At 56.2% G+C, this 57,671-nt stretch carries 53 protein-coding genes and 2 tRNA genes (1 of these 55 running past the window's edge); 20 read left to right on the top strand and 35 right to left on the bottom strand.

Going from position 1 to position 57,671, the window contains the following annotated elements; translation table 11 throughout:
• The 8 genes from Ga0074115_RS12105 to pomA form a co-directional block, all read right to left on the bottom strand.
• Positions 1-219 carry the 5' portion of an NUDIX domain-containing protein gene (locus tag Ga0074115_RS12105; protein ID WP_324617021.1) on the bottom strand. Its footprint begins 237 nt before the window's first position, so 219 of the gene's 456 nt are visible here — the first part of the coding sequence; it begins with the start codon at positions 217-219; its stop codon lies off the left edge, out of view.
• Positions 182-1,972 (bottom strand): aspartate--tRNA ligase, encoded by a 1,791-nt coding sequence (gene aspS / locus Ga0074115_RS12100; protein ID WP_060528564.1) that lies wholly within the window; start codon positions 1,970-1,972, stop codon positions 182-184. The genes Ga0074115_RS12105 and aspS overlap by 38 nt, the downstream gene beginning before the upstream one ends.
• Positions 1,973-2,034: 62 nt before the next feature.
• On the bottom strand, positions 2,035-2,676 hold the full coding sequence (locus tag Ga0074115_RS12095) for a DUF502 domain-containing protein (protein ID WP_057955419.1): 642 nt from the start codon (positions 2,674-2,676) through the stop codon (positions 2,035-2,037).
• 12 nt (positions 2,677-2,688) lie between these two features.
• Positions 2,689-2,949, bottom strand: coding sequence for an FmdB family zinc ribbon protein (locus Ga0074115_RS12090; protein ID WP_057955418.1), 261 nt, complete (start codon positions 2,947-2,949; stop codon positions 2,689-2,691).
• A gap of 98 nt (positions 2,950-3,047) precedes the next feature.
• Positions 3,048-3,323, bottom strand: a complete 276-nt coding sequence (locus Ga0074115_RS12085) for a hypothetical protein (RefSeq protein WP_057955417.1) — start codon at positions 3,321-3,323, stop codon at positions 3,048-3,050.
• 4 nt (positions 3,324-3,327) lie between these two features.
• On the bottom strand, positions 3,328-3,945 hold the full coding sequence (locus tag Ga0074115_RS12080) for a PilZ domain-containing protein (protein WP_057955416.1): 618 nt from the start codon (positions 3,943-3,945) through the stop codon (positions 3,328-3,330).
• An 81-nt stretch (positions 3,946-4,026) separates the two neighbouring features.
• The gene (tssL, locus tag Ga0074115_RS12075; protein ID WP_060528563.1) at positions 4,027-4,908 is read right to left on the bottom strand and encodes a type VI secretion system protein TssL, long form; all 882 of its coding nucleotides are present in this window, start codon (positions 4,906-4,908) and stop codon (positions 4,027-4,029) included.
• A 17-nt stretch (positions 4,909-4,925) separates the two neighbouring features.
• Positions 4,926-5,684 carry a flagellar motor protein PomA gene (gene pomA / locus Ga0074115_RS12070; protein WP_057955414.1) on the bottom strand — a complete coding sequence of 253 codons (759 nt, stop codon included), beginning with the start codon at positions 5,682-5,684 and terminating at the stop codon, positions 4,926-4,928.
• Positions 5,685-5,898: 214 nt separating this feature from the next.
• On the opposite strand from pomA, the gene Ga0074115_RS12065 reads away from it, so the two are divergent.
• Positions 5,899-6,747, top strand: coding sequence for an SDR family oxidoreductase (locus Ga0074115_RS12065; RefSeq protein WP_060528562.1), 849 nt, complete (start codon positions 5,899-5,901; stop codon positions 6,745-6,747).
• 9 nt (positions 6,748-6,756) lie between these two features.
• Here the strand turns inward: Ga0074115_RS12065 and purF are convergent, their stop codons facing one another.
• The 5 genes from purF to gltX all read right to left on the bottom strand — a co-directional run bounded on the left by purF (position 6,757) and on the right by gltX (position 12,740).
• On the bottom strand, positions 6,757-8,271 hold the full coding sequence (gene purF / locus Ga0074115_RS12060; RefSeq protein ID WP_057955412.1) for an amidophosphoribosyltransferase: 1,515 nt from the start codon (positions 8,269-8,271) through the stop codon (positions 6,757-6,759).
• A 65-nt stretch (positions 8,272-8,336) separates the two neighbouring features.
• Positions 8,337-8,825, bottom strand: a complete 489-nt coding sequence (locus tag Ga0074115_RS12055; protein ID WP_057955411.1) for a CvpA family protein — start codon at positions 8,823-8,825, stop codon at positions 8,337-8,339.
• Positions 8,826-8,929: 104 nt separating this feature from the next.
• Positions 8,930-9,005, bottom strand: a tRNA-Ala gene (locus Ga0074115_RS12050).
• Between the two features lie 534 nt (positions 9,006-9,539).
• Positions 9,540-11,240 (bottom strand): glutamine--tRNA ligase/YqeY domain fusion protein, encoded by a 1,701-nt coding sequence (locus Ga0074115_RS12045; protein WP_057955410.1) that lies wholly within the window; start codon positions 11,238-11,240, stop codon positions 9,540-9,542.
• 90 nt (positions 11,241-11,330) lie between these two features.
• Complete coding sequence (gene gltX / locus Ga0074115_RS12040; RefSeq protein WP_057955409.1) at positions 11,331-12,740, bottom strand: glutamate--tRNA ligase; 1,410 nt, start codon at positions 12,738-12,740, stop codon at positions 11,331-11,333.
• 114 nt (positions 12,741-12,854) lie between these two features.
• Here gltX and Ga0074115_RS12035 point away from each other — a divergent pair.
• Positions 12,855-12,930 (top strand) — tRNA-Val (locus tag Ga0074115_RS12035).
• A 12-nt stretch (positions 12,931-12,942) separates the two neighbouring features.
• Here Ga0074115_RS12035 and Ga0074115_RS12030 read toward each other — a convergent pair.
• Positions 12,943-14,004, bottom strand: coding sequence for a GNAT family N-acetyltransferase (locus Ga0074115_RS12030; RefSeq protein WP_232433074.1), 1,062 nt, complete (start codon positions 14,002-14,004; stop codon positions 12,943-12,945).
• A gap of 355 nt (positions 14,005-14,359) precedes the next feature.
• Between Ga0074115_RS12030 and wecB the strand changes: the two genes are divergently transcribed.
• Positions 14,360-15,499, top strand: coding sequence for a non-hydrolyzing UDP-N-acetylglucosamine 2-epimerase (wecB, locus tag Ga0074115_RS12025; RefSeq protein WP_057955408.1), 1,140 nt, complete (start codon positions 14,360-14,362; stop codon positions 15,497-15,499).
• Positions 15,500-15,593: 94 nt separating this feature from the next.
• On the opposite strand, the gene Ga0074115_RS12020 is transcribed toward wecB, so the two are convergent.
• The 7 genes from Ga0074115_RS12020 to prsK form a co-directional block, all read right to left on the bottom strand.
• Complete coding sequence (locus Ga0074115_RS12020; RefSeq protein WP_060528561.1) at positions 15,594-17,006, bottom strand: TIGR03016 family PEP-CTERM system-associated outer membrane protein; 1,413 nt, start codon at positions 17,004-17,006, stop codon at positions 15,594-15,596.
• A gap of 14 nt (positions 17,007-17,020) precedes the next feature.
• Positions 17,021-18,001 carry an XrtA-associated tyrosine autokinase gene (locus Ga0074115_RS12015; RefSeq protein WP_057955406.1) on the bottom strand — a complete coding sequence of 327 codons (981 nt, stop codon included), beginning with the start codon at positions 17,999-18,001 and terminating at the stop codon, positions 17,021-17,023.
• Between the two features lie 129 nt (positions 18,002-18,130).
• Complete coding sequence (locus tag Ga0074115_RS12010) at positions 18,131-18,784, bottom strand: XrtA/PEP-CTERM system exopolysaccharide export protein (protein WP_060528560.1); 654 nt, start codon at positions 18,782-18,784, stop codon at positions 18,131-18,133.
• A gap of 111 nt (positions 18,785-18,895) precedes the next feature.
• Positions 18,896-21,697 (bottom strand): XrtA/PEP-CTERM system TPR-repeat protein PrsT, encoded by a 2,802-nt coding sequence (gene prsT, locus Ga0074115_RS12005; RefSeq protein WP_060528559.1) that lies wholly within the window; start codon positions 21,695-21,697, stop codon positions 18,896-18,898.
• A 63-nt stretch (positions 21,698-21,760) separates the two neighbouring features.
• Complete coding sequence (locus Ga0074115_RS12000; RefSeq protein ID WP_057955404.1) at positions 21,761-23,290, bottom strand: exosortase C-terminal domain/associated protein EpsI; 1,530 nt, start codon at positions 23,288-23,290, stop codon at positions 21,761-21,763.
• Positions 23,277-24,620, bottom strand: coding sequence for a PEP-CTERM-box response regulator transcription factor (prsR, locus tag Ga0074115_RS11995; protein WP_005960117.1), 1,344 nt, complete (start codon positions 24,618-24,620; stop codon positions 23,277-23,279). Before prsR ends, Ga0074115_RS12000 begins: the two co-directional genes overlap by 14 nt.
• A gap of 26 nt (positions 24,621-24,646) precedes the next feature.
• Complete coding sequence (prsK, locus tag Ga0074115_RS11990) at positions 24,647-26,755, bottom strand: XrtA/PEP-CTERM system histidine kinase PrsK (RefSeq protein ID WP_057955403.1); 2,109 nt, start codon at positions 26,753-26,755, stop codon at positions 24,647-24,649.
• Between the two features lie 389 nt (positions 26,756-27,144).
• On the opposite strand from prsK, the gene gspG reads away from it, so the two are divergent.
• The 12 genes from gspG (at position 27,145) to Ga0074115_RS11930 (ending at position 38,233) form a co-directional block, all read left to right on the top strand.
• Positions 27,145-27,606, top strand: coding sequence for a type II secretion system major pseudopilin GspG (gene gspG, locus Ga0074115_RS11985; protein ID WP_005960113.1), 462 nt, complete (start codon positions 27,145-27,147; stop codon positions 27,604-27,606).
• On the top strand, positions 27,603-28,142 hold the full coding sequence (gene gspH / locus Ga0074115_RS11980; RefSeq protein WP_057955402.1) for a type II secretion system minor pseudopilin GspH: 540 nt from the start codon (positions 27,603-27,605) through the stop codon (positions 28,140-28,142). The genes gspG and gspH overlap by 4 nt, the downstream gene beginning before the upstream one ends.
• A 13-nt stretch (positions 28,143-28,155) precedes the next feature.
• On the top strand, positions 28,156-28,524 hold the full coding sequence (gspI, locus tag Ga0074115_RS11975) for a type II secretion system minor pseudopilin GspI (RefSeq protein WP_006475245.1): 369 nt from the start codon (positions 28,156-28,158) through the stop codon (positions 28,522-28,524).
• 9 nt (positions 28,525-28,533) lie between these two features.
• A complete protein-coding gene (gene gspJ, locus Ga0074115_RS11970; protein ID WP_057955401.1) occupies positions 28,534-29,199 on the top strand; it encodes a type II secretion system minor pseudopilin GspJ in 666 nt (221 codons plus the stop codon).
• Positions 29,199-30,188, top strand: coding sequence for a type II secretion system minor pseudopilin GspK (gspK, locus tag Ga0074115_RS11965; protein ID WP_157292757.1), 990 nt, complete (start codon positions 29,199-29,201; stop codon positions 30,186-30,188). The genes gspJ and gspK overlap by 1 nt, the downstream gene beginning before the upstream one ends.
• On the top strand, positions 30,188-31,429 hold the full coding sequence (gspL, locus tag Ga0074115_RS11960; RefSeq protein WP_082626736.1) for a type II secretion system protein GspL: 1,242 nt from the start codon (positions 30,188-30,190) through the stop codon (positions 31,427-31,429). The genes gspK and gspL overlap by 1 nt, the downstream gene beginning before the upstream one ends.
• Positions 31,426-31,917 carry a type II secretion system protein GspM gene (gspM, locus tag Ga0074115_RS11955; RefSeq protein WP_057955400.1) on the top strand — a complete coding sequence of 164 codons (492 nt, stop codon included), beginning with the start codon at positions 31,426-31,428 and terminating at the stop codon, positions 31,915-31,917. Before gspL ends, gspM begins: the two co-directional genes overlap by 4 nt.
• Positions 31,914-32,666, top strand: coding sequence for a type II secretion system protein N (locus tag Ga0074115_RS11950; protein WP_057955399.1), 753 nt, complete (start codon positions 31,914-31,916; stop codon positions 32,664-32,666). The genes gspM and Ga0074115_RS11950 overlap by 4 nt, the downstream gene beginning before the upstream one ends.
• Before the next feature lie 441 nt (positions 32,667-33,107).
• The gene (gene gspD / locus Ga0074115_RS11945) at positions 33,108-35,087 is read left to right on the top strand and encodes a type II secretion system secretin GspD (protein WP_060528558.1); all 1,980 of its coding nucleotides are present in this window, start codon (positions 33,108-33,110) and stop codon (positions 35,085-35,087) included.
• A 14-nt stretch (positions 35,088-35,101) separates the two neighbouring features.
• Positions 35,102-36,655: a type II secretion system ATPase GspE gene (gene gspE, locus Ga0074115_RS11940; protein ID WP_060528557.1), complete on the top strand. Its 1,554-nt coding sequence runs from the start codon at positions 35,102-35,104 to the stop codon at positions 36,653-36,655.
• Positions 36,656-36,657: 2 nt separating this feature from the next.
• Complete coding sequence (gene gspF / locus Ga0074115_RS11935; RefSeq protein ID WP_057957035.1) at positions 36,658-37,875, top strand: type II secretion system inner membrane protein GspF; 1,218 nt, start codon at positions 36,658-36,660, stop codon at positions 37,873-37,875.
• A 13-nt stretch (positions 37,876-37,888) separates the two neighbouring features.
• A complete protein-coding gene (locus tag Ga0074115_RS11930) occupies positions 37,889-38,233 on the top strand; it encodes a tetratricopeptide repeat protein (RefSeq protein WP_057957034.1) in 345 nt (114 codons plus the stop codon).
• A gap of 54 nt (positions 38,234-38,287) precedes the next feature.
• Here the strand turns inward: Ga0074115_RS11930 and Ga0074115_RS11925 are convergent, their stop codons facing one another.
• From Ga0074115_RS11925 to dinB, 9 genes are all read right to left on the bottom strand, one after another.
• A complete protein-coding gene (locus Ga0074115_RS11925; protein WP_060528556.1) occupies positions 38,288-39,226 on the bottom strand; it encodes a sulfotransferase in 939 nt (312 codons plus the stop codon).
• Positions 39,227-39,365: 139 nt separating this feature from the next.
• Entirely contained in the window at positions 39,366-40,079 is a 714-nt protein-coding gene (locus tag Ga0074115_RS11920) for a WecB/TagA/CpsF family glycosyltransferase (RefSeq protein ID WP_006475250.1), read from the bottom strand.
• A gap of 93 nt (positions 40,080-40,172) precedes the next feature.
• A complete protein-coding gene (locus Ga0074115_RS11915) occupies positions 40,173-41,588 on the bottom strand; it encodes a sugar transferase (RefSeq protein WP_057957033.1) in 1,416 nt (471 codons plus the stop codon).
• A 267-nt stretch (positions 41,589-41,855) separates the two neighbouring features.
• On the bottom strand, positions 41,856-43,262 hold the full coding sequence (hemN, locus tag Ga0074115_RS11910; RefSeq protein ID WP_082626918.1) for an oxygen-independent coproporphyrinogen III oxidase: 1,407 nt from the start codon (positions 43,260-43,262) through the stop codon (positions 41,856-41,858).
• A gap of 8 nt (positions 43,263-43,270) precedes the next feature.
• Entirely contained in the window at positions 43,271-43,588 is a 318-nt protein-coding gene (locus tag Ga0074115_RS11905; RefSeq protein WP_006475252.1) for a hypothetical protein, read from the bottom strand.
• 69 nt (positions 43,589-43,657) lie between these two features.
• The gene (gene prmB / locus Ga0074115_RS11900; protein WP_060528555.1) at positions 43,658-44,554 is read right to left on the bottom strand and encodes a 50S ribosomal protein L3 N(5)-glutamine methyltransferase; all 897 of its coding nucleotides are present in this window, start codon (positions 44,552-44,554) and stop codon (positions 43,658-43,660) included.
• A 143-nt stretch (positions 44,555-44,697) separates the two neighbouring features.
• The gene (locus tag Ga0074115_RS11895) at positions 44,698-45,171 is read right to left on the bottom strand and encodes an Rrf2 family transcriptional regulator (RefSeq protein WP_039960304.1); all 474 of its coding nucleotides are present in this window, start codon (positions 45,169-45,171) and stop codon (positions 44,698-44,700) included.
• A gap of 185 nt (positions 45,172-45,356) precedes the next feature.
• A complete protein-coding gene (locus Ga0074115_RS11890; RefSeq protein ID WP_057956750.1) occupies positions 45,357-46,490 on the bottom strand; it encodes a GNAT family N-acetyltransferase in 1,134 nt (377 codons plus the stop codon).
• The gene (dinB, locus tag Ga0074115_RS11885; protein WP_232433073.1) at positions 46,487-47,680 is read right to left on the bottom strand and encodes a DNA polymerase IV; all 1,194 of its coding nucleotides are present in this window, start codon (positions 47,678-47,680) and stop codon (positions 46,487-46,489) included. Before dinB ends, Ga0074115_RS11890 begins: the two co-directional genes overlap by 4 nt.
• A 263-nt stretch (positions 47,681-47,943) precedes the next feature.
• Between dinB and Ga0074115_RS11880 the strand changes: the two genes are divergently transcribed.
• Positions 47,944-48,537 carry a hypothetical protein gene (locus Ga0074115_RS11880; RefSeq protein ID WP_157292754.1) on the top strand — a complete coding sequence of 198 codons (594 nt, stop codon included), beginning with the start codon at positions 47,944-47,946 and terminating at the stop codon, positions 48,535-48,537.
• 27 nt (positions 48,538-48,564) lie between these two features.
• Positions 48,565-48,873, top strand: a complete 309-nt coding sequence (locus Ga0074115_RS16475; RefSeq protein WP_158294774.1) for a hypothetical protein — start codon at positions 48,565-48,567, stop codon at positions 48,871-48,873.
• A 54-nt stretch (positions 48,874-48,927) separates the two neighbouring features.
• Here the strand turns inward: Ga0074115_RS16475 and Ga0074115_RS11870 are convergent, their stop codons facing one another.
• Positions 48,928-50,592 carry a putative bifunctional diguanylate cyclase/phosphodiesterase gene (locus Ga0074115_RS11870; RefSeq protein WP_232433072.1) on the bottom strand — a complete coding sequence of 555 codons (1,665 nt, stop codon included), beginning with the start codon at positions 50,590-50,592 and terminating at the stop codon, positions 48,928-48,930.
• Between the two features lie 49 nt (positions 50,593-50,641).
• On the opposite strand from Ga0074115_RS11870, the gene Ga0074115_RS16870 reads away from it, so the two are divergent.
• From Ga0074115_RS16870 to Ga0074115_RS11860, 3 genes are all read left to right on the top strand, one after another.
• Complete coding sequence (locus Ga0074115_RS16870) at positions 50,642-50,920, top strand: hypothetical protein (RefSeq protein ID WP_232433071.1); 279 nt, start codon at positions 50,642-50,644, stop codon at positions 50,918-50,920.
• 526 nt (positions 50,921-51,446) lie between these two features.
• Positions 51,447-53,024 (top strand): multiheme c-type cytochrome, encoded by a 1,578-nt coding sequence (locus Ga0074115_RS11865; protein WP_232433070.1) that lies wholly within the window; start codon positions 51,447-51,449, stop codon positions 53,022-53,024.
• A 121-nt stretch (positions 53,025-53,145) separates the two neighbouring features.
• Positions 53,146-55,068, top strand: coding sequence for a cytochrome b/b6 domain-containing protein (locus tag Ga0074115_RS11860; RefSeq protein WP_057956746.1), 1,923 nt, complete (start codon positions 53,146-53,148; stop codon positions 55,066-55,068).
• Positions 55,069-55,207: 139 nt separating this feature from the next.
• On the opposite strand, the gene Ga0074115_RS11855 is transcribed toward Ga0074115_RS11860, so the two are convergent.
• The 4 genes from Ga0074115_RS11855 to Ga0074115_RS11850 form a co-directional block, all read right to left on the bottom strand.
• Positions 55,208-55,582: a SpoIIAA family protein gene (locus Ga0074115_RS11855; RefSeq protein ID WP_057956745.1), complete on the bottom strand. Its 375-nt coding sequence runs from the start codon at positions 55,580-55,582 to the stop codon at positions 55,208-55,210.
• A 181-nt stretch (positions 55,583-55,763) separates the two neighbouring features.
• Positions 55,764-56,060 (bottom strand): hypothetical protein, encoded by a 297-nt coding sequence (locus Ga0074115_RS16330; protein WP_157292752.1) that lies wholly within the window; start codon positions 56,058-56,060, stop codon positions 55,764-55,766.
• Between the two features lie 362 nt (positions 56,061-56,422).
• On the bottom strand, positions 56,423-57,058 hold the full coding sequence (locus Ga0074115_RS15875; RefSeq protein ID WP_082626883.1) for a trimeric intracellular cation channel family protein: 636 nt from the start codon (positions 57,056-57,058) through the stop codon (positions 56,423-56,425).
• 149 nt (positions 57,059-57,207) lie between these two features.
• Positions 57,208-57,546, bottom strand: coding sequence for a DUF3175 domain-containing protein (locus tag Ga0074115_RS11850; RefSeq protein ID WP_408642714.1), 339 nt, complete (start codon positions 57,544-57,546; stop codon positions 57,208-57,210).
• Between the last annotated feature and the right edge of the window lie 125 nt (positions 57,547-57,671).

Raw genomic sequence — 57,671 nt, 5'->3', positions numbered from 1 at the left:
CATGATGCCGGTCTCTTCATAGAGTTCACGCCGTGCCGCCTGCAGCGGCGACTCCCCCCAACGCAGGCTGCCCGTCACCGACTGCCAGAAAGCACTCGGTGAGCGGCGACGCAGCAACAGAAATTCGCCACCGGTAGTGTAGACCACCACCAGCACCGACTCCGGCCGCTTGAAGCGATGCTCAGGCAGTAGAATCCTCGCTCTGCGGTTTGCGCACACGAATCGAGAGCTCCCGCAGCTGGTCCATGCCCACTTCAGAGGGCGCCGAGGTCATCATGCAGGCAGCCGTTTGGGTCTTTGGGAAGGCCATGACTTCACGGATCGAGCTGGATCTGGTCAGCAGCATCACCAGCCGATCCAGGCCAAACGCCAGGCCACCGTGGGGCGGACAGCCATATTTCAGCGCGGTCAGCAGGAAGCCGAATTTCTCTTCTGCCTCTTCATCGCTGATCTCCAACAACTTGAAGATTTTCTGCTGTACCTCCTGCTGATGGATACGGATGGAACCGCCACCCAGCTCCACGCCGTTCAGCACCATATCGTAGGCGCGGGATTTGCAGCTACCTGGATCGCTCTCCAGCAGCTCCAGCTGATCGAGTTTGGGGGAGGTGAAGGGGTGGTGTAGCGGGGTCCAGCGATCATGGTTGTCGTCCCACTCGAACATCGGGAAGTCGACCACCCAGAGCGGCCGCCAACCCTCCTCCATCAGGCCCAGATCCTCACCGACCTTGACTCGCAGGGCCCCGAGGGCTTCGTTGACCACGCTCGTCTTGTCGGCACCAAAGAAGATCAGGTCGCCATCCTGGGCACCGGTGCGCTGCATGATGCCCTCCACCGCGGCATCGGTGAGGAACTTAAGGATCGGCGATTGCAACCCATCTCGGCCTTTGGCCGCCTCGTTCACCTTGATGTAGGCAAGACCCCTGGCGCCATAGATGCCTACAAACTTGGTGTACGCGTCGATCTCCTTGCGGCTGAGCTTGCAGCCACCGGGCACGTGCAGCGCAGCAACCCGGCCGTGGGGATCTTTGGCCGGAGCGGAGAAAACCTTGAACTCCACATCCTGCATCAGATCGCGCAGGTCGATCAGCTCCAGCGGCACTCGCAGGTCGGGACGATCAGAGCCATAGCGCTCCATCGCCTCATCGTAGGTCATGCGCGGGAAGGGATTGGGCAGATCCGTGTCAAGGACCTCCTTAAACAGCTGACGAATCATCTCCTCGTTGAGATCCATAATCTGATCTTCGCTGAGGAAGGAGGTCTCGATATCGAGCTGGGTGAACTCGGGCTGACGATCGGCCCGCAGATCCTCATCACGGAAGCAGCGCACCACCTGATAATAACGATCCATGCCCGACATCATCAGCAGCTGCTTGAAGAGCTGCGGCGACTGCGGCAATGCAAAGAACTGCCCAGGATGGGTACGGCTCGGCACCAGATAGTCGCGGGCACCCTCAGGGGTCGCCTTGGTCAGCATTGGGGTCTCGATGTCGAGAAAGCCCCGCTCATCGAGAAAGCGACGCAGTGAGCGGGTGACCTGGGCGCGAATGCGAATCTTCTCCAGCATCTCAGGGCGACGCAGGTCCACATAACGGTAGCGCAGGCGCACCTCTTCGGAAGTGTTTTCGTGCTCATCAAGCTGGAACGGTGGGGTCTCAGCCCGATTCAGCACCTCCAGTTCAAGACCGAGGATTTCAATCTCGCCGGTAGGCAGATCGGGATTGACGGTGCCCTCCGGGCGCGGGCGCACGCGGCCCTTCACCCGCAACACAAACTCGTTGCGCACATGCTCGGCAATAGAAAAGATCTCCGAGCGGTCGGGATCATAGACTACCTGCACCAACCCCTCCCGGTCGCGCAGGTCGATGAAGATCACTCCACCATGGTCGCGGCGACGATGAACCCAACCGCAAATTTCTACTTCCTGATCGATATGCGAGCTGCTGAGCTCGCCGCAATAGTGGCTGCGCATGAAATGCCTTCCTGAAATCAAAGACTTGATCCGGGAATGGTGCCCGGTAAAAAGCGGGGATGTTACGGCTTGGCCTCGGCTTGTGCAAGCTCGTCCTCGGGCTTGGCGGGGGGCGGTACAATTGCTCCCATGGAGAGCAACATCTTGAGCCCGTCATCCACGCTCATTTCGAGCTCCTGCACCTCTTCTTTCGGCACCATCACGAAGTAACCACCGGTGGGGTTGGGCGTGGTCGGGATATAGACATTCAGCACCTCGCACCCTATCTTCTGCTGCGCCTCCCCCACATCGGAGCTGGTAAGAAAACCCAGGGTCCAGAGACCGCGTCGGGGAAATTCCACCAACACCACCTTGCGAAAGGAGTCGCCATTGTCGGAGAACATGGTCTCCACCAGCTGTTTGACCGCGGAATAAACTGAGCGGACCAGAGGAATGCGAGCCAACAGCCGCTCCCACAGACGGACCAACTTGCGCCCAAACAGGTTTGCCGCCACCAGCCCGGTGAATAATAGGATCAGCAGGGAAAGCAGCACCCCCAGACCAGGGATCGTCGTACCGAGAAGGGTTTCTGGGCGATATTGCAGTGGCAGCAGCAGCAGGCTGCTGTCCATCCAGCGAACCAAGGTGCGGACGACCAGGTACACGGCCACCAACGGCAGCCAGACCAGCAGGCCCGCTACCAGATAGCGTCGCAGCAAGAGCATCTCAGTAAAATCTTAGTTGGAGCAGCTGGAACCGCCGCCACAGGCGGATTTGGACTCCTTTTTACCCGAATCATGGAGGTTCTTTTTGCTGCCTTGCTTGAAGTCTGTCTCGTACCAGCCCCCCCCTTTTAGACGGAATCCGGCGGCGGAGAGCTGCTTCTTCAGGGCGGGCTGACCACACTCGGGGCAGTCGGTTAATAGCGCATCGCTCATCTTCTGCAGCGCTTCCAGTTCGTGGCCGCAGGCTTCGCAACGATATTCATAGATAGGCATTTTGCTCTCTCCCGAGTTACTGGCAACACCTGTATTGAAAAGAGGGGTTGCACATCGAAAAATTCGGCAAATTTTAGCACATGAAAGCAGCAGGCTCGCTACTCGAGACCAAATTCCCCTCCATTTTCCTCGGTTTCTTTGCGCGACTCCTCCCTGAGTTCTTCGATCAGACAGATCAACCTGGCATGTTCATTCTCCGGCTGCCCAAAGCGCAGATAGCGCTCAAGGTGTTCGTAGATCGACTCAAGCCGCTCATTTCGATGATGAAGGTAGAGCAGATAGCGGGCAAGCGGTGCGCCAACACCCTCTCGCTCCCTGACCTGCTCCGCCATCCGCAAGGCAATCTTGATCTCGTCTTTTGATGGCCGCTGCATCACACTACCCTTCCGCCCGCTCCCGCGATTCACGCCGCTCTCTGAGCATGCGACTCTGGAGGCGCAGGATATGCCGAATCAAGGCGTCACGATCGCTGTCACGGATGCTGGAAAAGCTAATTCTGAGCAGGAATGCATAGTCTTGATCGGTCTCACCTGCATCGCAGCCAACCACCTCACCAAAGGTGATGATCCCAGTAAAAGATGGCAGTAATAGCAATTTTACTTCAAGCAAGGCACCGATTTCCATGCTTTCTGAGGTACCAAAGGAGATCCCCCCTGCACTCAGGCTGATCGGCTTGGCCGGCTGTTCCAGCAACTCCGCCTCCTCCGCCAGAAAGCTCTGCCCCAGCAACTCGATCTTCTCATCCAACGCCCGCAGATAGTCGGCCACATCCGGATCTCTGAGTTCGATACGATGCAGCGCGGCGGAGAGATGCCGATCGATCGCCTGCATCCGGGTCATCACGGTGAAACTGCTGTCGACATGCTGCCCCAGCTCCCCCATCTGTTCCTGCAGGTCGCCCTGCTGCACCACCCGGTAACTCATCTGTACCGAATCATCAATGCGAAAAAACTGCCGGCGCTCACTCGGCCTGCCACCCTGTCTCTCAATCGACATCAATCGACTCCCTTAACCTAGGTTAGGTTGCTGAAATAGTCCGCCATTCGATGGGCACCCCGATCATAACTGGCTTGCGGCTTACCGGATGGCATCTATCGTCTGCACACCAAGATCACTGTCACTCCCCCGCTCGATGATCAATTCAACACGCCGGTTCTTGGCCCGATTCGCCCAGGAGTCATTGGGGACCAAGGGGGACGAATCCGCATGCCCCTCAACCGAGACCCTGGAGGGGTCGAGGCCGTGATTGCTCAACATCGCATGCACCACCGTTACCGCGCGAGCGGAGGAGAGTTCCCAGTTGGAACGGAAACGCTTAGTGGAGATGGGGATATCGTCAGTATGGCCAGCCACCACCACTTTCCCCGGCGTGGCGGCAATGACTTTGGTGATCTTCGAGATCACGTCAAAGAATCCAGGGTTGAGAGTCGCCCTGCCCGACCCAAAAGAGCCTTTCTCCTGGATTCGAATGATAATCTTGGTCGCTTCTGTCTCAACCTCAAGCATCCCCTCATCGATCTCCTTATCCAGCATCATCTTCAGCTCTTCCGCCTGCTCTTTGACTTCGGCTTCGATCTGCTCCAGCACCGCTTCACGCATCTGCTGATCGACTTCGACATCCTTTTCGGCCTGTTCCTTACTCTCGTTGATCTCCAGGTTCTCTTGCTCCTCATCTGTGGTGATCTGGCGAATCTCGTCGATCACCGTGGGCTCAGGCTTACCTGTGCTGAACTCCTGTTTGATCACGCTGACGCCCTTGACGATCTCATTGGCCGGGATCTCACGCTGCACGCCGAAGGCATCCTTCATCGACTCCGCCATCTTCTTGAAACGCACGGCATCAATGGTTGCGAACGACAACAACAACACAAAAAAGCACATCAGCAACGACATCAGATCGGCAAAGGTGGCTAACCAAGCAGGCAGGCCAGCTTCACATTTCGGGCATTCTTCAGCCATCTGTATGCTCCCCTGCCCTACTTGTCACCAGAGGGACGTTTGCTGGAAGGCAGGTAGGTGCTTAGCAATTGCTCCAACACCCGCGGGTTCATGCCCTCCTGGATCCCGGAGATGGTCTCGATGATCAGAGACTTGTTGGTCTTCTCCATGGCACTGGCGCGAGCCAGCTTATCGGCAATTGGTTGTGCAAAGGCGTTGGCGATCACCGCCCCATAGAGGGTCGTCAATAGAGCCACTGCCATTGCCGGGCCGATACTGGCGGGGTCGGACATATTGGCAAGCATCTGCACCAGACCGATCAGGGTACCGATCATACCCATCGCCGGCGCCATGATCGCCATGTTGGTGAACATAGTCTGTCCCACCTCGTGGCGCTGAATGGTCAACTCGATATCCTTGCTCAATAGTTTGCTGACCAGGGAGGGATCATGACCATCGACACAGAGTCCGATCCCCTGCTTGAGAAAATCGTTGCTAATCTCCTGCCCTTCCAGCGCCAGCAGACCATTTTTGCGCGCCACATCGGCCAGTTGCACCGCCTCTTCGATCAGCTTTTTGGGATCATCGGTTTTGTAGAAAAATGCCTTCATTCCGATCGCAAAAGAGCCCAGAAAATCCCCCAGGGAGACCTGCATCAGCGTCACACTAAAGGTGCCGCCCACCACGATCAGAATTGAGGGTACGTTGACAAACAAAATCACGTCACCACCGGTAGCAATCGCTGCGATGATGATGCCAAATCCTCCGAGTAAACCAACAAGTGTTGCGATATCCACCTGATACTCTCCAACTCAAGATGTCGTCAAAACAGTATTTCTGCTTCTTCTCTGTCGCCGATACCCGGCTTTTCGCACAGAGCCATTGGCACTCTGTTGTTCGTTCCAGGTAGCGGACAGGCCGGCCAAAACTTTAATTCCCTGCGGCTGGCAGGCTGGGGTCAGTAGGGTGTGAATGCATCGAAAGTGCTGCGAAGTGCGGTAAGCTCTGCAGATGCAGAAAAGAAAGAGTGTTCTTATCACCGGCTGCTCCAGTGGAATCGGCCTCTGTGTTGCGCAGGGGCTACAGCAGCGCGGTTATCGGGTGTTTGCCAGCGCACGAAAAATAGCGGATGTGGCGCGCCTGCAAGAGCTGGGGCTGGAGAGTCTGCAGCTCGATCTGGATGATTCCGCCTCCATCGCCAACGCCCTTGAAGAGCTATTACAGAGTAGCGACGGCAAACTCTACGGACTGTTCAACAACGGTGCCTATGGCCAACCTGGCGCGGTGGAGGATCTGTCGCGGGAGGTGCTGCGCCAACAGTTTGAGACCAACCTGTTCGGCTGGCATGAACTGACCTGCCGGGTGATCCCGGTGATGCGCAGACAGGGCGAGGGACGCATCATCCAGAACAGCTCGGTTTTAGGACTGATAGCCCTGCCCTATCGTGACGCCTACAACGCCAGCAAGTTCGCCCTGGAAGGGCTGACAGACACCCTGCGCCTGGAACTGCGCGGCAGCGGCATCCAGGTCAGCCTGATCGAGCCCGGGCCGATCGAGAGTCGATTCCGCAGCAATGCCTACAAGGCATGGCAGCGCAACATCGATGCCGATAGATCGTTTCATCGCAGCAACTACCTAGCGATGGAGACACGACTGCTGAAGGAAGGGCCAACCGCCCCCTTCACCCTACCGGCGGAAGCGGTGCTAAAACGGGTATTTCATGCTTTGGAGAGCCGGCACCCCCGCCCCCGTTACTATGTCACCGTCCCCACCTATCTGTTTGGCACACTGAAACGACTGCTATCGACCCGGGGAATGGACTGGGTTCTGCAGAAGGTCTCCGGCGAGGGTGGCCGTTAGCCGGTAAGCTCAAGCATTGTTGTGCAGACCGATGACCGAACGGACTGAATCCTCACGCTCTGACTTCGCCCCGTCGCTTCGATTCTGCTCCAACTGATCGAGGTAGCTGCTCGATACGTCGCCGGTCACATACTCCCCGTCGAAGACTGAGGTATCGAAGCGTTCGATATCGGTCTTGCCCTTCTTCTGCACCGCCTCGATCAGATCCTGCAGATCCTGATAGATCAACTCATCACAACCGATGATGTCGCGCACTTCTGCCACCGTCCGACCGTGGGCCACCAGCTCGGTGGCGGCCGGCATATCGATGCCATAGACATTGGGGAAACGCACCGGCGGCGCTGCCGAGGCAAAATAGACCTTGCGGGCGCCGGCATCCCGCGCCATCTGCACGATCTGCTTCGAAGTGGTACCGCGCACGATGGAGTCGTCCACCAGCATCACATTCTTACCTTCGAACTCAAGGTCGATGGCATTGAGCTTCTGGCGCACCGATTTTTTGCGCACCGTCTGTCCGGGCATGATAAAAGTGCGGCCGATATAGCGATTTTTGATGAAGCCCTCGGTGTAGCGCACTTTCAGCTCATTGGCCAGCGCCAGCGCTGCGGTGCGACTGGTGTCCGGGATCGGGATCACGACATCGATGTCATGATCCACCCATTCCCGCTGAATCTTCTTCGCCAGCTTTTTGCCCATACGTGAGCGCGCCTTGTGCACGAAGACGTTGTCGATGATTGAATCGGGACGGGCAAAGTAGACAAACTCAAAGATGCAGGGCGAGCTTACCGGGTTTTCCGCACACTGCTGGGTATGCAATTCGCCATCCTTGCTGATGAAGACCGCCTCGCCCGGAGCCAGATCCCGCACCCGTTCAAAGCCGAGCACATCCAGTGCAACGCTCTCAGAGGCGATCATATATTCGGTACCCAACTCAGTCTCGCGCTTGCCATAGACCACCGGACGAATACCGAAGGCATCGCGGAATGCCAGGATACCCACCCCGGGGATCATGGAGATCGCCGCATAACCACCGCGGCAGCGTCGGTGCACGCCGGCCACCGCCTTAAAGATATGTTCAGGTGCCAGGCGCCTGGTGTTCTGTGCCTCCAGCTCATGGGCAAAGATATTCAGCAGGATCTCTGAGTCGGAGTCGGTGTTGATGTGACGCAGGTCATCCCGGAACAGCTCCTGCTTCAGCTCTTCTGCATTGGTCAGATTACCGTTATGGGCCAGGGTGATGCCATAAGGGGAGTTGACATAGAAGGGTTGAGATTCAGCTGAGGAGGAGCAGCCAGCGGTCGGATAACGCACATGACCAATACCTATGTTGCCACGCAGGTCGATCATGTGGCGAGTATGGAAGACGTCCCGCGCCAATCCATTCGCCTTGCGCAGATGCAGGTTGCCGCCTTCACAGGTGACGATCCCCGCGGCATCTTGTCCACGGTGTTGCAGGACCAGTAATGCATCGTACAGCGACTGATTGACTGCCGATTTACCGACAAGCCCGGCGATACCGCACATACCTTTTACTCCGTCAAACAAGAAGGGCCGATTATAGCGATATTGCGCGCCTCTCGGAGCCCCCTTTAATAACTAAAATAGCGGGCGATGTCGTCGGGGAGGTTCTGCTTCATCCACAACGCCATCTCTTCAAAGTAGGGAATCAGCGACGACTCATGCCACCAACCATCTCCCGGCAGCGGGGTCAGGCCGGCCAGCAACACCAGGATAGCCACCATTAGCACGCCCCGGGCGATACCGAAAAGCATACCAATCATACGATCAGTACCGGTCAGACCAGTGGAATCAACCAACAAGGCAAGAAATCGATTGAGGATTGCGCCGAGCAGCAGGGTGACGATAAGTAGCAGACCGAAGGAGGCGCCCAAACGCAGGGAGGGCACATCAATCCAGGGTTCTAGCTGTACCGCCAGCGGACGGAAGAACAGCCAGGCCACCCAAAATCCCACCACCCAGGTGGCAAGAGAGAGCGCTTCGCTGACGAAACCGCGCACCAAGCTGATAATGGCAGAGATGGCGACAACAATAAGGATGAGAATGTCTATCCAATGCATCGCAATTCAGAAACGCCAATTGAGGAAGGATCGAATTGATCGCTATCGTTTTTGAGAGTCTGAAACGAGACACCCGGAATTGATCCGGGCATTCGCATTCAATTTGGTGGAGCCAGGCGGGATCGAACCGCCGACCTCAACACTGCCAGTGTTGCGCTCTCCCAGCTGAGCTATGGCCCCGAAGGAGGTGCGAATATTAGGGGAAGATTCGGGTTTTGTCTACTGTTTTTTCTGCCTGATTGGAGACCAATAGAGTCTGCAAAATCAGAGCCGATCCAGCTGTCTCTTTAAACGAAAAACGGCCCATCTAAGGGCCGTTACACAAGGGCTGGCGGGGTCTGGCTCCTAGAGCATCATCACCCACAGCAGGGTAGCCCCAGTCACCGCCGCAACGGCGATCAAGGCCGCCGTCATGCAGGACGTACAGATATTGGAAAACAGGTGCGCACTTTTCTCACTCATAATATTCTCCTCAATGCTATCAATCGATGGAGAAGCCCCGGCTATCGACAGCGCTTGGACCCACTCCAACCGACAGAGACAGGTATAAAAAACGGTACGTATCGGTCTAATGCCGACTAAACTTCGCTTCCGTTGGAGCCTAGAAATAGCAGATTCCGGCACAAATGCAAATTTTCTCTCCGATCTGCACCGAACTGTCAGTAAAAACCCTAACTCGCGGGCGGGCAGTCCCGGCCCCTAGTGCACCAACAATCAGGTTTTACCCTGCTGCTCAATCTTAGCCCAGGAGTCACGCAGCGTGACAATACGGTTAAATACCGGCCGCTCTGCTGAGGCATCCTGGCGATCGAGGCAGAAATAGCCCTCACGCTCAAACTGGAAGCGCTCACCCGGAGCTGCCTTCGCCAGAGCCGGCTCGATATAGCAGTCGGTGAGGGTACGCAGGGAATCGGGGTTTAGGCTGTCGGTGAACACCCCGCCCTCCTCTACCTGGTCAGGATTGGCCTTGCTGAAGAGCCGGTCGTAAAGGCGCACCTCGGCCTTCACGCCGTATTCGGCGGAGACCCAGTGGACCACGCCGCGCACCTTGCGGCCCTCCGGATTTTTACCCAGAGTCTCGGGGTCGTAGCTGCAGCGCAGCTCCACGATCTCGCCCTGATTATTCTTGATCACCTCTTCGCATTTGATCACGTAGGCGTTGCGCAGCCGCACCTCACCACCACTCACCAGCCGCTTATACTTTTTGTTGGCACTCTCACGGAAATCGGCTTGGTCGATATAGATCTCGCGGGTGAAACGGATCGTGCGACTGCCCATCGACTCATCCTTGGGGTGGTTGGCCGCCTCCAGCTCCTCACTCTTCCCTTCCGGGTAGTTTTCGAGCACCAGCTTCAGTGGATGCATCACCGCCAAACGGCGCGGCGCGTTTTTGTCCAGATCCTCACGGATGCAGTTCTCCAGCACCCCCATCTCCACCTTATTGTCGGACTTGGTGACACCAATACGATGACAGAAGTCGCGGATCGAGGCGGCGGTATAGCCGCGGCGGCGCAGACCAGCAATGGAGGGCATGCGCGGGTCGTCCCATCCCTCCACATGGCCCTCTGCCACCAGTTGGGTCAGCTTGCGCTTGCTCATCACCGTGAATTCCAGATTGAGTCGTGAGAACTCGATCTGCTGGGGATGACAGGGGATGGTGATGTTGTTGAGCACCCAATCATAAAGCGGCCGGTGATCCTCAAACTCCAGGGTGCAGAGGGAGTGGGTGACCCCCTCCAACGCATCGGAGATCGGATGGGTAAAGTCGTACATCGGGTAGAGGCACCAGTCCTCACCGGTCTGGTGGTGCACCACGCCATGGCGGATCCGATAGAGGGTCGGATCCCGCATATTCATGTTGGGCGAGGCCATATCGATCTTCGCCCGCAACACCCGTTCGCCATCGGCAAACTCGCCCGCCTTCATTCGCGCAAACAGCTCCAGGTTCTCTTCCACCGAACGATCACGATAGGGACTGGGTCTGCCCGGCTCCTTCAAGGTACCGCGGTAGTCGCGCATCTGCTCCGCGTTCAGGTCGCAGACGTAGGCCTTGTCCGCCTTGATCAATTCCACCGCAAAATCATACAACTGCTGGAAGTAGTCCGAAGAGTAGAAGAGTCGATCTTCCCAGTCGAATCCGAGCCAACGCACATCCTGCTGGATGCTCTCGACGAACTCGATGTTCTCCTTGTGCGGATTGGTGTCATCGAAACGCAGGTTGCACTGGCCACCCGGGTAGTCCTGGGCGATGCCGAAGTTGAGCACGATCGACTTGGCGTGGCCGATATGGAGATAGCCGTTGGGCTCCGGAGGAAAGCGAGTGTGTACCCTGCCCGCGTTTTTGCCCGCTTCCAGATCAGCATCGATGATCTGACGGATGAAGTTGGTAGGCGTTTTGTTCTCGGATGTAGTCATAGAGCGAAAATTCTCTGATTGTGCTTACAGGACCAGCCTCTGCCGGCCATCTCCGGCTTAGCCTGAGCTACCCTCTGCCCGTAATCCCTATCAGGCCTGGGCAGCCCGTTCAGCGATATAGGCCAGCGCCCAATCGATACGGCGCAGGGTCGCCTCTTTGCCCACCAGTTTCAGGGTCACATCGATGCCTGGTGAGGCGGCACGCCCCACTAGGGCGACCCGCAGCGGCTGGGCCACTTTGCCCATCTTTACCTCGAGCGCCTCGGAGACATTCTCGACCTGTTCGTGCAGTGCCGCTTCGCTCCACTCTTCCAGAGCCTGCAGCGCCTCGCGCATCCGCTCCAGCGGCTCCTGTGCCGCCGGACGCAGGTGTTTCTTCGCCGCTTTCTCATCGTAGGCGTCGAAATCTCTGTAGCAGAAGGCGCTGATCTCGGCCATCTCGACCAGCGTCTTGGCGCGCTCCCGCTGAGCCTCGACCACCTCCACCAGGTCGGGACCCTCGGTAGGATCGATATCCAACACACCCATATGGTAGCTGAGCAGGTGGGCGACCCGCTTGGGGTCATCCTCTTTGATGTAGTGCTGGTTGAGCCAGAGCAGCTTTTCGGTATTAAAGCTGGAGGCGGCCTTGTTGACCGCGTCTATCTCGAACAGCTCGATCATCTCATCGATGGAGAAGATCTCCTGATCGCCGTGGGACCAGCCGAGACGCACCAGGTAGTTGAGTAGCGCCTCTGGCAGGAAGCCGTCCTCGCGATACTGCATCACACTGACTGCGCCGTGACGTTTCGAGAGGCGTGCGCCGTCGTCACCGAGGATCATCGGCACATGGCCATATTTCGGCGACCCCTTACCCAGAGCTCGCAGGATGTTGATCTGGCGCGGGGTGTTGTTGAGGTGGTCATCGCCGCGGATCACGTGGGTGATCTCCATGTCCATGTCGTCCACCACCACGGTGAGATTGTAGGTGGGGGAGCCATCGGTGCGACGGATGATCAGGTCGTCCAGCTCACTATTATTGAAGGCGACCCGGCCACGAATCATGTCATCGACCACTACGGTACCCTCCAGGGGATTGCGAAATCGGATCACATGAGGTTCATCCGCAGAGACCTCCCGATGCCGACAGTGGCCATCGTAACGAGGCTTCTGCTTGTTTTTCATCGCCGTTTCGCGCAGCTGCTCGAGGCGCTCTTTGGAGCAGTTGCAACGATACGCCAAACCCTTGTCCATCAACTCTCCGATCACCTCGTTGTAGCGCTCGAAGCGGTGGGTCTGGTAGAAGGGGCCCTCATCGTACTCAAGCCCAAGCCAGGTCATGCCCTCGAGGATTGCGTTCACCGACTCGGCGGTGGAGCGTTCAAGATCGGTGTCCTCGATGCGCAGCACGAACTTGCCGCCGTGCTTGCGGGCGTAGAGCCAGGAGAAGAGTGCGGTTCGGGCACCGCCCACATGGAGGTAGCCGGTGGGACTGGGAGCAAATCGGGTACGGATGGTCATCTCGTCACTTTAACCAAAGATGGAAAAAGCGGGGATTCTACCAGAGACCAGCCGAATCGGCAGCGGCATTGACACCCCAACCATCGCCGATTAGAATGCCGCGCTCTTGTTCGAGGGCGCATAGCTCAGCTGGGAGAGCGCTGCAGTCACATTGCAGAGGTCACAGGTTCGATCCCTGTTGCGCCCACCATTCCCCCCATCCCTATCTCTCTCCAGGGCGTCGATCCCGTCCAGCCAGCCGCAGAAAACGTCCGGTGGGCCAGATCTGGTTTGTCTGCAGCAGGCGACTCTTCAGGTTAGCGTTACCGATCAGCAGGTCGAAACCGATTCGCAGATGGGCATTCCAACGCCTTTTATGTTCGGTGTGGCCGCCAAGAAAGTCATAGGCACTGATCCCCTCATCGATGCAAGCCTGAATCACCTCCGCACGCAGCACATTACCAATGCCGGGGTAAAACTGCGGGTCGAAGCCCTCCTGCATCTGGTGGAACACCCCACCGTAATTGTATCCTACCTGCACAGCCCGGATCTCGCCCTGGTGCCTGAGGGCGTACATCGCCAGCCAGCCAGCATCCAGCGCCATCGGCAAAAACTGACTATAAAAGGCGGCTTCAGCCGGCTTGCGGATGAAACATCCGGGATCGCCCAGTGGCGCCCAGCGCAGATGGTGGAGCGCAAACAGCGCCTCTAGGTACTCCGGCAGCTCATCGTGACTCTGACAACGGGTGGTCACCACCGCCTTCTCACGCTGCAGACGCCGGCGTTTGCGGCGCAGCTGCTGGCGCCGGTTACTGGAGAGGGAACGCTCGAAGGCCTCCATACTGGCGGGAAGATCGATCAGACTGAACTCACGCTCCCTGGAGCGCCAGAGCAGTCCTGCCGATTCACAAGCCGAGGTGATGCGTTTAAGGGCACCACTCCAGCCCGCGAGCCTGGCCATCCAGAGCAGATCCCAGTCCGCCCGCGCCTGGTTCAGTGCAGTGGCGATTGCCTGACTGACACCAGCCTGATCAGCGCCGGTGACGATCCAGTCGGGATACTCAAAACCGGTGGCGTAATCGGCCATCGGCAACAGGGTGCGATAGTGGATGCAACCACCAAGGATTGAGCTGGAGCAGTAGAGAGGGGCAGCCCCCACCAGACGCCCCACCTGATCCCTCACTGTGACAATGAATGGCTCGCACTCTTTGCCGGCTGAGGCTATCCAGGCCGTGAGCCACTCCCAGGTCAGAAAAACACTGTCGGCCTGGGATGACCTCAGCATTCCGTTCCACTCATCTTCCAATGAGTTGAAATCACGCCACTTTTTGATAATTCTTGTTTGCATTGACGCGAACAGGGATCCCTCTGCTTTATTGGATGATTTTAGGATACCATTCCCACCTGATGCTGTTTCTACCCTCCTTAACGGCGCTTTTCGCGATCCTTTGAACGCCTCCACTGTTTTCAGGTGAGCTGATCGGATTCAGGCTGCTGCCGCCCACAGCAGGATAGCCTATGTTCAGATGCAGCCAGCTGCTTTTGTGAAACCTTTCACGCTTCCCTGCAAGCGGTTGCTTTCGCTTCGCCCGATTGGCAATAATCGCTGCTCCCCCTGATAACACAGAGAATCCAGACATATGAAAAGGACCATACACCTGATTGCAGCGGCCCGACCCAACTTCATGAAGATCGCACCGCTCTATCATGCGCTGTCCAAGGAGAGCTGGGCAGATGTAGCGATCGTACATACAGGCCAACACTACGATCTGAATATGTCCGACGCTTTTTTTCAGGACCTGCGTCTGCCTGAGCCCCACATCCATCTCGGCGCAGGAAGCGGTAGCCATGCCGAACAGACCGCTCGGGTTATGATTGCCTATGAACAGGTGGTGATGGAGAAGCGCCCGGACATGGTGGTGGTGGTGGGCGATGTCAATTCCACTATCGCCTGCACCCTGGCTGCCACCAAGGTGGTCTACAGTCTCTCGGATTTCGATTCCGTCACAGGCCTCAACCGCCCCGTGGTGGCGCACCTAGAGGCAGGGCTGCGCTCCTTCGACCGCAGCATGCCGGAAGAGGTTAATCGTCTCGCCACCGACGTGCTCGCCGATCTGCTTTGGACCCCGTCCCCCGATGGCGACGAACATCTCCAACACGAGGGCGTGGAGGCACACAAGATCGTACGGGTCGGCAACATCATGATCGATTCTCTGGAGATGATGCGCGACAAGATCGAGACGGATGGGACATACGAAAAACACGATCTTGAGAAGGGCAACTATGCGGTCATCACCCTGCACCGCCCCGCCAATGTGGACAGCCCCGAGTCGCTGAAATCACTCTGCGACATGATCAACAATGTGGCGGAGAAACTGCCAATCATCTTCCCCATCCACCCCCGCACTCGCAAGCACCTTGAAACTAGTGGTCTGATCGAGACCATCTCGAACAACCCGGCGGTCAAGCTGCTAGAGCCACAGAACTACATCAGCTTCATGAATCTGGTATTCAACTGCCGGATCGCAATTACCGATTCTGGTGGCCTGCAGGAGGAGACCAGCTACCTCGGCATTCCCTGCCTGACGGTACGACCCAATACCGAACGACCGATCACCATCACCCAGGGCACCAATCAGCTCTGCAAGCTTGAGGAGGTGGAGGATAAAACCAACGAGATCCTTGCTGGCAAGGCGGGGAAAGGCTCAGCTCCCGATCTCTGGGACGGGAATACCGCATCGAGGGTCGTCGACTCCATTCAGAAAACATTCAAGATCTGATGCCCTGAACTGACAGAGGCGTGGAGTCATATCGACCCCACGCCTCCCCTGCTGAGACGAATCATTTAATCGCCTCTTTACAAACTGACTGGGTTTAAAACAAGAACTTCATCGTCGCCGCTATGCGATTACGCTTGTAACCCCCGAGCGGGTTGTCTGAATCGCGCCTGAGAAAGGTATATTCTCCGATTCCAACAACCGAAGGCGCGAACTTATGTTCCACAGATAGCAGACCGTAGTAGTCATTATACTTGTCATCCACTCGTGGTGAATTGTAGCGGTAATAGACACCAACACGCCCAGAGGTGCGCCCACCCAAGCCCCAATCATAATAGACATCGGCACCATACACGTCCTGTTCAGTGCCATCAGCGGTGTATTCACGCTTGCGATCGAAGATACGCCCGCTAAGAGAGGAACGCGGGAAAGAGTAGGTGGCCTCTGCGGCAAGGGTCTTTTTCAAGAAGATCTCTGTATTGAGGTCGCCACCTTCGCCGGGGAAAATGGGATTACCCTGATCATCAAACACCGGCGCATCTGCATCCAGTGTGGCGTTGCTATCAAAATCCTCATCGTAGTTTGCGGATACGGTCAATCGTCTTGCCCGATGCACAACCATCATCTGTTTAGTGTTACCGAAGTAGCGCCTACCTGCGATGAACTCCATGGTTGTCCGCACAGAAGGCGCCCAACCCAAGCCCACACCCCACAATGCCCCCTCCTTCTCGTCAGAGGCATTCTGGGTCGTATATTCATTCTGCTCGTAGCCCAACTTTCCGATAGCATACGTACGTTTGAACACCGGATAGCGGATGTCGCCTACAAATCGCTCAAACTTTGAGCGAACACGGTCTTCGGGCTCAAAGCGTCTGTGGCTGTAGTTCAGCCCCCATTTTAGCTTAGTAAAGCGGGTACCGCTCTCCAGGGAGGCGAGGATCTCTTTTGTATCCTGATCGTTTCCCACATCGTTGTCGTATTCCACCCGCCGATAGCGGTAGCCGATCTGTCCGCTGGCCGTGTTTCCAAACCTGCGTTTCAGGTAAGGATAGAGGGTGACGGTCGCCACATTGATATTACCCAGGCTGATGCCTATGTTATCCGGATCATAGGCCTGACCAGAGTGTTCCGGTCTCTGAGTGTAGCTGCCTCGTGCGTCGATATAAAACAGATCCTCAACCAGCATAGCGGTGCCGTCTGCCAGCAACTGATGCCGCACAGTATCTGAGTCACTGTGGTCCATATATTTCAGAAGCTGCGCTCGATAATTGAGATCCAGGCTTAAAGCACGCCCCAAGCCGGACACAGCCAATTCTGGAATCACTTCAACAATAAAGTCACTTTCCGCCTGATCGGAGGGGGTCAAGGCAATATTGTCGGTATACGAACCACGCACCGAGAGTGCGGGATTGACATCCCAATTCAGCCCCAGCGCATTTTCAGCGAACAGCGCACTGAAGCCGCATAGGACCGCAAGTTGCTTTCTTGTGAAGATTTTATTTTTTCTCATGGCTCTGCTTGCATCTAGTAAGACCCGTAATAACCACCGTAGTACTGGCTTCCGGATTTTACTCTGCTTTTGTTCAAGACCAAACCGAGCACTTTATTCGCATCAATCCGCTCGATCGACTCGTTCACCGCTTCTACCGGTGTTCTTCCCGCTTCCACCACCATGACGATCTGTCCAACCTTCATGGTCAAAACTGACGCCTCGGTGGTGGCCAGCATCGGAGGAGCATCAATCAGTACGATTCGGTCAGGATAGCGCTCACCAAGTTCCGCAATCAGCTTATCCATGCTGTCACTGGCCAACAGTTCCGTTGAGTGTTTGTGGCGGGTCCCGGCTGGCAGGATCTTCAACTTAGGGATCTGAGTGCCAAGGATCACATCGCCCAGCTCAACGTCAGGATCTTCCAGCACATCCAGCAAGCCCGGTTTATCCTCCGCTCCAACCAGCTTACTGAGTGAAGAACGCAGCACATCTCCATCCACCATCAGGATGGTTGAATCAAGTTCAGTGGCAATACTCATTGCCAAGTTGAACGAGGTGAAGGTCTTACCTTCGCCAGGTACAGAACTTGTCACCAGGATGATGTTACCCCGCTCAACCGGGGCGGCGCCTTTACCAAAAGCATTTATCAGCAGGGGACGTTTGATAACCCGGTACTCCTCCCAGACAACCTGGTTGTCGCTGTTCGGGGTGAGATAACCCAGGTGCTCCTTGCCTTCAAAATCAATCGTAAACGGTTCCTTCTCAACCAATTCACTCTGGGAGGCCGCCAGGGGGTCATCATCCGCTCCGACCTCCGAGAAATAGGAAGCTTCTTCCGCATAGCCACCACTCTCATCCTTTCCATCCACCCCAATTCCGGCACTCTCCACAACCAGTGTGGATTTAGCGGAGTCCTCTGCTAGAGCAGTGATCGTCGGCTCTTTTTCCCCGGCCTCCTCAGAAACCCTGGCCTTATTCAGCCGCTCTACCGCCTTTTCGATACTGCTAACCATTAATCATCTCACTCTTTTTACGGTAAAACGCCTCTATTTTAGAACCTGCAGAAGCCCGACGCCATTTTTCACGCTATCTTTACTGAAGCACTGGCGCCTTTCCAGCGCGCCGGCCCACTAATTTTGCGATCAAAACCAAGTTTCTGGAATGATCAGTACATCTCCCGGCAACATCTCAACATTTGCTGAAATATCACCATCCCGCACCAGATCATCCAGTCGTACCTGAAACTGTTCCGTTTTGCCATTAATCCTGCGCACGATACTTGCCTTGTTTCCGGCAGCAAACTCAGTCAAGCCACCAACGGCAATAACCACATCAAGCAGCGACATATGTTCCCGATACGACAGCGATTGCGGCTGGGCAGCCTGTCCAACCACACGAATCTGTTCTGTATACTGACCAACGAAGTTAGTCACAGTAACCGTAACCTTCGGATTCTTAATGAATCTTGAGAGATTTCCCTCGAGATTTCGTGCCAACTCGGTTGGCGTCTTACCGCTTGCCTGCATATCTTCGACCAGAGGCGTTGTGATCAAGCCATCCGGCCTCACAATCACTTCAGAGGAGAGTTCTGGATCCCCCCAGACAAAAACCCTCAGACTGTCGCCCGGACCAATCAGGTATTTCGGCGCCTCCGCACCAACCCTGGTTATACTGGCCGGCGCCTCCTTCTGCATAGTTCCGCCGGCACTCGCACATCCTGCCAAAACAATGGCAGCCAATACGCTAACCAGCACCATCGACAGGACATTTTTTGTATATTGATAACTTTTTTTCATCTTGCTACCCCCGCCCGCTAAGGCCTCTCATATTTCGCTGCATTAACAACCCCATGCCTCAATGAAGCTGGGCTTGCTCTCCCATTCTTCCCGAACGCTTCGAATCCTTTCTCATTGCCGCATTAGACGTTGTTTCAGTTTGAGCGCGGTCTCTCGTTCCGGAAACAGAGCGGCACTATCCAGGGCCCGGTTCAACGCCCGGATTGCCTGCTCGATATTGCCAGATTCATACAGAATTTCTGCATAATGATAGAGGATAGCGGGATTCTGCGTCGCTTTCCCGATCTCCTCAATGATCTCCCTCCCCTTATCCAGCTCTCCCGACCTGAACAACAGCCAGCCATAAGTATCCGCAATCGCCTCATTCCCAGAGGCAGCATTATAGGCTCGCTCGGCGAAATTGAGAGCCTTCTGGGGATCGGATGACTCCACAAGTAATGCCAGATTGTTGAGCGCAATCACATTGTTCCCATCGGTCTGAAGAACCTCTTCATACATCGCCTGAGCTTTGACGTTATCACCGCTGCTCTGGTAGATGGATGCCAGCCCCAGCTCCCCTTTTGCATCATCAGGATGCTGTTTCTTCCAGCTCATCAAGACATCGATAGCTTTCTGTTTGTTGTTGCGCAACAGATGAGTTTTGGCGAGTTTTTCGGCGATTGCGAAAGTATTGAACTGCTCCAGTCCCTCACTTAGATTCAGCTCCGCCTGCTCATATTGACCACTCTTCAGATAGAGATCACCCAGCAACAGGTACCCCCAGTATCTGGAGCGTTCATTCTGCAGCAGAGATTTTGCCAGCTGTTCCGCCTCTTGAATATTGCCGGCCTTGATCTCATTCGACACCAGCATAACTTTGCCTCTGACATTGTCAGGCTGGATCTCTAGCAGCTTCTCCAGTACGCGTTTGGCGCTGGAGAGCCGCCCTATCCTCTGTTCCGCCCCGGCCAACCCCAGATAGCCTGGGATCGACTGTGGGTTCTTATCGACCAGCATCGAAAGATAATGGGAAGCACCGGCATAGTCACCGGCCTGCATCTTCGAATTGCCCATCAACAGGAGAAAGACAGGGTTGTCCGGGTTGATACGTTCGAGCTCGCCAAGAATCGCATTGGCTTTGCTACGTTCGCCTCGTTTCAGATAGTGCCTTGCCAGGATATAGCGCGGTAAAGTTGCGTTCTGATCTGCCTCTCTCGCCCGCTCCACCCACTGCTCCGCCTGCCGCTGGTCTCCCTGCTTATCAGCAATCTGCGACAGGCCGAGCATGGCAGTTACGTTCCTGGCATCCAGCTCAAGAATCTTTTTGAATCGCTTCTTTGCACTCCCCAGGCTCCCCCCCTCAAGCTCAAACCGGGCCAGCGCGAAATGGGCTGGAAGATAGCCTGGCTCGAATGTCAGGGCCCTTAGCAACTGCCGGCGCCCTGTCGACCGTTTACCCTGCATCACATGAATACTGCCTTTCAGGGTCGTCAACATCGGCGAGTTGGGGGTTTCAGCGATCAGTTCGTCGGTCAGTTTAATCGCCTCACTGAACTCTTTTTTTCTCAGATAAGCATAGATCAGCATCAGCCGATTTTTTGGCAAATCGGCATCCGACAGCGTCTCCAACTCCTCGATCGCCTGGTCAATCGAGCCTTTGCGCAGATAGGCCTTGGCGAGTTCCTCTCGAATCGCGCTGTTTCCCGGATCAGCCTTCACCGCCTGTTCCAGATACCGGGTGCCTGAGAGGTGATCCCCCGAACGGCTGGCGGCATTGCCGATCAGTTTCAGGATCTCCACATCCCCACCGGCATTATCCAGTGCGGGCTCAAGTGCCTCCAGAGCACTCTCGTGCTGGTGGAGTTTTAGGCGTGTCATACCCAGCACTTTTCTTGCCTGCAGGTGATTGGGGACTTTATTCACATACTGGCTAAGATAGGTATTTGCCTGTTCATAGTTCTGTCTGGCGAAATGAACAGAGCCAAGCAGCAGCAGGGTGGGAAGGTGATCTGGCGAAGCGCTTATGACCTGTTTCAACTCGCCCTCAGCCGCCTCATAGTCTTCCACCATAAAGTGATAAAGGCCGGAAAAATAGGCTCCGATCGGATGCTCCGGGAGGATCTTTCGAAACGCCGCTATCCGCGTCGCGGCTTTTTCAAGCCTCTTCTCTGCCAGCAGGGTCTGGATCAACGAGACATGAGCAGCGAAATGCTGCTTGGAAAAAAATGAGCTCGCCAGCGACTCCATTGCCTTCTCAAAGACGATCTCAGCCGCATCAAACTCCTGACGCTGAAAATGGATCGCCCCCATCACGAGATAACCTTCAGTGAAGCCTGGATCCTGCAATACGGCCTTCTGGCACTGTGTGACAGCCGCCTCCAGATCCTCCCGCATGACATTGATCCGCGCCATGCCGACCAATGCCTTGGGAAAGACCGGATCGATATCCAACGCCGCTTCCAGCAGGGACGCCGCCTCAGCCTCCTCCCCTTTTGCCAAACGGGCCTCGGCATACGCCACCAACAGATATTTCCTGTCACTTCCGGAGATCTGCTGTGGATCCAGCTCTTCCAGAATTCTGTCATACTGACGCTGCGCGAGTAGCGCCTGTGCCTTTCGAGACAGTAGATCTGACTCTGGAACACCCAATTCGGCCGCCTTCTTCAGCTCTTTTTCCGCTGACTTCCCATCCCCGACTGCAAGATAAGAGTCAGCCAACATAACGCGCGCCTGATCATTCGAGGCGTTGCTCTGCAAGACATTTTTCAGCTCGATAATCGCTTTGGCAGGCTCATCATTCTGCAGATGCTCACCAGCCTTTGCCATCCGCTCCGTTTCATTTCCACCGCTACATCCAGTGATAAAAACCAGCGAAACCACAGCCGCCAGTGCAACTGGCCTGCCGCGCATCTGCATGAGGTTTTTATACTTCATCCTGCTAATTCCCCCTGGCTAAAAGCGATTGTGGGTCCATCAAAATCGAGTCTGTCTTCAGCGTCAACGGGAAAGTGCTGTCTCTACATCTGTCACAAACTGCGACAAAAACGCCATCAGCACGGCTTCAGCATCCTGCTGCTCTGACGTCACCGGTGTACTGACAAGCACGACTGAGATAGCCGGCGACCCGGTCAAGGTTCCATAGAGATTCCAGAGCTTGGCTCTGCTGCCACTGGCCACCCGGTGCCCCGCGGTACCATACCATCGCCACACCAGACGCTGCGAGGTCTGCCTGCCGCCTTTGATCAGCGACGCCTCCACTGGCAGGTGACTGCCATCCGCCAGCACAACCTGCCGCTGCTGGCGTGACACACGGGCCCACCTTTCTCCACTGAAAATCTTGTTGTCGACGTGAACCGCCTCTTTATCCTGTGCCTGCTTTTCGAAGTGGGTGATAAACAGGTCCACACTATCCTGATGCGACAGATAACGCCCCTGGAGCACCAGATCGCCCTGCTGCCACTTCGGTTGCCACTGAGTCAGGCGGCGGGTCTGCAACTGCCAGTCACCGACCTGCTCTGGCAGCCGCCAGCGAAGGCTGTCCGCAGTCTCTGCTGAAGCACTGTAGGCCAAGGCCAGCAGAGGCCCAAGCATACTGACCAGGACTACGCCACCCAGCACGGGCCATCGCGTCAGGGCAACCGGTGCATCAGCCTCTGGATCTACAGCTTTCTCCTCCGCCTGTGGCGGAAACAGGCGTCCCAGATAGACCAACAGTACGAAGATGAAGAGGGCGAACACAACCCACCCCAGGGTATCGTGATCCTGCACCATGGGGTTTTGCATGCCAGTAAAGTAGCCAATTGCCACCACGCTATAGATCCGCACAATATTCGCAAGGAATGCCATCCCCGAGGCGATCACGGCGTAGATCAACATCTGCCTGAGGTTGAAACCGTTCACCTTGGCATAGAGAAACGCGATAGTAACCGCCGTCAACTGATACTTGAGTCCACTGCACCCCTCTTCCACTTCGAAAACACCGTCAGGGATAAGAATCAGATAGCCTTCGCGCACCGTGGTGAAACCGGTTACATCAAGCAGCTGTGCCGAGACAATAGCCGACGCGGTCTGCAGATAGGGGGTCAATACCTGCCAGACAGGCACCACACTCAGCAGCAGCAGAATCGGAAAGAAGAACGGGAGCGCCTGCCGCACCCCCAGCAGACTCACAACAACCCCGAGCAGAACCAATACGAACGCCGCCTGCTGCACCGACTCAATGTAGACCAGCCCGGCCAGCAGCCAGAGCAAGGTCGCACCCAGCAGGAACGAAATACCCAGCAGGCTGGGCTGGATGCGCAATCCCGGCGCCGTCTGCCGAAGTGCTTGGTAGAAGAGATAGAGTGAGATGGGAAACAGCAGAAAGCCGTGAGAGAGGACAGAGCCCTTATCCGACCAGAGCTCAACCAGCCGCTCCAGGGAAGGGTAATAAGCAACAAACGGCACCAGCAAAGCAGACACCAGCACCAGTGCCTGCCCGTTCCAAAAAAACCTCACACCGGTTTCGGCAAGGTTATTTGAGGTCATGCTTGTTCACGAGGTCATAGAGTGTCGGCCGACTCACCCCAAGCAACTCGGCCGCCTTCGAGACATTCCCTTCAACATAGTTCAATGCGCGCTCCACCGCCTTGGCTTCGGCCCGCTCGCGCACCTCACGCAGATTAAACGGCAGGAGATTCTCACCGCCACTACTCAACTGCAGCTCCTCTGGGGTAATCTGCGACCCTTCAGCCATGATCACCGCCCGCTTGACCTTATTCATCATCTCACGCACATTGCCCGGCCAGAAGTAGCTCTCGATCGCCTGCAGCGCCTCTTTGGAAAAGCCGCGCACCTTGCTCGAATTCTGCGATGCAAATTTCGCCAGAAACGCCCAAGCCAGCATCACCGCATCCCCCTCACGCTCACGCAGCGGCGGGATATTGATGGTGATCTCGCTGACTCGATAGAAGAGATCCTCGCGAAACTCGCTGCTCTGGATCATCTCCTCCAGATTACGGTTGGTGGCGCAGACTACGCGCACGTCGACCGGCACCACTTCACGTCCACCCACTCGTTCGATGACCCGTTCCTGGAGGAACCTGAGCAGCTTCGCCTGCAGGCCAATCGGCATGTCACCGATCTCATCCAGAAACAGGGTGCCACCGGTAGCGGTCTCTATCTTGCCAAGGGTACGCTTGGCTGCTCCGGTGAAGGCGCCCTTCTCGTAGCCAAAAAGCTCGCTCTCCAACAAAGTCTCAGGGATCGAGGCGCAGTTAATCGCAACAAACTTGTTCTCCGAGCGGTCGCTCAGGTCATGGACCGCCTTCGCCAACACCTCTTTGCCGGTGCCACTCTCCCCCAGCAACAGCACTGTTGCATCGGTTGGGCTCACCCTCTCGATCACCCGGCAGACGGAGATCATCTCGGTGCTCGATGCAATCACCCCATCGAGTGGGGTCATCCTCTGCTGGGCGGAAAAGGCACGATTCTCCGCTTCCAACTCATAGAGCTGATAGGCCCGATCGATAATAACCTTCAGCACTTCCGGATCAATCGGCTTCTGGTAGAAGTCATAGGCGCCAAATTCGAGTGACTTCAGCGCATTTAACCGGTCATCGTTGCCGGTCACCACGATAACCTTAGTATGGGGTGCGAGGGAGAGGATCTGTTTCAGTGTAAGCAGCCCCTCGCTGACGTTGGCAGGATCGGGCGGCAACCCCAGATCGAGGGTCACCACCGGGGGAGTGAAACGCCTCAGCGCCGCAATGGCTGACTCCCGGTCTCCAGCGATCTTGGCGTCATAGCCATCAAAACACCAGCGCAGCTGACTCTGCAGACCCGGATCATCCTCAACGATTAGAAGTGGTCTTAACATCTCAATTCCCTATTCGCTTCAGGTCCCTAAACTTCCGCCACTGCGCCCGATCGCATGCCGTCCGGGGACGGCTGGACATTATGCACAGGAAGCCTAAGCGTGAATACTGTTCCTCTTCCCACCTCACTCTCAACTGTGATCACCCCCCCCAAACCGCGAATAAATTCTCGACTTTCATAGACACCAATGCCCATTCCCGCGTTACCTTTTGTCGTCTCAAAGGGCTGAAACAGCCTGTCACGGATAAAACCAGCTTCCATTCCCGAGCCATTGTCACTGATCGTGACCCACAGTTCTCCATCCTTTTCGTCCATCTCAAGGCGCACAAAACCATCATCAGCGGTCGCCTCTTGAGCATTTTTGATCAAGTGACCGATCACCGCACTCAGCCGATCCTTATCGGCCACCACCAGACCCGCCTCCCCACTCACCTGCAATTCAGGCACGGGTAGAAAGCCGGAGTGCCCTCTGACCGCCTCTTGCAAAGCCTCTGCCAACGGAAACACTCGCGAACTGCTCTTGCTGAAACGCCCCTGTCGCAACTGCGCCAGCAGGCGTTTCATTTTGGTCGCCGCATGATCGACGGTATTGATGGCATCCTCCATAAAGGCCGGGTTGTTTTTATGTCTGGCCGCATTGGTAACCACCAAGTCGAGCTGGGCCACCAGGTTTTTCAAATCATGCACTACAAACGCGGAGAGACGGTTAAAGGCTTCGAACTGGTTCGCCCGAGCCAGATCCTCCGATGCCTTCAGCAATGCGAGATAACTCGCCGCCTGCTGCGATGCAGTCTTCAAAAGATCCCTGTCCTCCCAGTTGATCTGGCGTGGCGCACGTGGCCGGATCAGCACCATAAATCCGATCAACTCACTGTGATGGCGTATCGGCAGTAACAGCCAGGCATATTGGATCTCTTCAAGCCAGCCCGGCAGCTGCAGATTTTCGTAGAGATCGGGATAGCCTGCGTACTCATCAAGATCGACAATCCAATCGCGGTCTTTAAAAAAATTCACCAGAGAACTGTCAGCGCTGAGAGTGGCGTGACACTCAGCCGCCTGCCAATGACTGACACTCTGAAAGCTACCCGACTCATCGCGCATCCAGAGCAGTCCGCCTCCGGAGTCAACTAGATCGGCCAGAGCTTTGATCACCCGCTCACGGATCTGCGTGCCCGGCTCACCATCCGAAAGGGTGTGAATGATTCGCAACCACTCTTCACGATAATCGTATTTGTATCTGAAAAAGTGCTTATTCAAGAAGACCTTGGTGCGGGAGCGGAGATGGCTGGAAAAGAGCAGCGCAACCAGGGTCGCCAGCGCCAGGAAGAAGAAGACCATCTGTGCGGCCTTGCCCCAAGTCCCGCCATAATAGCGGATGTAGTAACCGATCGCCGACATAAACAGCAGATAGATGCCGGCCCCGACCAGGGCGGTGGTATGAAACACCACCTTGCGGGAGACAAACACTTTGACCGACCAACCGGGATTGCGCGCCGCGGCCACTGCTAGCATCGGCACCACCAGAGCGTTGACATAGCCCCGCGCATTCCACAGATCCTGGTCCACATGAGTAAACAGGAATGCATCAGCGTAGAGCAGGAAATCGTAGGCAAAGATCGAACCGATGCCGAAGTAGAGATACTTCAGCTTCCAGCGCTGTTCTAGGCGGGTATTGCGGAACAGCTGTTCGATCAGGATCAGGCCAATGATCGCCAGACCCAGATGATTCGGCAGTTCCAAATCGGCGATCAGTGGTCCCTGTTGCGCGGCAATCAGCAGCACATTGATTGTTTCCAGCAGCAGCATCAGGCTGGCGCCGATCAAAACCAGTCCAGGTAGAAAAGTGAACAACCGGGCGTCTCTGCCCGCCTGCATTTTGAACGGAACCAGCAGTCTGAAGAGAAAGATAAACCAGGCAATATTCCTCGCATTTTCGAGGAAAACATAGGCGCTGCTCGACCAGACGCCTCCCAGCTGCAGCCAGATCACCGCCGAAACATGCCACAAAGCGGTAATAAAAACCGCAGAGAGCAGGAACGCGCCTTCTAGCTTGCCACGCCAACTGGTGAACAGCAGCACACTCAGAAGAAAAAACAGCAACGCAGCAAAAGAGTATCCGATCGTCCCTATATCCACACTCGACTCACATCATCTCGTCTATCCAGGCATCTCCGCCGGCTGTCGGCCGCCCAGCCAAAGACTAAAGCTTTCGAAACAGCATCCGCGCAAACCGTAATCCCCTACAATCCTCCAGCAGCATCCAGGATTAGCGGAACTGCCCCGCCATGTCACTGATTTTACAAAAAAATAAGTCCTAAACAGTGCTCTGTTACAAGAGTTCCCAACCCCGAGTAACTATAGGAAAAACCCCGTCACAATTCACCAATGGAAATGGGGTTGCTGACTCTGCTAGTCTTTGCAGCCAGCTCCTGTAGCGGCATGCCGCTCCAAAGCAGGCCCTGCTTCTATCCCGCAACCATTCCACAGGGGATGGATCATCAACACAACTGGCCCATAGAGGGAACATGACATTGGCACCCGTTAAACGTACGATTCACGGCAACACCCCGATCCGCTCCGGTCTTGGCTTCACCCTGATCGAAGTCATGGTGGTGGTGGTTATCCTCAGCATCCTGGCTGCGATCGTTGTCCCCAAAATCATGGATCGCCCGGAGCAGGCGCGTGTCACCAAGGCGAAAAATGACATCCGAGCCCTGGAGGCGGCCCTCAATCTCTACCGCCTGGACAATATGCTCTATCCCAGCACCGACCAAGGCCTGGAGGCGCTGGTCAGCAAACCCTCCGGCGCGCCTGAGCCGCGCAACTGGAAGCAAGGCGGCTATCTGGACCGCCTGCCGAAAGACCCCTGGGGCAACGACTACTTCTACCTCAGCCCGGGTTCCCATGGCGCGGTCGACATCTACTCCTCCGGCCTCGATCTGCAGTCCACAGACGATGACATAGGAAACTGGAATCTGGAGCAGTGACCACCAACCACTTCCAGCGAGGCGGCCTCACCCTGCCGGGCGGAGCCGCTATCAGGGGCTTCACCCTGCTGGAAGTGATGGTGGTGATCGTAATCATCGGCATCATCGTCAGCCAGATCACCATCTCCTTCAGCGGCCAATCTCCAGAAGAGATCCTGAAGACTGAAGCGCGCCGCTTCGCCAGCCTGGCGCAGCTCGCCAGCGAAGAGGCGCTGCTGAGCAACGCACTGATCGGCATCGCGGTGGACCACGACGGCTACCAGTTTCTTCGCCGGCAAAAAGACAAGTGGCAGGCCAGCACCGAGAGCGTGTTCCGCAAACGCTCGCTGCCGGATGAGGTCCGCATCGCCCTCGACAGCGACTATCACCCAGCAGAAAAAGAGGAGGAGAAACTGGCACCGAGCATCCTGATCCTTCCCAGCGGCGAGATCACCCCGTTTCACATCACCTTTATCTCTGAAGCAACCGATGACAGGTTTTACATCGAGGGCAGCGAAAATGGCAGCATCGATTTCCAGCACACCCCCGCGCTCTGAGCGACGCTGGCTTGTGACAGCTCAGCAAGGCTTCACTCTGCTCGAGGTGCTGATCGCATTGGCAATCCTTGCCATCGCCCTCGGCTCGGCGATCAAGGTTGCCGCCAACCAGGCCGCCAACACCACCCATCTGAGGGACAAGACTCTCGCCCACTGGGTAGCTGCCAACCAGATCACCGAACTGCAGATCTCAGGCACCTGGCCCTCGCATGGCAAAAAAAGCGGCAGTGAGGAGATGGGGCACCACGAGTGGCACTGGCAGCGCATCATCAAGGCCACCCCAGACGACCGGGTGCGACTGGTGGAGATCTCGGTATTCCGCGACAAGCAGGATGACAACCCGGTCACCCGGCTGGTCAGTTTTCTGGGACAACCGGAATAGCCTACAGAGATGCCCCCCCGGACCCAGACAACCGCAGTGCGCGGCTTCACCCTGTTGGAACTGCTGATCGCCATCGCCGTCTTCTCCTTCGTCTCGATCATCGCATACGGCGGCATCAAGAGCGTGCTCAACATCGAGGAGTCAACCCGCGCCCACCTGGATCGCCTCTCCAAAGCGCAGCTGGCGCTGGCGCTGATTCGTCAGGACCTGGAACAGGTGGTGGCGCGCAGCATCCGTGACCAACACGGCGATACCCAGCCTCCCCTACGCAGCGGTTCGCTCGGCGAAAACAACCTGGTCGAGTTCACCCGCGGTGGCTTTGCCAACCCGTTAAAGCTGCCCCGCAGCAGCCTGCAGCGGATCGCCTATCAACTGGAGGATGAGAAGCTCTACCGCCTGAGATGGCTGACCTTGGACCGCTCCCAGGAGGACAAGCCGGTGCGTACCGAGCTGCTCTCCGGAGTCAAAAAGATCGAACTCAGGTTCCTCGACCACCAGCTGAAACTACACACGGAGTGGCCCGACACCGGCAACCTGCCCCGAACGAAGCCCGTCCCCGAACTCCCACGAGCCATCGAACTCAAACTGGAACTCGAGGCCTGGGGCCCGATCCGCCGGCTGTTCCGAATCTCAGAACAACTACCGGCGAAGCAACCAGCAGCGGAGGGTCGGTAATGCAGCACACTCCTGCAAGCCATCGCAGCCAACGTGGAGTGGCGCTGATCACTGCCCTGGTGATTGTCTCACTCGCCTCGATCACCGCCATCGCCATGACCGAAAAAATGCAGATCAGCACCCGTCGCACCGCCAACGTACTACACGCCGATCAGCGCTACTTCTTAACCCTCGGCAGCGAAGCCTGGGCCAAGGGGCAGCTGATTCGTGACAAGGAGGAGGATGCCAAACACGACAAATATGATGGCCTGGATGAGGATTGGGCCAAGGAGCTGCCGGCCACAGCAATCGACGTCGGACAGATCGAGGCGAAGATTATCGACCTGCAGGCGCGCTTCAACCTCAACAACCTCTATCTCGAGGCCGAAGCCAACGAGGATTCGAAAACCGAATTCGCCCGTCAACTCGCCTACTTCAAACGCCTGCTGCAGGCACTGGGGCTTGAGCCCGGCATCGCCCAGGCAATTGCCGACTGGATCGATGCCGACATCAATCCAAGCTTTCCCGATGGTGCCGAAGACAATGAATATCTCGGCAGAGAGCCCCCCTACCGCACTCCCAACAGCCAGATGACCTCGGTCACCGAGCTGCGTCTGATTGCGGGTGTCACCCCGGAGATCTACGACAAGCTGGAACCCTACGTCACCACCCTGCCCACGGCTAGCAAGCTCAACGTCAACACCGCTGATCCCATCCTGCTTGGCGCCCTGAGCGACAATCTCGATGAATCCTCCTCCAAGAGCCTGAGCGAAGGACGGAAAGAGGATCCGTTCACGACCATCAAGGCTTTCAAAGATAGACTCAAATCAATTTTGGGCGATAATAACAATCAACTTGAAGAAATAGCCTCACTGGTCGATGTTTCCAGTCATTATTTCCTTCTCAAGACCACGGTGAGCATGGATACATCGAGCCAGACTTTGCAGACCATTTTTACTAGGGACGACCAGGGCACGCGCGTCCTGCAACGCGCTATCGGGCTTTTCTAGTGGCAGAAACACTCGTCATACACCTCCACGGCCAAGAAGAGCTCCAGGCCAGCTGGCGCCCCCTATACACCGGGGAGGAACAACCCCAGGGACCAGCCGGCAACGGCAGCCTGGCCGAGGCCGCAGTTCAGGCCAAAGGCCGTCAAGTCATCGTTTTTGTGCCCTCCGCTGAAATCACCTTAGCGCAGATGGATGCCCCCACTAGCAATCGTCAGCGCCTGCTGCAGGCGGTCCCCTATGCCATCGAAAACGCGCTGATCGAAGATGTGGCGACACTCCACTTCGCTATCGATACGCGTGCGGATGGCAAGCAGATCAAGGTCGCCGTAGTGGCCCAGCGGCAGATGGACTACTGGCTGGAGAGTCTCGAAGCCGCGGGCATCGAACCCAGCTACCTCTATCCCGATTTCCTCGGCCTACCCCACACGCCTGGCAGTTGGACCGTCTATCTCGGTGATGACCAGGTGCTGGTACGTACCGGTCTCAACACCGGCTTCGGCGCCGACCCGATCAACTTTGCTGAGCTACTGCGTCTCAGCCTCGAAGAACACCAAGATGCCGCGCCGGAACAGATAGAATTCATTCAACCGCCCAATCTGAGTTCTGCGCCCTACTACGACCTGGCGCTGAGCAAGCTCGACTACCCTGCCACCACCACCGCCTTCGACGGCAACCTGATAGAGCTGATGGCCAAGGGGTTGGATTCCCGCAGCCTGCTCAATCTGCTGCAGGGCGAATACCGCCATGTGGATGCCGGGGTTCAGCTGCTCAAGCCCTGGATCTCAGCCGCCGTACTACTGATGGTTTTTCTTACGCTCCAGGTCGCCCTCTCTGTGCTCGACTTCATCAAGATAGATCAGGAAAACAGCCAGCTGTCGCAACAGATCAGCCAGCTATTTCACTCCACCTTTCCAGAAACCAAACGGCTGGTAGATGCGAAGGCTCAGACCGAGCAGAAACTGAAAGAGTTGCACACCACCCAGAGCACCAACCAGGCCGACTTTTTCAGTCTCTTCATCGCCCCCGCATCGGCCATCAAAGAGAGCCACGGCAGTAAGCTGCGAGGCATCAGCTACCGTGATGGTCAACTCGACATTCAGCTCTCGACCCGGGAGATACAGGCGATCGAGGCGCTCAAGAAGCGGCTCGAAAACGAAGGACTTACGGTAGAGATCCGCTCCGCCAACGCCAAAGGAAATGAAGTGACCTCCCATCTGCGCATCACCCGGGGTGGTTCATGATCCGCTGGTTCTACGCAAAACCCCCGCGTGAGCGCCTAGCCCTGTTGGCAGGAGGCGCCTCGCTGCTGATCCTGCTAATCTATCTGCTCGTCTGGACTCCGTTCATCAGCAAGCTAGAGCGCAAACAGGCCCAGCTCGAGAGTCAACGCGCCACCCTCGCCTGGCTGCAGTCGGCCGTCAGTGAGGTTGCACAGCTGCGCGCCGCACAGCCCGCCAACGCCTCGGTGAAGTCCAACGAATCCCTGTTCACCCTGGTCGACCGTACTGCCACACAGAATCGCCTACGCAAACAGATCGATCAGATCAAACCCCAGGGTGACAACCGGGTACAGGTCTGGATGGAGAATGCGGCTTTCGACGCCATGCTGCGCTGGCTCGGACTGCTGCAGCAGCAGTACCGTATTCAGGTCGTCTCGATGAATATCGACAGCAAAGATAAACCAGGACGGATCAACGCCCGTATCAGCCTAGAGAGGTCCGCTCCATGAAGGGCAAGACCGGTCTGATCCTGCTGGGGCTGCTCTGTTATCTGGCATTTCTGTTGGCCAACGTCCCAGCCAGACACGCCTGGGGCTGGGCAGCCAGCAGTGCCGAGATGCCACTGGTGATGGGCGGCATCAGCGGTACCATCTGGTCGGGAGAGGCCCGCCAGCTCGCCTACAATGGCGCCAACCTCGGCGGCGTAAAGTGGCGCCTCTCACCACGGGGATTGCTGCAGGGCAGCCTGCTCTACCGTTTCAACCTACGCGGCCAGGGTCAACAACTGGCTGGCACCGCTGGTCTGGCGATCAATGGCGACCCGATAATCAGCAAGCTGAAGGGGGTGATCAAGGCTGAACTAGTGGCCCACATGATGCAGCAACGTTTTATTCAGCCAGCCGGGGATGTTGATCTCGACCTGCATGGCGTACGGGTTGAGCAGGGCCGTCCCAACGCCGTAACCGGCACCATCCGCTGGCAAAGTGCAGGCGTCAAAAGCCCCGTAACGGCCTCGATCGGCTCCATCGAGTTCAACATCAGTTCCAGGGAGGGAGACATCAAAACCACCATCCGGGATCTTGGGGGGCCCTTGAGTGTCAAAGGCAACGCAGCACTCAATGCCGACGGCAACTACCAGATATCGGTCCGCATGCTACCCAAGGGTTCCGCCGACCCCGGCCTGGTACAGGCAATCCGGGCGCTGGGCCAGCAAGACGGCAGCGGCGGCGTCAATATAAAATACAGCGGTCAGCTCTAGGGAGCCTCTGAACGAATCATGAACTCGCATCTTGGGTCCGGAATCCGCCGCTTTTTCGTTGTTAATCTCGACAACCGCTCCATGCGTGGCTCTACCTCCTGCATCCATGCAGTCGGTCGCAATAGCTGGCAAGTGTCGCGGTGACAGGATGTCGTTGAGCGACGATGCGATTAACACCTCAAAGTGACGAATTTTTACCTCCAATCTGCTTTGTCCAGATTCATTCAGAGAATCCAGAAATGCGTAACTGCTCCATACTTAACCGCGACCGTCATCCCATCCACGACATATACGCCAGTTTTGCTTTCTGCTACCATTTGTCAGTATTACACACGTCATGCATAACACACTGATGATTAAAGGAATTATTACACTCGAGCGGATCGATTCCGCGCTCCTTTGCGGGCGCTTTCAAAGCCGCAATCACAGTGGATATGATTCATGAACATGAATGCTCCGGGACCACATCCGAACCCCAAAAGTCGAACTCTGGGCTGGCTGCTTAGCTTTGTCCTACTGACACTGCTTTTGCAAAGCAGCAGCGTGTTTGCCGACCGCATCACGCTCAACCTCAACAATGCCGACATCAATGCGCTAATCAAGACGGTTTCTGAACACACCGGCACCAACTTTGTCGTTGATCCGCGGGTCAAAGGCAAAGTCACCGTGATCTCTGCTCACGCAATGGAGAAAGAGGAGTTTTATCAAGTCTTCCTCTCGATCCTCGAAGTACATGGCTTCTCCACTGTTCCTGCTGGCGGCGTCGTCAAGATCGTACCCGACGTCAAGGCCAAACAGGTTGGCATCCCGACCGAGAGTCTTGAGGTTCTCCCCGGTGACCAGATGGTCACCCGCATCATCCAGGTGAAGAATGTCGCAGCCGCGCAGCTGGTGCCGATCCTGCGCCCGTTGATCCCGCAACAGGGGTACCTTGCCGCTTACCCGACCACCAACGTGTTGATCATCTCCGACCGCCGCCAGAACGTTGACCGTCTGCTGAAGATCATCTCGCAGATCGACAAGGTAAGTGACAATTCGGTGGAGGTGATTACCCTGCAACACGCATCGGCCGCCGAGGTAGTACGCATTCTCACCAGCCTGCAGGGCAATCAGGCAAAGGGCGGGGCCACGCCGGTCAAGATGGTCGCCGACGAACGCACCAACAGCCTCCTGTTGACTGGTGGGCGCACTGCCCGGCTGCGCGCCAGGGTGGTCATCGAACACCTCGACACCCCGTTCGAGAATGAGGGCAACGCCCAGGTCATCTATCTGCGTTATGCCAACGCCAAAGACATGGTGAGCGTGTTGACCGGCGTTAGTGATTCGATCGACCAGAACCGCAAGGCTGGCACTCCCAAGGCGAAGAAGACATCGGTCAATATCCAGGCCGACGAGTCATCCAACGCGCTAATCATCTCCGCGCCACCCGACATCTTCAGAAGCCTGCAGGGCATCATCAAAAAGCTCGATATCCGCCGCGCCCAGGTGCTGGTGGAAGCGATCATCGCCGAGGTCTCCTTCGACAAGACCAAGGATCTGGGCGTGCAGTGGATCGTCGACGGTTCACCCTCCGGCAACACAGCGCCGGTGGGCATCATTAACCTTGGCACGCCGAAGATCAGTGATATCGCAGGTGCAGCCGCCGCAGGAGTGCTTCCATCCATTCCTTCAGGCACCTTGATTGGGCTGGGGAAGTTCACCCGTTCTGGCGTCGATTTCGCCATGCTGATCCGGGCACTGGAGAGTGACAGCTCATCCAACATCCTCTCCACCCCGAGCATCCTGACCCTGGACAACCAGGAAGCCGAGATTGTGGTCGCCAAGAACGTACCTTTCCTCACCGGCCAATATGCCTCCACCGGCGCCTCCAGCACCTCAGTCAACCCGTTCCAGACCATCCAGCGTCAGGATGTGGGCCTCACCTTGCGAGTCACACCACAGATCAACGAGGGCAACGCGATTCAGCTGAGCATCGAACAGGAGGTGTCGAGCATCGACCCCACCACCAGCGCCGGCACCACCGATATCGTCACCAACAAGCGCACCATCAAGACCGTGGTGATGGTGGAAGACAGTCATACCATCGTGCTCGGCGGCCTGATCGACGAGCAGTTGCAGCAGGTCGATGAGCGGGTGCCGCTGCTCGGCGATATCCCCGGGGTCGGTGTGTTATTCCGTGCCAGAAACACCATCAAGGTGAAACGCAACCTGATGGTCTTTCTACGCCCGATAATCGTACGCGACGCAGCGACCCACGCATCGGTCACCAGCGACAAATACAACTATTTCCGCGCCCAGCAGATGGATCTGCGTCAACGGGGAGTCAATCTGATGCCGGATCAGGAAGCGCCTGTATTGCCTGACCGTTTCAACGCGCTGCCCTACCCGTTTGGGGATCAGGACAGCGACAGTGCCCAATAACTGGCGACTCAGCAATGAGTGAGACCCACCCCCTGGAAGAGGCAAGCGAATCAGTCGACGCACCCAGCCGGCTGCTTCCCACCCCGCCCCAACGACCAGACGAAATCCCCTACATCTTCGCCCGTCGCCAGGGAGTTTTGGTGACTGTCGACGCACTGGTGCAGCAGACCCGGGTACTCCATAAGGCGGGGGTTCCGGTTAGCATATTCAACGAGCTGCGCCGTTATCTTGGACAGCCGTTTGTCATGCAGGAGATCAGTGAGGAGGAGTTCGACAAGAAACTTTCGATGCTCTATGAATCGGGCTCCGGCCAGTCCACCAAGATCATGGAGACCATGGGCGACGACCTGGATCTGGACGATGCCGCCCGCGCCCTCAACCAGCCAGAGGACCTGCTCGACAGCGAGGATGACGCGCCGATCATCCGCTTGATCAACGCGCTATTCACCGAGGCGATCAAGGAGGAGGCGTCGGATATCCATATCGAACCCTACGAGCACCGCCTGGTGGTGCGTTTCCGCGTCGACGGGCTACTGCGCGAAGTGCTGCATCCTCCGCGCAATGTCGCCCCCTATCTGATCTCCCGCATCAAGGTCATGGCGCAACTCGATATCGCCGAGAAGCGCGTGCCTCAGGATGGCCGCATCTCCCTTAAGGTCGGCAATCGTCCGGTGGACGTGCGCGTCTCCACCCTGCCCTCCAGCTATGGCGAACGAGTGGTGTTGCGTCTGCTCGACAAACAGGCAGGCAAACTCGATCTCAGCCAGCTAGGCATGCAACCCGCCATGCTGCAGCAGATCGACCCGGATGTGATCAAGCGCCCCCATGGCATCTTCCTGGTCACCGGACCAACCGGTTCCGGTAAAACCACCACCCTGTATGCGACCCTGACTCGGCTCAACACCCAGACCCGCAACATCGTCACCGTGGAAGACCCGATCGAGTACAATCTCGATGGCATCGGTCAGACCCAGGTCAATACCAAGGTCGACCTGACCTTCGCCCGCGGGCTGCGCGCCATCCTGCGCCAGGACCCCGATGTGGTGATGGTGGGTGAGATCCGCGATCTGGAGACCGCGCAGATTGCGGTGCAGGCGAGTCTCACCGGTCACATGGTGATGTCGAGCCTGCACACCAACACTGCCATCGGCAGCATCGCCCGGCTACGTGACATGGGCGTGGAGCCCTTTCTGCTCTCCTCCAGCCTGCTGGCAGTACTTTCGCAGCGGCTGGTCCGCACCCTCTGCCAGCACTGCAAAAAACCTGGTACCCCGACGCAGCAGGAGCGGAAGTTGCTCGGTCTGAGCGACGATCAGGAGGCGACCATCTATACTGCCGAAGGCTGCGAACACTGCCGCAATCAGGGCTATCTGGGGCGCACCGGCATCTACGAGTTAATCTTGGTTGACGAGACCCTGCGCCACCTGATCCACAAGGGGGAAGGCGAACTGGAGATGCTCGAGCACGTACGAAAATCCTGCTCCAGCATCCGTCAGGACGGCATGCGGAGGGTACTCGAAGGTGATACCACTATCGACGAGATCATCCGCGTCACCCAGGAGAGCTGATCTTGGATGCCTTTGAATTCATAGCCCTCGATGGATCCGGAAAAGAGAAACGGGGAATGCTGGAGGGCGATAGCCCACGCCAGATCCGCCAGCAACTACGCGAGAGCGGCCTCACCCCGCTCTCTGTCAGCACCGCCAGCGCCAGTGCCAGTGCCACCCAGAGCCGTCGTTTTACCCTGCAGCGGGGCATCAGCCCGATGGAGCTGGCACTGTTGACGCGGCAGATGGCGACACTGCTGAGAGCGGCCCTGCCGGTTGAACAGGTATTGAAGACGGTCTCCAAACAGTCGGAGAAACGCCATATCTCGCACATTCTGCTCGCGGTCCGGGCCAAGGTACTAGAAGGCAGAAGCCTCGCCGACGGCCTCAGTGAATTCCCGCGCATCTTTCCGGAACTCTATATTCGCACCGTCGCCTCCGGTGAGGAGTCGGGGCATCTCGACCTGGTGCTAGAGCGTCTGGCCGATTACACAGAGATGCGCCAGCAGATGCATCAAAAGACCGTTTTAGCGCTCTTCTACCCAGCCCTGCTCACCATCGTCGCAGTGTTGATCGTCGCCGGTCTGCTCACCTACATCGTGCCTCAAGTCACCCGCATGTTCGACAATATGGCCCAGGAACTGCCGCTGATCACCAAGCTCCTGATCGCCACCAGTGACGTCTTCCGCGACCATGGACTCACCATTCTGGTGCTGCTGCTACTGCTTGGGCTGGCGGTCAACATAACCCTGAAACGCCCCGCTGCGCGTCTCGCCTGGCACAAGATCATCCTGCACATCCCCCTGCTCGGCAGGCTGACACGCAGCGCCAATGCGGCACGTTTCTCCCGCACCCTGAGCATCATGGCAGCGAGCAGCGTACCGATCCTGGATGCACTGCGAATCGCCTCCCAGGTAGTCACCAACCTGCCGATGCGCGCTGCAGTCGAAGAGGCCTCGCTACGCGTTCGTGAGGGCAGTAGCCTGCACGCGGCGCTGGAGAAGACCGGCTATTTCCCCCCGCTGACCCTGAGTCTGCTGGCCAGTGGCGAATCGAGCGGTAATCTGGAAGGCATGCTCGAGCGCTCAGCGAATATTCAGGAGAAGGAGATCGAGTCGCTCATTTCGACGCTTCTCGGCCTGTTCGAGCCGATCCTGATCCTAGTAATGGGCGCCATCGTAACTGTAATCGTCATGGGCATTCTGCTGCCCATCTTTGACCTCAACCAACTTGTCGGCTAACACTTAAATCAAGATGAAAAGCGCAACACACGCAACAAGCCTGTTCACTGCAATCCCACTGAGTCTGCTGCTGCTCGCTGGATGCAGCAGTACAACGCAACAGGAGGAGCAACTCAACAACCCCGACTGGGTGATGGAGAAGGTCGAAGAAGCGTATAAAAAGAAGGAGTATGAACGCGCCTTCCATCTGCTCTTCCCGGTCGCCGTTGCCGGTGACGCCCGCGCCCAATATACCCTTGGCTATCTCTATCATCACGGATTTGGGGTGGAAAAAGACGACCAGCAGGCGATGCAGTGGATCCAGCGGGCGGCCTCCCAAGGCCATGCAAAGGCGATCAAGGCACTGAAGAATCGCTGATAGCCCCCGGCATGGAGCAGAGAATGCTGTTCCATACCGGGAAAACAGAAGGGGTTACTGGTATCCCAGGAAGCGGTTCATCTCACCGCCAATACGCCCGAAGATCTCCAGCTCTGCCTCGGTCAGTTTTTCCTTCCACTTCTCATCGAGCCGGATCTCGCCAGTGGAATTCAGACGCATGGCGTTACCCAAAATGTGCTGCTTAGTACCACGAAAATCCTCACTGCCAAGCAGCGGATCGACACCGACAAAACGATAGATCTCGCTCAACAGCCTGTCGGGATCACGGCAAAGATCTTCATACTTCATGTTGAAGATCTCATCTTCCCTGAACAGGGCCGCGGTCTGCTGCATCTCCTTTGAGGTAAAAACCCAGGAGTTGACTGCTTCTTCCATGTCAACACCGTAGTGTTTCATGATCGAGTTAGTGGCTCCCCGGCCGTCGCGCACCAGATTGATCACTTTGATATTCCACAGCCCACTCTGATGCATCAGTTTCAGACGGACCGGGTCTTTCGAGCCATCTAGGAAGGTGTCTCCCTCCTGAAGACCGATGACCAGATCGATGATCTCGCGATTCTGCATCAGGATCTCATCCCGCTCCTTACGACACCCCCCCATCAAGCCAAATCCGATGTCCCTGGCGGTTTCAAATAGACCGCCACGCACTGCCGCGCGCATCAGTTTGTTGCAGAGTCCAGAGCCGGATTCGAAACTGGTGCCAAACTGCTCCAGAGAGAAAGAACGCCCACGCTCAGCCATGCCTCTCTGCACGTCTCTCCAGAAACCACATGCCTTAATCAGCTTACCGCAGGAGCAGTTGTAGACATCCAGATCGCCCATCGAGGTCGCCTTCAGCTCTCCGATGGTTGCGATCTTTGGGTGGGTAGCCAACAGGAATGTCAACAGGGTCGAGCCCGCATAGCTCGGTGACATGATGTAGACCAGATTGCGCTTGCCGGCGGCAGCCCCACCGTTTGATCCAGAATTCACGTATCTCTCTCCTCACATTAAATCGGTTTCTTAGAGGCCCGTTTTGCAATCCACCGCCTCTCTTCCCTGCACGCCTCTTTGGTCGCTTGCAAGATCTTTGATTCCATCCTCAAGCAGAAATTATCTGCTGCACTCACACCTACCGCTTTTTGGGAAACAACCGCTCTTTAAGCAGCAGCCACAGAAACTCTATATTAGTGAAGAGGTAGCGCTTCCAAAGCCGGCCAGGCTCTTGTTTGACGCGATAAAGCCACTCAAGTCCATACTTTTGCCACATCTCCGGCGCCCGCTCTACCTTGCCGGAATAGACATCGAACGATCCGCCTACACCATGGCAGACAGACACATTCATGAAATCCATCCACTTAGCGAGAAACTTCTCCTTCTTCGGCGAAGTCATGGCCACCAACAGGATATCGGCCTTGGAGTCACGAACATCTTCAGCGATGGCCTGCTCTTCGTCCTCGCCGTAGTAGCCGTGATGGCGGCCTGCCAGGATCAATCCCGGGTAGTCGCGGGCGATGTTCTCTTCCACCTGCTTCGAAACCTCTTCCGTGGCACCGAGGCAATAGACCCGGTAGCCAAGATCCTTGCCACGCTCAAACATGCCAAACATCAGATCGATACCGGTCACCCGCTCAGGCAGGGGATGACCGAGCACCTTGGCTGCCAGCACAATCGCCGCACCATCGGCGAAGATCACATCGGACGAAAGCACCGCTTCTTTCAGCTCGGGATTTTTTCCCATGTTGACCACTTTGGCCGCGTTCACCACACCGATCTGAAGCGGTTGATGTGTCTCTATCGCCTGATGCACCCGATCGAGCGCTTGCGACATATTGACCGTAGCCACCGGAATTCCAAAAAGATCAACCGTAGCTTCTGCATTCATTAGAGTTTATATAGGTTGTTAAGAATTAATTGGGAGCGCCCGAACGGTCGCCCATTACATCGAACCACTACCCTTCAGGACCACGGGCACTGTTAACAACAGAATCTTCAGGTCGAGCCACAAGGACCACTCATCGATATACTGCAGGTCGAGCACCAGCCACTGTTCAAAGGTCAGCCTGCTTCGGCCCTTGATCGCCCAGAGACAGGTCAGGCCCGGCTTGACACTGAAACGCTTGCGTTGAATACCCCGTTCAAAGAGTCCCACATCGCGCTGTGACATTGGACGCGGCCCCACCAGACTCATATGTCCGCGCAGTACATTCAGCAGTTGCGGAAGCTCATCGAGGCTCGTCTTGCGGATAAAATGCCCGACCCGGGTGATGCGAGGATCTTTCTCGATCTTAAAGATCGGGCCCTCAGCCTCGTTCAGGTGTTCAATCTCTTTCAGTTTAGCCTCGGCATCCACCACCATCGAACGGAATTTATACATAGGAAACAGTCGCTTGCGCAGCCCTACCCGCTCCTGCTTGAAAAACACCAGGCCGCCATCATCGAGCTTGATGGCGAGGGCCACCAAGCCCATCACTGGCGCTACAACCGGCATCGCGGCCAGCACCAGCAGCAAGTCCATGAAACGTTTCGCCAGCAGCATGCCCTCGTTCTGCGCCACCGGATCGAAGGTGAGCAGTGGGATGCCATCGAGCTCGACCAGACGCGTGCGTGCCACTTCAAGGTCGAAGACATCGGCCATGAAGCGGAAGCGCACACCCTGTTCCTCACAGGCGTTGACGATCTCTTCCATATGGCTGAGGCGGCTGCGCGGCACCGCCAGGATCACCTCATCGATCACCTGGCCGTTCAGCACCTCACCGACCTGAGCCACAGTGCCAAGCACCTTGCTGCCCATGATCTCCTTACCAACGTGGTCGGGATCGGTGTCGAGATAACCGATGATGTCGATACCCCACTCCGTATGGCGGTCGAGCATCTCGGTCAAGCGCTGGACACGACCTCCGATGCCGATGATCAGCACCTTGAGACAGTTTTCTCCCCGCTGCACCGAATGGCGGAAATACCACCAGATCAACCCGGCCCGAACCGCCACCAGCATCACCAGATTCATCACGGCAAAGGTCAGGATCACCTGACGACTGACGAACGTCATCTTCAGCAGGAACAGCATGCCTAACAGCACTGCCAGGCTGATTGCCATCGCCTTTACGACCTTCCAGGCATAGGAGGGGATGGAGATTACCCGCAGACCGCGATAGGCCCCAAAGACCGAGAGGGAATAGAGAAGAGGCACCCAGATAAGCGGCAGCAGGGCAAAGTGACGCATATCGTCTACTGTGTCGCCTGCAGTGATGAGGGGATAAAGCCGGACCGAAACAACAAAAATAAACAGCGTCAGCAGGATGTCCAGAAGAAACAACAACCGACTGATTTCACGAGATTTCTCGTCGAACATACGGCCTCTTTTTAATGGTTATTAGTTCCGTTTACCGATGTGCTGCTTGAGTTGAGATACTTACGGACCGCAACAGGAATCTAGCGCATTAGCAGCGCGCCAATGATCCCACGCAGATGCGTAAGTCTGCAAACAAGAATAGACAAAAAATGTGAACGGGGGCCGTTTACTGGGTGATATTTTATTCTCTCGGCAAGTTTGTTCCCGTACAACTCCAACTCTGCTCCCTCCCTGGAACGCACAATCCCTCCGGTCGTTTCAGCGGGATCAGATAACCTTGGAAAAGCTGCCCATCGACTCCTTCGAGCTTAGGTAGGCATCAAACCGCATGCAGATATTGCGGATCAGCAACCGTCCCTTTGGCAACACATGGATACCATCTGCCGTGATCTCTAGCAATCCATCGTTCGCCATGCCCTGCAAATTCGTCATTTCGGCCGCAAAGTAGTCGCTGAAACGGATCCTCCAGCGGGACTCCACTGACGCAAAATCGAGCGTAAAGTGGCAGATCAGGCGGGTGATCACATCGCGCCGTAACTGATCATCCGTGCTCAGCTCCACGCCTCGAAATACCGCCAGACGCCCTTGACCAATGCGATCGTAGTACTCATCCAGCGTGCGCATGTTCTGCGCATAGCTTGGCCCCACCATGCCGATCGAGGTCGCACCAATCGCCACCAAGTCACAATCCGCATGGGTCGAGTAGCCCTGAAAATTGCGGTAGAGAGTGCCATCCTGCTGAGCGATCACCAGTTCATCATCGGGCTTGGCAAAGTGATCCATGCCGACATAGACATAACCGGCCGCGGTCAGCTTCTCGATGCTCATCTGCATGATGTCGAGTTTCGCCTGCGGCAGCGGCAGATCCACCTCGTTAATGCGGCGCTGCGGCTTGAAGCGTTCCGGCAGATGCGCATAGTTGAAGACCGAGAGTCGATCAGGATCGACCTCCAGAATCTCATCCAGGGTCTTCTCAAAACTCTCCGGACTCTGGAAAGGCAGACCGTAAATCAGATCAATGCTGACCGAGCGAAAACCCTCATCCCGAGCCGCCTGCAGCACGTCCAGGGTCACCTGCTTGGACTGAATCCGGTTGACCGCCTTCTGCACCTTGGGGTCAAAATCCTGCACACCGAGGCTCATCCGGTTGAAGCCCAGTTCACGCAGCAGCTTGATGGTATCGCCCTGCGCCTCCCTGGGATCGATCTCGATGGAGTATTCGCCGCTGTCATCATCCAGCAGGGTGAAATTGCGTCGGGTTTCCTCCATCAGCTCACGCATTTCAGCGTGGCTGATGAAGGTCGGCGTGCCACCGCCCCAATGGAGCTGCTCGACTGGTCGGGAGCGATCGAACAGCTGTCCCTGCATCTCCAGTTCGCGATAGACACGTTGCAGATACTGGGCTGGCAGGCTGCGGTCTTTGGTCGCCACCTTGTTGCAGGCGCAGTAGAAACAGACAGTGTCGCAAAACGGAATGTGGAAATAGAGCGAGAGCGGCTGGCCACTGGCGTTGGATGCCTGTGCAAGCGCCCGGTACTGCGCCTCACCGAACCCCTCATGAAACTGCACAGCGGTGGGGTAGGAGGTATAACGCGGTCCAGCCTGGTCGTATTTGGCGATCAGATCCAGGTCGAAAATGATTGATTGATCCATCGGCATAGTCTCAGTATGCATGGCGCCCCTCAGGGGGCATCCACGTCGATACCTTTTCTGTGAGTTTCGTTGATCTGCCTAAGCAGGGTATTGAAGGGGATATCATCCGCATGTTTATTGGCAATCTCGATGAATGGAAGATCCTCCCGTCCAAAGCGGTACTCTCCGTCGACCATCAGCTGGTAGAGTCCCTTCACTCCCTCTTCAAGCGGATCAAGAAAGGCGGGATAGCGACCCAACTCCTCCATCTGGTACTCGTAGCAGGCACGCAGGTCTTCCACCTCGAACATCGCCTGCTTGATCCACTCGACGAACTCTTCTGCGCTGCGCGCACGTTGCAGTGCCATTGAAGCCCCCAACTCTTAAAAAATAATGGATGACCGGCGCATGCCGGGTTCTGTTATCCGGCTGCACGCCTAGGTGAAGCAGCTTTGATATCGCGCCAGCTCTTCGGCGGTAAAGATAAAAACCCCATCACCGCCTCGCTCAAAATCGATCCATGTAAACGGAACATCGGAAAAACGCGCCATCAGCGTCTCTGCGCTGCTGCCCACCTCGACTATGATGATACCCCATGGCTGCAGGTGACTGGAGGCCTCACGCAATATTTTAGCCACAATCTCCAGCCCCTCCTCCCCTGTCTCCAGGCCAAGACGTGGCTCATGCCGGTACTCCGGCGGCAGCCCAACCATCTCCTCGCTGCTGACATAGGGTGGATTACTGACGATCACGTCGTAGCGCTGCCCCTTGAGGCCGCTAAACAGATCGGAGCGAACAGTCCGAACTCGCCCTTCCAGCTCATATTCATGCAGGTTTCTCTTGGCGACGGCCAGCGCCGCTTCTGAGATGTCAGCCAGGTCGACTTGGGCATCCGGCAGGTAAACGGCACTGGCAATGCCGATACAGCCACTGCCGCAGCAGAGATCGAGCAGTCGCTCCAGCTGCCCCTCGCCGATCCAAGGAGCAAACCTCTGCTCAATCAACTCAGCAACCGGGGACCGGGGCACCAGCACATTCGTGTCCACATGAAAACGCAGCCCGGCGAACCAGGCCTCTCCCGTCAGATAGGCGGCCGGGATTCGCTCCTCGATGCGCCGCTGCAGCAACACAGTGACACGCTGCCGCTCTTCGGCGGTCAGCTGTGTCTGCAACCAGATTTCCGACAACTCTCCCGGCAGATGCAGGGCATGTAGAACTAGGGCGGCCGACTCATCGATCGCATTGTCGGTGCCATGGCCGAAAAACAGTCCGGCCTGGTTGAAACAACTGGCACCCCAGCGGATAAAGTCAGCGATCGTACGAAGAGATTCCATGAGCGGCGGCTATCTGAATAGGCTGGCGGATGATAGCGGATTTTGGCCGGAATCCCCAATCCCCGTTCTGTATGCTGAAAAAGCGAGGCGGGACTCCATGCAGAGTCCCGCCTCGCCAACCTCCAGAAAGATGCCGACTGGTCTCAGGCGGCTTGGGAGTCAGTCCCGTCCACCAGGCTGAATTTTCGGCCGCCTTCGCCCTTCTGATCTTTCTCGGTGCCACGCCGAATCAGATCACCAAGACTGATCTTGGTCAGAAAATCAAAGATCTCGCTGCTCAACTCATCCCACAGGGTATGGGTCAGGCAGCGGCTGCCACTGCTGCAGTTCTGACGGCCACCACAGCGGGTAAATTCGACCCACTCGTCCACCGCACAGATGATGTTGGCGATCGAGATCTCATCTGCCTCCCGGCCGAGATAGTAGCCGCCCCCCGGACCACGTACACCGCGGACCAGCTGTTTAGCACGCAACGCGGCAAACAGCTGTTCAAGATAGGAGAGAGAGATACCCTGATTCTCAGAGATCTCCGCCAATGTTACCGGACCATTCGAGCCGTGCAGGGCCAGATCCAGCATCGCAGTTACCGCATAACGGCCTTTAGTAGACAACCTCATTTCACTCACCTCTAATCCACAAAGGATAATTCCTGAGTAATTTACTTGGTAAAGACGATAGCAGTAACCAAGGGAAATAGTCAACTTTTATTTGATCCAGATCAATTTCATCTGGCCTATTAAGAGCCGATCGATAATCTATCGACCCTGCTTAGGCTGAAATCGTTCCCTGAAAGGAAGCGTTATTAACGGTAGGGAGAGCTCTGCTCCAGGCTGCGCTTGTAATCCAGCACCGCGATCCGCTCACGCCGCAGGAAATCCTCGATGGCCGCGCGGAACGCCAGATCGACGATCCAGTGCCTCGAGTAGGTAAGGGTCGGCAGAAAGCCGCGCCAGATCTTATGTTCGCCCTGCGCTCCAGGCTCGAATCGCTGCAGCCCCTCTTGAATGCAATAGTCGATGCCCTGGTAGTAACAGGCCTCAAAGTGCAGGCTGTCGTAATCCCGAATGCTGCCCCAGTGCCGACCGTAGAGGGTTGAATCACTGCGAAACATCAGGGCCGCAGCGATGCATTCCCCCATTTCATAGGCTTGCACCAGCACCACCTGTCGTCCCAGGCTACGCCCCACCTCTGCAAAAAAGCCGGCATTGAGGGTGGGCAGACTGTAGTGGTCTTCGAAGGTCTTGGCGTAGAAACCGGCAAAGCGCTGCCAGGCCGACTCAGAGACCTGATCGCCGTGTAGCAACTCAAGCTCCAGGCCAGCCTGTTGCACCAGCCGCCGCTCGCGACGGATGTTCTTGCGTCGTTTTGAGGTGAGGCTGGCAAGAAAATCCTCAAACTCAGCATAGCCACGATTGTGCCAGTGGAACTGCACCCCCAGGCGCTCCATCCAGCCCAGTCCATCGAGTGCCTTCCGGTCCGCATCCTGCAAAAACAGCAGATGGACGGATGATCTGCCGCCCCGCTCTGCCAGCTCCACGAGCTTATCTGCCAGTCTCCCGCGCACCATATCCGCATCGCACCCAGTGGAGACCAGCAGGCGCTGACCGCCAGTCGGTGTATAGGGGATGGCGCCCAGAAGTTTCGGAAAATAGCGCCGGCCACTGCGCTGGTAGGCATCGGCCCAAGCGTGATCAAAGACAAACTCACCATAGGAGTTCTGCTTCAGATAGAGCGGAGCAGCGCCGATCAGGCATCCCCCATCCCAAAGCGCCAGATGCGCGGGTTGCCAACCAAACTCGGGGCCGACACAGCCATGGTGCTCCAGCGCCGCCAGAAACTCATGCCGCAGAAAGGGGTTGTTGTCCTCTACCAGCGCATTCCAGGCATCCATCGGGATCTGGTCGATCGAGGCATGGCTGTCGATCTGCAGGCTCATTTCTCTTTCCCATGAAATCCGCGGGTGAGCAACGCGCTATCAAATTTCGCCGCCACCTCGTCCAGGGTCTTAAAAACCTGCTTACGCCGCTGGCGGACCATCTGACGCTCCGGCGTCGACTCGAACAGATCCTCGCTATGCGGACCATGCTCAAAGTCACTCAGGCCGACACCGATCAGGCGCACCGACCTGCCTACCAGTTGACTCTCCTGATAGAGCCGCCAGGCGGTAGCAAAGATCAGGTCATCGGTGTCCACCGGACTCACCAGACGCCGCTGCCGAGTGTGGGTTTCAAAACCTGCTAGGCGCAGCTTCAGAGTTACTACCTGCCCCGACACCCCCTTATAGCGAGCCAACCGCCCTACCTCTGCCGATAGCCGCTGGAGTCGTGATCGCAGCAGCGACTGCTGACGCACATCCTCAGCAAAGGTTGTCTCCTTCGAGATCGACTTTCTGGCAGACCGGACTCCGACCCGGTGCGACGCCATCCCACGAGCTTGGGCATAAAGGCCTCTACCCGCCTTTTCACCCAGATGCTGGATCAACATCTGTAACGGATAGCCGCGCAGCTGGCGCACCTTGGCAATGCCCAGCCTGTCGAGGATACGCCCGGTGCGCCTACCGACCCCGCACAACTCCGAGACCGGCAGTGGATCGAGGAAGGCCTCCACCTGACCCGCCCCCACCACGGTCAAACCATTGGGCTTACCAGACTCGGATGCGAGTTTGGCGATCAGCCGGTTTGGGCCGACACCGATCGAACAGCTGAGCGAGACAGTCTCCAGAATCCTCGCCTTGGTCTGGCGAGCAATCTCCTGGGGCGGGCCGACCAGGCGTTCCTGACCGGAGACATCCAGATAGGCCTCATCGATGGAGACCGGCTCAACAAGCGGTGATATCTCACCCAGCATCTGCATGATCTGGCGCGAGACTGCCGCATAACGGCGCATATCGGGCCGCAGATAGACAGCCCCTGGGCAGCGCCGCCAAGCCTCGGAGATCGGCATCGCGGAATGGATGCCAAAACGCCGCGCCTCATAGGAGCAGGTCGCCACCACGCCGCGCCCGCCCGGACGCGCACCGACCACTACCGGACGATTGCGATAGTCGGGATTATCCCGCTGCTCGATGGCGGCAAAGAAGGCATCCATGTCTACATGCATGATCCAAATCTGATTAGTATGACTCATGGCGCCAGCCCTAGATCCTCTATCTGACCACTTCGCCAATCGGGCAGAAAACGATGGGGCGCTTATCCCCAAGGCGACCCGCAACGCGCCTGACTGCCAGAAATAAATGCTGTCGGCCAGCTTTACAGCATGAGAGCACCCCATCAATCAAAATAATAATTCCTATTATTTCAGTAAGTCCTTAATTCCAGGAGACAGGACGGGAATAAAAATATAGCGCCCACCCCAAACTGACTGCGCCAGACGAAGCCGATTCGGTTTTTGTGTCGATCAAATTTACAACCCATCCCTCAACTAAATCTCTAACCTCACCGCATCACCTGTGCTCTACTGGTTTCCGATTTTGTGCACGCTTCTTGCTCAATGATTTGAGTAGAGGGCAGAGCTGGAAAGAATTAGAAATCTGCATCCTGATCGATACAACAAAAACTCTGACAATCATGAAACAGATAATCAAAACGGGCCTGATCTTGGTGCTACTGAGTAGTTCCTGGCAGGTGATCGCCGACAACAACACACCGCAAGGCATCGCACGAGCACAGCAGCCGAGCCTGTCATCGTTGCACAGGGGGAAGAGCGACCCAGCGGCGGCAACAACATACTCGCAGCAGCAGTCGGATAATCGCATGCTTGACGATCCCGACACTAGGCCACAGATTGCAATAGTTGGAGAGGGACGGGAGATGGTGATCATCACTCAGGAGGGAGCAACGTCCCATGCAGCCCTCTTCGTCTATGCTCCGCGTCCTCCCGAACCTGCGCCGGTCGCCTTTTTTGCAGTCCTGCTGACCATTCTCGGCATCAGCTGGCGACACAGGAGTAAAACCGGGAAAAAATCCAAACTGCTTTCGATCTGAAATAGTGCGGAATCCGGCATATGAGAGGTGTTTGAATTAAAGCCAGGTGCATGGAGTCGACTCAGTAAAGAGGCAGAGAAGGAGAACTGCGTCGCAGTTGCAAAGCGAACAAGGAAGCAGAATCTAGATACATTCCAAGTTTACGAGGGGTATCCAATGGAAGAGCATTCACAGGAATTCATCGAAGATTCAACCCTGGACCCGATGATCTATGGGCCACTGCCAACCAACGAGCAGAAACAGACAATCATCGCGGAACCAAGAAAAAGGCGCACCAGAGTGGAGCCGGTGGAGGGCGAACTGGATGCCATTCTGCGCAGCAAAGGTCTTCTGTAACTTGGAATCACCCAGGCTCATCCGGAGCTAACTAGAAACACACCACACAGGACGCTAGCCGCCCCCTCTGTCAACAGAGGTATTCGACTCCTCCGTCAGCCGCTGCTTGAATGCTTCGAATGGCATGGGACGTCCAAACAGATAACCCTGATAGTTGTCGCAGCCATACGCCTTGAGAACATCAAGAGTCTGCTCTGTCTCCACCCCCTCTGCAATTACCTTCAGTCCCAAATGGCGCGACATCACAATGATGGTCTCGACGATCGAGGCATCGCTGGGATCGGTGGTGAGATCCCGCGCAAACGACTGATCGATCTTGATCGCATCCAGCGGCAGATTCTTCAGATAGGCCATAGATGAGTAGCCGGTGCCAAAGTCGTCAATCGAAAAGCGCACTCCCAATTCCCGCAACTGGCGCATCTTCTCGGCCGTATCCTGATAGTCGGTCACCAACACACTCTCTGTGACTTCCAGTTCAAGCCGCCCAGGATCGACTCCAAACCGTTTCAACGTCGCCACCACATGATCGGCAAAGTCTCTCTGGCGAAACTGTTTCGGGCTGACATTGATCGCAATACTCACCAGATCACACCCCGCTTCCATGCTGCTCAGCTCAGCCAGATTTCGACAGGCCTCCTCCAGCACCCAGCCACCGATCAAATAGATCAGCCCAGTCTCCTCCGCCACCGGAATAAACTCCGCCGGTGAGACCATACTGCCATCCTCCCGCTGCCAGCGCAGCAGCGCCTCCGCACCGAAGACCCGCCCATCCCGATGCACCTGAGGCTGATAGTAGAGCAACAGGCCACTGCTACTAATCGCCTTGCGCAGATCATGCTCCAACGCAAGCCGCTCATTCACCGCCACCTGCATACTCGGCAGAAAGAACTGCACCAGATTACGGCCACGCTCCTTGGCACGATACATCGCCGTATCCGCATGCTTGAGCAGATCGTCCACGTTTTCTGCATCCGCCGGATAGATCGCAACACCAATGCTGGTTGAGACATGTAATTCATGTCCAGCAATCTCGAAGGGGTTGGCAAGTGCCATCCGCACCTGATCAGCCACCTGCATCACCCGACTTGAGATACGCGCCTCATCCCCCTCCAGATCTGTCAGCAACACCACAAACTCATCTCCACCAAGACGCGCAGCAGTATCCTCCTCCCTGAGATGGTGCCGCAAGCGGGATGCGACCTTGATCAGCAGTTCATCTCCGACCGAGTGACCGAGTGAATCATTGATATGCTTGAAATTATCCAGATCAAGAAACAGCACAGCACCATTGACCCCATGCCGTATCGCCCGCGCCACATCCTGGTACAGACGATCCTGCAGCATGCGGCGATTCGGCAGTTCCGTCAGCTCATCATAAAAAGCCTGGCGGATGATCGTCTCCTCCGCCTGCTGACGCTGATAGTGCAGGTTCAGCCCCTCGACAACCGTCCGATGGATGCGCCTGGCTGAGATCATCAGCAACAGAAGAAAAAGGGCAACCAGCGCCCCCATCTGCATCGAATCCTCTGTGCCGGCCTGGAACAGACGAAACACAAACGGGATCAGGACGATCGAAATGAAAAGCAACGCTGCCTCGCTGAACGAGGCGAGCACAGTGATCCCACCCGCGGTCATGCCGGCAATAACAAAGGCGAGCAGGGCCTGATGATAGAGATCCCCCGGCGTAAACAGCAGATAACCCGCCGCCCCCCCAGACAAGGCTTGCCAACGCCACGCCGATCATGGCGTGCCAATACCAGCGCCGTGCATGCAGCACCCTGTCGGTCTCATGTCGGTAGCCGTAAAGCGTATAGCCCCGGTAGAGCAGCAGCATAAGCAGCCCGGCATACCAGCCCAGCAGCAGATCCTGCGCCACGGCACCCTGGAGAAACAACAGCAACATGGTGCTATTCACCGCGTGGGCCGTCAGCGTAAGCTTCACCGCATCGTAGAAGAGCTCCAGTTGATGAACAAAAACCGTGTGTCGCTGCTTCAGCTCGGCTTGATTTCTGGAGTCTGCCGAAATAATCATTTTATTCCTACTTAAAAATCGGCAAGTATAGATCATAAGTCATATCTGGCAATGCGATCATTGCACTCAAGGTGCTCGACAACATCACGCCGCACCCCTGTCTGTTAGTCCACTTTTTGCCTCCTTTTGCGGATAACAGCTAAAGGGAGAATCGGCTAGCTCGGTCGTTGCCTGCTATTCCAATAATCGGGCTATCCGGCTCATGCAGAGGCGATGCTTTCCCTCCTCACCAGTTGATTTCATTAGCTGCTGGCCACCCTGATGCACGATGTCGCGGGCAGCAGAAAGAGCGGCATTTGTTCTCCAGCGAATGCTGCCCTGCTATGGGGCATGCGCCACCAGACGGCACCATAATCAGGCATTCTGTGGCTGATGCGTTTCCTGAATGAACCAAATACCCCGAAAAAACCTTTAAAACCAGCCGGTTGTTATGCAGTCGATCGGTATCGGATGGATGGCATATTTTTTGCTATATGCTCTGCGGAGCTAACCCCATCCAGTTTTTTCAGGATCTTTTTCGCCCTGTGGAGGCATCAAAACAATGAACAGAAACCCGATCCGGGCGCTCAGACAGATAGTGGCAGTTACATCCCTGTTGCTGTTTGTCTGGGCACCTACACTCTTTGCTGTGAACGGACCCTATGGCGGTCAGCCCCAATATGGCTGGCAACAGCCCTACTACCCGCAGCCTCAGGCCCGCCAGCCTCAACCACATCAACAGAAGGCGACCGGCACGGCCCCCAGGGAAGAGGCCCCGCTGAAGATTTCCAAAGGCTTCAAGCACCTCAGCAAAGAGAGCGCCACCTGCGCCTCCTGCCACAAGGAGAAGACCGCTGGCATCTACGACCAGTGGGGTCACTCCAAGCACTACGGCGCCAATGTGGGCTGCTATGAGTGCCACAAGGCCGATAAGGGCGACAAGGATGCCATCATGCACAAGGATTTCGTGATCTCGGTGATCGTCTCACCGAAGGACTGCGGCCAGTGCCACGAACAGGAGGTGGAGGAGTTCAGTAAGAGTCACCACGCCTCCGCCGGCAATATCCTTGGCTCCCTGGACAACCGCCTGGCAGAGGTGGTCGAGGGCGGTCCGCTGCTGAACGGCAGTTCACCGGTCACCACCATCGGCTGTGCCGGCTGTCACGGCTCCATCGTGCGGGTGAATCCCGACGGCAGCCTCAACGCCGCCAGCTGGCCCAACACCGGCATCGGTCGGATCAATCCGGACGGCTCCAAGGGCTCCTGCTCCGCCTGCCACCTGCGCCATAACTTCGATTCCGAGCAGGCCCGCCACCCCGACAACTGCGGTCGTTGCCACCTTGGTCCCGACCATCCGCAGAAGGAGATCTATGAGGAGTCGGCCCACGGCGTCGCCTTCCGCGCCCACGAGGATGAGATGAACATGGATTCCGCCAAGTGGGTGGTCGGCGAGGACTACACCGCCGCCCCCACCTGCGCCACCTGTCACATGTCCGCCACCCCGGACCTGCCGATCAGCCACGACATCGGTGAGCGTATCTCCTGGAACCTGCGCGCCCCCATCTCCACCAAGATCGACGCCAAGGCGATCAAAGAGGGCAAGCAGGTCAAGCCCTGGCTGCAACGCCGCAAGGATATGAAGAACGTCTGCCTCAACTGCCACGGCAGCAGCACCGTGGAGAACCACTTCGAGCAGCTCGACAGCTTCGTCGAACTCTACAACGAGAAATTCGCCAAGCCCGGCAAGGCGCTGATGACGGCAATGCTGAAGCATGGCCTGCTCGACAAGACCAAGTTCAACGAAGAGGTGGAGTGGACCTGGTTCTACCTGTGGCACCACGAGGGCCGCCGCGCCCGCCACGGCGCCGCCATGTTCGCCCCCGACTATGCCCACTGGGAGGGCATGTTTGAGATGGCCCACCGCTTCTATATCGAGATGGTGCCACAGATCAAGGATCGCATCCGCGAGGCTCGCGCCGAAGGCAACACCAAGGGGGCCGATGAGGTGGAGAAGCTGCTCAATGTCACCCTGGAGTCGGAGCTGCACCGCTGGTATCTCGGCAAGCAGCCGCCCAAGTTCTGGCGTCCTAGCGATGATGACAACCACGGCTTCATGCTCAACAAGAGCACGAAGAAGTAAGCGTCATTAAGCACTTCCTTCTCGTCTGCACACCCATCGGGAGGCGGACGAGAGGGTTTATTGGAGGGTCGCTAGCGGCCCTGCAACAAGCCCCATCATCAATTCTTGATCGAGATCCTCCATGCGTAGTTCCAGCCTTATCCCGCTGCTGCTGTTCCTGTGCAGTTTTGCCCTGCATGCAAAGCCGTTCCCTGACACCGAGTGCCAAGAGTGCCATGCGCAGAAAGGCTACAGCATCCCCCAGGACGACCACGGCGCGACGGGCAAGCGCCTGCTGCATGTGGACCCCGACGCACTGGGCGAGAGTGTGCATGGTCACCTCGCCTGCACCGATTGCCACGCAGATGTGGAGAAGCTGCCACATCGCAAGGATGGCCTGCAGGCGGTGGATTGTGTCAGCTGCCACCAGACCATCAAAGGCGACTGGGTTCCCAGCAACCGGGCCGCCTGGCTCGCTCCCGAACCACCCCACGTGGTTACCCACACCCGCGAATACACCCTCTCGGCCCACGCCGACACAAGCATTGCCAACAATGCCAACTGCGCCACCTGCCATACCGCGCACTACGTCTTTCCCTCCGACGACAGCCGCGCCAGCACCTATCGACTCAACTCGCCAGAGATGTGCGGCGCCTGTCACGAGAAACAGTTGAAAGAGTACCGTCAATCGATGCATGGGGCAGCGCTGAAGACCCCATGGAAAGGCGATTCCGCCACCTGCGCTGACTGCCACTCCTCCCACCAGGTATCGGACATGGAAAAGACCCCGGCCCACCGGGTGGTGACCGAAAACTGCGGCGAATGCCACGCGGCGGAGCTGGACGGCTACATGACCAGCCCTCACGGTCAGTTGGCCTGGCACGGCAATCAGGATGCGCCTAAGTGCGTCGACTGTCATGAGGGCCATACGATCACCCACGTCAGCGAGACAAGATCACCAGTCAACCCCGCTAATCGCGTGAAGACCTGTCAGAAGTGCCACGAAAAGGCCAATGAACAGTTCGCCAAGTACGACCCCCACGCCACCACCCGCAACTTCAAGAAATACCCAGCCATGTGGCTCATCGGCAAAGGCATGGGGGCACTGATCATCATCGTCATCCTCTTCTTCTACCTGCACTCGGTGCTCTGGTTCTGGCGTGAGAAGAAAGAACGCCCGGTGATCTACCGCCGAGATGGCTCCTTCAGTTATCCGGTACGGGTGAAGCACAAAAAGCCGAACAGTGGCGTCCACTTCCGCCGCTTCAGTTGGTACTGGCGGGTCAACCACTGGATGCTCGCCCTGTCACTGATGTCGCTGGTCTTCAGCGGCATGGTAGTGATGTACCCCAACACCAGTTGGGCGATGGCGGTGGTGCCACTCTTCGGCGGCCCCGAGCTGCTCAACGATCTGCACCACTGGGCCGGGGTGATCTTCCTGCTGACCATCTTTGGCCATGCAGCGGTGGTCTTGATGCGGCTGCTCAAGGACAAGGAGTTTGACTGGTTCGGCCCCGACTCATTGCTACCCCGCTGGCAGGACTGGGAGGATATGAAGGGGCAGTTCCGCTGGTATTTTGGCAAGGGCAAGCAGCCTCGCTTCGACCGCTGGACCTACTGGGAGAAATTCGACTACTGGGCGGTCTACTGGGGCGCTTTGGTGATCGGTGTCTCCGGCATCCTACTCTGGTTCGCCGAATCAATCGGCCAGGTACTACCAGGCTGGATCTTTAACGTCGCCACCCTGGCCCACGGCCTGGAGGCGTTCCTGGCGGTGATGACCCTATTCGTGGTGCACTTCTTCAACAACCACTTCCGCCCCGCCAAATTCCCGCTCGACACGGTGATGTTCACAGGCTCCTGGGATCTGGAAGAGTTGAAGGAGGAGCGCCCCGAAGAGTACGAACGGCTGAAGGCATCAGGCGAGTTGGAGAAACATCTGGTGGCGCCGCCCTCCAAGACCTGGAACCGGGTCTCCCACCTGTTCGGCTTCACCCTGCTCGGCATCGGCCTGATACTGCTGATGCTGGTGGTCAATGGCTTTCTCACCCAAGGTCTGTTTTGAAGGGGTCGCCCAGCCCCATCGCTTTTCCACCATTTTTTGCGCAGTTTGACTCCGCCCCTGGCATAAAAGCGGAGTTTCAATCCGCGTCCCCGCAGGGGGGCGCAACCTACGCTTGCGGCTGATGCGCTTGTATGGTGATTTACTCATCATTATCACCTGATATCCATTTCACTGATTTTTCTAATTCACCGAAGGTAAAACTCTTGATTTCCGCACTGACAAAGTGACTAGAAATATGCTCGGCAAGTACACCTATTGGCGAGTCCGTTACAAAGGCCACATGAGATATCTTTTTATGATGCTCCTTTATAAATCTCATATGCGTTATCAATGCTGAAAATGAGTCCCAACCAGGGAATGACCTTACGTGGATAATGATGCCATTTAATTTTCCTGATTTTTCTAGATATGGATCAATTATGCTGACGGCATACTTGAAGTCTGCTTCAGACAATTCACCATTAGGTTCGAAAATTACAATACTTTCGATTTCGTCTAGTTTTACATTTAACATTAATATTCTCCCCTGCTCTTACAGTTCACCTAGCAACATAGTTCAGCCGACCACCAGAGTGGTTATTTTTTGTGCTTGAATAGCACAAAAAATCACCGCAAAGGTGGGCCGGCTGTACCACATTGTTATACCTAGCTAGACCATAACTGAAACATTAACCCTCTAAGATTATTCTACTCAATTAGATTTTTTGTTTTGGGTTAGTGTCTATCACCGTATCTCCACTACAGAAGCTCATACAACCTGAACAGCCAGCCTTACCAAAAACATAACAAGCATGTCCGCTTTGACTCTTACAACAAAACTTCTTTTTAAGGTCAGTCTTTTTTTTCTTTTTCTTTTCTGCTGCCTGCGCTGGAGCATTAAATTTTTCTACCTGTTTAGTTGATAAATCACTTATTTTCTCTGCAGCATATGAGGATATTGAGACAACCGACAAGCTACCAATAACCAATAATATTACAAATGCATACTTCATTTTATACCTCCTGTTGATTTTGATGAATGCCGCCTGATTTAGGCAAATACAATCGTCATGACACCAGTTTGACGATAAAAGAAACTCACTATTCCTTTAACCACTCTTTTCTTCCTTAAACAGTAAACAACACTATGCCATTGAAAATTTACCGTGTATATCGAGTTAATTAAACATGACGAACAAGCGCCGTTTATTCGCTCTCAGTTACCACATAAACTTCAAGCAGCATAACGCTTGCTCAGTGGCAATTTAAAGTGGCACATTTTTTCGACAGCGAAACCAGTACCGATTTAAATTGTCCACTGGGGCTATTTATTAGGCGCATTTCTAATAAATGTTTACTTTTTTGTGTGCCCACCTTAAGACTTGAAGCGAAATCTAGGCAGGCTAACTTTATAATACATTGCCAAAAGCCGTGATATAAATATACTTAGTCCAGAAATAATTGCTGCTACCGTTATCTCTTGATCGAAATTCAAGAGCCAGACAAATAACAAAGAACCAACCCAGGATACTGTCGCATAAAGCGGACTTAGGAACACGACGGGTGTTTCATTACATAGTACATCACGAAAAATACCACCCATAGTTCCTGTCATTACTCCCATAAAACTTGCAATAAGCGGGGGCGCTCCAACCATAAGTGAAACCAATGTTCCCGCAACACCAAATGTAGCTAAGCCTGCAGCATCAGCAACTAAAAAATATTTAGGCGACACCAATATTAGTCTGGCCGCCACAAAAATAGTGACCGCACTACCAAGCGAGGCAATAAAAAATATTTGATCATTGACCCAGAATACATCTCGACCAAGAAGCATGTCACGTAATGAACCGCCCCCTAATCCTGTAGCAATAGCAATAATAATTACACCGAATAAATCAAACTGTTTAAAGCCAGCTTTAAGAACACCTGAAGCCGACGAAACAATAACTGCAAGTAATGTTATCCAGTATAAATTTTCTAAAAGTGATGGCGTTGGATCTAATATCATATTATTAATTATATTGTTTGTGCCTAACGTTTGGGCTCAGTGGCGTCAAAAAGTGGAGCGCAGTGGAGCTTTTTGACGTCCGAGTGCATTTGCCTGTTAGGCGGATTTTTTACGGTGATGTACATTCATCGATCTCGAAGCGGCGCAGCTTATCTTCGCTCGCGATGTGATGCGCGGATCCTCTGGCGTGGCTTTCCGAAGAGGTCCCGCAGTTCGTCTTTGGCCTCCTCGAGTCGATTTCGCTGAGCCGCCGGGAGCTTAACCCCTGCCCGATTGATGTAGAACGTCAGCATCGACATTGCAGAGCGGAACGGATCGGCCTTGCGGCGCCGACTGCGCTCAGCGGAGCGTTTAAGGGATTCAGCTATCCGCCTCGGGTCATCGTACGTGAATACGCCTGGCTCGAGATCGAGAGCATCGCTACTCTCGGTTACACGCTGCGACCACTTTTTTGCCTTAGTCGAAGTCATTCTGGCGTGAATCTTCATGCCGCATAACGCCATGCCCACTGGAGCTTGTATTAATCGTTCCGAAAGTATTGGCAGTCTATTTTTGAACTTGCCAAAATATACTTTGTATCTGACATGCGGAAGAAACTCTTAATCAGCGAAGT

This window comes from endosymbiont of Ridgeia piscesae (assembly GCF_001443665.1).
Lineage (GTDB): Bacteria > Pseudomonadota > Gammaproteobacteria > Chromatiales > Chromatiaceae > Endoriftia > Endoriftia persephonae.
Note: the sequence above shows the minus strand (reverse complement) of the source record. Positions and strands in the feature narration are given on the sequence as shown.

Bases quoted from the DNA above. Each gene is read 5' to 3' on its own strand.
- gspE (WP_060528557.1), top strand. From the start codon at position 35,102: ATGAGTGAGACCCACCCCCTGGAAGAGGCAAGCGAATCAGTCGACGCA.
- Ga0074115_RS11950 (WP_057955399.1), top strand. From the start codon at position 31,914: ATGAAGGGCAAGACCGGTCTGATCCTGCTGGGGCTGCTCTGTTATCTG.
- gltX (WP_057955409.1), bottom strand. From the start codon at position 12,740: ATGACCATCCGTACCCGATTTGCTCCCAGTCCCACCGGCTACCTCCAT.
- Ga0074115_RS11855 (WP_057956745.1), bottom strand. From the start codon at position 55,582: ATGTTAAATGTAAAACTAGACGAAATCGAAAGTATTGTAATTTTCGAA.
- Ga0074115_RS12015 (WP_057955406.1), bottom strand. From the start codon at position 18,001: ATGGTTAGCAGTATCGAAAAGGCGGTAGAGCGGCTGAATAAGGCCAGG.
- Ga0074115_RS12085 (WP_057955417.1), bottom strand. From the start codon at position 3,323: ATGCAGCGGCCATCAAAAGACGAGATCAAGATTGCCTTGCGGATGGCG.
- gspM (WP_057955400.1), top strand. From the start codon at position 31,426: ATGATCCGCTGGTTCTACGCAAAACCCCCGCGTGAGCGCCTAGCCCTG.
- Ga0074115_RS12095 (WP_057955419.1), bottom strand. From the start codon at position 2,676: ATGCTCTTGCTGCGACGCTATCTGGTAGCGGGCCTGCTGGTCTGGCTG.
- Ga0074115_RS16870 (WP_232433071.1), top strand. From the start codon at position 50,642: ATGCAGCACCCTGTCGGTCTCATGTCGGTAGCCGTAAAGCGTATAGCC.
- Ga0074115_RS12030 (WP_232433074.1), bottom strand. From the start codon at position 14,004: ATGCTGAGGTCATCCCAGGCCGACAGTGTTTTTCTGACCTGGGAGTGG.
- prsT (WP_060528559.1), bottom strand. From the start codon at position 21,697: ATGAAGTATAAAAACCTCATGCAGATGCGCGGCAGGCCAGTTGCACTG.
- Ga0074115_RS11915 (WP_057957033.1), bottom strand. From the start codon at position 41,588: ATGTTCGACGAGAAATCTCGTGAAATCAGTCGGTTGTTGTTTCTTCTG.
- gspK (WP_157292757.1), top strand. From the start codon at position 29,199: ATGCAGCACACTCCTGCAAGCCATCGCAGCCAACGTGGAGTGGCGCTG.
- aspS (WP_060528564.1), bottom strand. From the start codon at position 1,972: ATGCGCAGCCACTATTGCGGCGAGCTCAGCAGCTCGCATATCGATCAG.
- Ga0074115_RS12045 (WP_057955410.1), bottom strand. From the start codon at position 11,240: ATGACTACATCCGAGAACAAAACGCCTACCAACTTCATCCGTCAGATC.
- Ga0074115_RS16330 (WP_157292752.1), bottom strand. From the start codon at position 56,060: ATGAAGTATGCATTTGTAATATTATTGGTTATTGGTAGCTTGTCGGTT.
- gspJ (WP_057955401.1), top strand. From the start codon at position 28,534: ATGCCCCCCCGGACCCAGACAACCGCAGTGCGCGGCTTCACCCTGTTG.
- tssL (WP_060528563.1), bottom strand. From the start codon at position 4,908: ATGGCTGAAGAATGCCCGAAATGTGAAGCTGGCCTGCCTGCTTGGTTA.
- Ga0074115_RS12090 (WP_057955418.1), bottom strand. From the start codon at position 2,949: ATGCCTATCTATGAATATCGTTGCGAAGCCTGCGGCCACGAACTGGAA.
- purF (WP_057955412.1), bottom strand. From the start codon at position 8,271: ATGTGCGGTATCGCCGGGCTTGTCGGTAAATCGGCAGTCAATCAGTCG.
- Ga0074115_RS11895 (WP_039960304.1), bottom strand. From the start codon at position 45,171: ATGAGGTTGTCTACTAAAGGCCGTTATGCGGTAACTGCGATGCTGGAT.
- Ga0074115_RS11860 (WP_057956746.1), top strand. From the start codon at position 53,146: ATGCGTAGTTCCAGCCTTATCCCGCTGCTGCTGTTCCTGTGCAGTTTT.
- Ga0074115_RS12020 (WP_060528561.1), bottom strand. From the start codon at position 17,006: ATGAGAAAAAATAAAATCTTCACAAGAAAGCAACTTGCGGTCCTATGC.
- Ga0074115_RS12065 (WP_060528562.1), top strand. From the start codon at position 5,899: ATGCAGAAAAGAAAGAGTGTTCTTATCACCGGCTGCTCCAGTGGAATC.
- dinB (WP_232433073.1), bottom strand. From the start codon at position 47,680: ATGAGTCATACTAATCAGATTTGGATCATGCATGTAGACATGGATGCC.
- gspD (WP_060528558.1), top strand. From the start codon at position 33,108: ATGAACATGAATGCTCCGGGACCACATCCGAACCCCAAAAGTCGAACT.
- Ga0074115_RS15875 (WP_082626883.1), bottom strand. From the start codon at position 57,058: ATGATATTAGATCCAACGCCATCACTTTTAGAAAATTTATACTGGATA.
- Ga0074115_RS12080 (WP_057955416.1), bottom strand. From the start codon at position 3,945: ATGTCGATTGAGAGACAGGGTGGCAGGCCGAGTGAGCGCCGGCAGTTT.
- Ga0074115_RS12010 (WP_060528560.1), bottom strand. From the start codon at position 18,784: ATGAAAAAAAGTTATCAATATACAAAAAATGTCCTGTCGATGGTGCTG.
- prmB (WP_060528555.1), bottom strand. From the start codon at position 44,554: ATGGAATCTCTTCGTACGATCGCTGACTTTATCCGCTGGGGTGCCAGT.
- Ga0074115_RS12055 (WP_057955411.1), bottom strand. From the start codon at position 8,825: ATGCATTGGATAGACATTCTCATCCTTATTGTTGTCGCCATCTCTGCC.
- Ga0074115_RS11865 (WP_232433070.1), top strand. From the start codon at position 51,447: ATGAACAGAAACCCGATCCGGGCGCTCAGACAGATAGTGGCAGTTACA.
- wecB (WP_057955408.1), top strand. From the start codon at position 14,360: ATGAAAAGGACCATACACCTGATTGCAGCGGCCCGACCCAACTTCATG.
- Ga0074115_RS12000 (WP_057955404.1), bottom strand. From the start codon at position 23,290: ATGACCTCAAATAACCTTGCCGAAACCGGTGTGAGGTTTTTTTGGAAC.
- hemN (WP_082626918.1), bottom strand. From the start codon at position 43,262: ATGCATACTGAGACTATGCCGATGGATCAATCAATCATTTTCGACCTG.
- gspG (WP_005960113.1), top strand. From the start codon at position 27,145: ATGACATTGGCACCCGTTAAACGTACGATTCACGGCAACACCCCGATC.
- Ga0074115_RS11890 (WP_057956750.1), bottom strand. From the start codon at position 46,490: ATGAGCCTGCAGATCGACAGCCATGCCTCGATCGACCAGATCCCGATG.
- Ga0074115_RS11930 (WP_057957034.1), top strand. From the start codon at position 37,889: ATGAAAAGCGCAACACACGCAACAAGCCTGTTCACTGCAATCCCACTG.
- Ga0074115_RS11850 (WP_408642714.1), bottom strand. From the start codon at position 57,546: ATGAAGATTCACGCCAGAATGACTTCGACTAAGGCAAAAAAGTGGTCG.
- Ga0074115_RS11905 (WP_006475252.1), bottom strand. From the start codon at position 43,588: ATGGCACTGCAACGTGCGCGCAGCGCAGAAGAGTTCGTCGAGTGGATC.
- prsR (WP_005960117.1), bottom strand. From the start codon at position 24,620: ATGTTAAGACCACTTCTAATCGTTGAGGATGATCCGGGTCTGCAGAGT.